60 protein-coding genes and 1 tRNA gene (1 of these 61 only partly in view) are annotated in these 55,722 nt (G+C 65.5%); 34 read left to right on the top strand and 27 right to left on the bottom strand.

Going from position 1 to position 55,722, the window contains the following annotated elements; all coding sequences use genetic code 11:
- On the top strand, positions 1-936 hold the 3' portion of the coding sequence (locus tag DPV74_RS18145) for a prolyl oligopeptidase family protein (protein ID WP_119337708.1). 1,173 nt of this gene lie to the left of the window's left edge; the window shows 936 of its 2,109 coding nt (coding positions 1,174-2,109); the start codon falls outside the window, past its left edge; its stop codon occupies positions 934-936.
- A gap of 19 nt (positions 937-955) precedes the next feature.
- Here the strand turns inward: DPV74_RS18145 and xth are convergent, their stop codons facing one another.
- The 20 genes from xth to DPV74_RS18045 form a co-directional block, all read right to left on the bottom strand.
- On the bottom strand, positions 956-1,732 hold the full coding sequence (gene xth, locus DPV74_RS18140; RefSeq protein WP_048024087.1) for an exodeoxyribonuclease III: 777 nt from the start codon (positions 1,730-1,732) through the stop codon (positions 956-958).
- A gap of 85 nt (positions 1,733-1,817) precedes the next feature.
- Positions 1,818-2,033, bottom strand: coding sequence for an AlpA family transcriptional regulator (locus DPV74_RS18135; RefSeq protein ID WP_080324235.1), 216 nt, complete (start codon positions 2,031-2,033; stop codon positions 1,818-1,820).
- 23 nt (positions 2,034-2,056) lie between these two features.
- Entirely contained in the window at positions 2,057-3,517 is a 1,461-nt protein-coding gene (locus DPV74_RS18130) for a DEAD/DEAH box helicase (RefSeq protein ID WP_119337707.1), read from the bottom strand.
- Complete coding sequence (locus DPV74_RS18125; RefSeq protein ID WP_162923073.1) at positions 3,514-3,672, bottom strand: hypothetical protein; 159 nt, start codon at positions 3,670-3,672, stop codon at positions 3,514-3,516. Before DPV74_RS18125 ends, DPV74_RS18130 begins: the two co-directional genes overlap by 4 nt.
- Positions 3,669-3,812 (bottom strand): hypothetical protein, encoded by a 144-nt coding sequence (locus tag DPV74_RS18120; protein ID WP_162923072.1) that lies wholly within the window; start codon positions 3,810-3,812, stop codon positions 3,669-3,671. Before DPV74_RS18120 ends, DPV74_RS18125 begins: the two co-directional genes overlap by 4 nt.
- The gene (locus tag DPV74_RS18115; RefSeq protein ID WP_205571924.1) at positions 3,809-4,558 is read right to left on the bottom strand and encodes a VRR-NUC domain-containing protein; all 750 of its coding nucleotides are present in this window, start codon (positions 4,556-4,558) and stop codon (positions 3,809-3,811) included. Before DPV74_RS18115 ends, DPV74_RS18120 begins: the two co-directional genes overlap by 4 nt.
- 64 nt (positions 4,559-4,622) lie before the next feature.
- Positions 4,623-4,901: a hypothetical protein gene (locus DPV74_RS18110; protein ID WP_119337706.1), complete on the bottom strand. Its 279-nt coding sequence runs from the start codon at positions 4,899-4,901 to the stop codon at positions 4,623-4,625.
- A 2-nt stretch (positions 4,902-4,903) separates the two neighbouring features.
- A complete protein-coding gene (locus DPV74_RS18105; RefSeq protein WP_162923078.1) occupies positions 4,904-7,033 on the bottom strand; it encodes a DNA polymerase I in 2,130 nt (709 codons plus the stop codon).
- 255 nt (positions 7,034-7,288) lie between these two features.
- Complete coding sequence (locus DPV74_RS18100; RefSeq protein WP_205571923.1) at positions 7,289-7,666, bottom strand: hypothetical protein; 378 nt, start codon at positions 7,664-7,666, stop codon at positions 7,289-7,291.
- Between the two features lie 5 nt (positions 7,667-7,671).
- Positions 7,672-7,929, bottom strand: a complete 258-nt coding sequence (locus DPV74_RS18095) for a hypothetical protein (RefSeq protein ID WP_119337703.1) — start codon at positions 7,927-7,929, stop codon at positions 7,672-7,674.
- Complete coding sequence (locus DPV74_RS18090; RefSeq protein ID WP_162923077.1) at positions 7,919-8,131, bottom strand: hypothetical protein; 213 nt, start codon at positions 8,129-8,131, stop codon at positions 7,919-7,921. Before DPV74_RS18090 ends, DPV74_RS18095 begins: the two co-directional genes overlap by 11 nt.
- A gap of 137 nt (positions 8,132-8,268) precedes the next feature.
- Positions 8,269-8,874, bottom strand: coding sequence for a DUF6378 domain-containing protein (locus tag DPV74_RS18085; protein WP_205571922.1), 606 nt, complete (start codon positions 8,872-8,874; stop codon positions 8,269-8,271).
- A gap of 60 nt (positions 8,875-8,934) precedes the next feature.
- Positions 8,935-9,525 carry an ssDNA-binding protein gene (locus DPV74_RS18080; protein ID WP_119337701.1) on the bottom strand — a complete coding sequence of 197 codons (591 nt, stop codon included), beginning with the start codon at positions 9,523-9,525 and terminating at the stop codon, positions 8,935-8,937.
- Between the two features lie 28 nt (positions 9,526-9,553).
- Positions 9,554-9,760 carry a hypothetical protein gene (locus DPV74_RS18075; RefSeq protein ID WP_119337700.1) on the bottom strand — a complete coding sequence of 69 codons (207 nt, stop codon included), beginning with the start codon at positions 9,758-9,760 and terminating at the stop codon, positions 9,554-9,556.
- Positions 9,757-11,148 (bottom strand): DUF2800 domain-containing protein, encoded by a 1,392-nt coding sequence (locus DPV74_RS18070; RefSeq protein ID WP_119337699.1) that lies wholly within the window; start codon positions 11,146-11,148, stop codon positions 9,757-9,759. The genes DPV74_RS18075 and DPV74_RS18070 overlap by 4 nt, the downstream gene beginning before the upstream one ends.
- Positions 11,145-11,828 (bottom strand): hypothetical protein, encoded by a 684-nt coding sequence (locus DPV74_RS18065; protein WP_119337698.1) that lies wholly within the window; start codon positions 11,826-11,828, stop codon positions 11,145-11,147. The genes DPV74_RS18070 and DPV74_RS18065 overlap by 4 nt, the downstream gene beginning before the upstream one ends.
- 95 nt (positions 11,829-11,923) lie before the next feature.
- Complete coding sequence (locus tag DPV74_RS18060; protein WP_119337697.1) at positions 11,924-12,151, bottom strand: hypothetical protein; 228 nt, start codon at positions 12,149-12,151, stop codon at positions 11,924-11,926.
- Positions 12,152-12,179: 28 nt separating this feature from the next.
- Positions 12,180-12,401, bottom strand: coding sequence for a hypothetical protein (locus tag DPV74_RS18055; RefSeq protein WP_119337696.1), 222 nt, complete (start codon positions 12,399-12,401; stop codon positions 12,180-12,182).
- Between the two features lie 129 nt (positions 12,402-12,530).
- Entirely contained in the window at positions 12,531-12,722 is a 192-nt protein-coding gene (locus DPV74_RS18050; protein WP_119337695.1) for a hypothetical protein, read from the bottom strand.
- 151 nt (positions 12,723-12,873) lie between these two features.
- A complete protein-coding gene (locus tag DPV74_RS18045) occupies positions 12,874-13,719 on the bottom strand; it encodes an XRE family transcriptional regulator (RefSeq protein WP_205571921.1) in 846 nt (281 codons plus the stop codon).
- A gap of 82 nt (positions 13,720-13,801) precedes the next feature.
- On the opposite strand from DPV74_RS18045, the gene DPV74_RS18040 reads away from it, so the two are divergent.
- The 22 genes from DPV74_RS18040 to DPV74_RS17935 all read left to right on the top strand — a co-directional run bounded on the left by DPV74_RS18040 (position 13,802) and on the right by DPV74_RS17935 (position 36,542).
- Positions 13,802-14,020, top strand: a complete 219-nt coding sequence (locus DPV74_RS18040) for a Cro/CI family transcriptional regulator (protein WP_119337711.1) — start codon at positions 13,802-13,804, stop codon at positions 14,018-14,020.
- Complete coding sequence (locus DPV74_RS18035) at positions 13,974-16,733, top strand: phage/plasmid primase, P4 family (RefSeq protein ID WP_240439995.1); 2,760 nt, start codon at positions 13,974-13,976, stop codon at positions 16,731-16,733. The genes DPV74_RS18040 and DPV74_RS18035 overlap by 47 nt, the downstream gene beginning before the upstream one ends.
- 259 nt (positions 16,734-16,992) lie before the next feature.
- Positions 16,993-17,262, top strand: a complete 270-nt coding sequence (locus tag DPV74_RS18030) for a hypothetical protein (protein ID WP_107313991.1) — start codon at positions 16,993-16,995, stop codon at positions 17,260-17,262.
- Positions 17,259-17,972, top strand: a complete 714-nt coding sequence (locus DPV74_RS18025; RefSeq protein WP_119337693.1) for a terminase small subunit — start codon at positions 17,259-17,261, stop codon at positions 17,970-17,972. Before DPV74_RS18030 ends, DPV74_RS18025 begins: the two co-directional genes overlap by 4 nt.
- Positions 17,973-18,103: 131 nt before the next feature.
- The gene (locus DPV74_RS18020; protein ID WP_119337692.1) at positions 18,104-19,525 is read left to right on the top strand and encodes a TerL; all 1,422 of its coding nucleotides are present in this window, start codon (positions 18,104-18,106) and stop codon (positions 19,523-19,525) included.
- An 89-nt stretch (positions 19,526-19,614) separates the two neighbouring features.
- The gene (locus DPV74_RS18015; protein ID WP_119337691.1) at positions 19,615-19,842 is read left to right on the top strand and encodes a hypothetical protein; all 228 of its coding nucleotides are present in this window, start codon (positions 19,615-19,617) and stop codon (positions 19,840-19,842) included.
- 1 nt (position 19,843) lies between these two features.
- Positions 19,844-20,329, top strand: coding sequence for an HNH endonuclease (locus DPV74_RS18010; RefSeq protein ID WP_119337690.1), 486 nt, complete (start codon positions 19,844-19,846; stop codon positions 20,327-20,329).
- Entirely contained in the window at positions 20,326-21,975 is a 1,650-nt protein-coding gene (locus tag DPV74_RS18005) for a portal protein (protein WP_119337689.1), read from the top strand. The genes DPV74_RS18010 and DPV74_RS18005 overlap by 4 nt, the downstream gene beginning before the upstream one ends.
- Complete coding sequence (locus DPV74_RS18000; protein WP_119337688.1) at positions 21,975-22,271, top strand: hypothetical protein; 297 nt, start codon at positions 21,975-21,977, stop codon at positions 22,269-22,271. The genes DPV74_RS18005 and DPV74_RS18000 overlap by 1 nt, the downstream gene beginning before the upstream one ends.
- Complete coding sequence (gene gp10, locus DPV74_RS17995) at positions 22,268-22,609, top strand: capsid staple protein (RefSeq protein ID WP_119337687.1); 342 nt, start codon at positions 22,268-22,270, stop codon at positions 22,607-22,609. Before DPV74_RS18000 ends, gp10 begins: the two co-directional genes overlap by 4 nt.
- 12 nt (positions 22,610-22,621) lie before the next feature.
- Complete coding sequence (locus DPV74_RS17990; protein ID WP_119337686.1) at positions 22,622-22,996, top strand: Gp49 family protein; 375 nt, start codon at positions 22,622-22,624, stop codon at positions 22,994-22,996.
- Between the two features lie 39 nt (positions 22,997-23,035).
- A complete protein-coding gene (locus tag DPV74_RS17985; protein WP_162923076.1) occupies positions 23,036-23,833 on the top strand; it encodes a hypothetical protein in 798 nt (265 codons plus the stop codon).
- Between the two features lie 9 nt (positions 23,834-23,842).
- Positions 23,843-24,835 (top strand): major capsid protein, encoded by a 993-nt coding sequence (locus DPV74_RS17980; RefSeq protein WP_119337685.1) that lies wholly within the window; start codon positions 23,843-23,845, stop codon positions 24,833-24,835.
- Positions 24,836-24,894: 59 nt separating this feature from the next.
- A complete protein-coding gene (locus DPV74_RS17975; protein ID WP_119337684.1) occupies positions 24,895-25,305 on the top strand; it encodes a Bbp16 family capsid cement protein in 411 nt (136 codons plus the stop codon).
- A 66-nt stretch (positions 25,306-25,371) separates the two neighbouring features.
- A complete protein-coding gene (locus DPV74_RS17970) occupies positions 25,372-25,596 on the top strand; it encodes a hypothetical protein (RefSeq protein ID WP_119337683.1) in 225 nt (74 codons plus the stop codon).
- Positions 25,597-25,607: 11 nt separating this feature from the next.
- Positions 25,608-26,231 (top strand): hypothetical protein, encoded by a 624-nt coding sequence (locus DPV74_RS17965; protein WP_119337682.1) that lies wholly within the window; start codon positions 25,608-25,610, stop codon positions 26,229-26,231.
- An 8-nt stretch (positions 26,232-26,239) separates the two neighbouring features.
- A complete protein-coding gene (locus tag DPV74_RS17960; protein ID WP_119337681.1) occupies positions 26,240-28,543 on the top strand; it encodes a hypothetical protein in 2,304 nt (767 codons plus the stop codon).
- Positions 28,533-28,958 carry a GNAT family N-acetyltransferase gene (locus tag DPV74_RS17955; RefSeq protein ID WP_119337680.1) on the top strand — a complete coding sequence of 142 codons (426 nt, stop codon included), beginning with the start codon at positions 28,533-28,535 and terminating at the stop codon, positions 28,956-28,958. Before DPV74_RS17960 ends, DPV74_RS17955 begins: the two co-directional genes overlap by 11 nt.
- Positions 28,958-29,578 carry a hypothetical protein gene (locus DPV74_RS17950; RefSeq protein WP_205571920.1) on the top strand — a complete coding sequence of 207 codons (621 nt, stop codon included), beginning with the start codon at positions 28,958-28,960 and terminating at the stop codon, positions 29,576-29,578. Before DPV74_RS17955 ends, DPV74_RS17950 begins: the two co-directional genes overlap by 1 nt.
- Positions 29,578-31,689, top strand: coding sequence for a hypothetical protein (locus DPV74_RS17945; RefSeq protein ID WP_119337679.1), 2,112 nt, complete (start codon positions 29,578-29,580; stop codon positions 31,687-31,689). The genes DPV74_RS17950 and DPV74_RS17945 overlap by 1 nt, the downstream gene beginning before the upstream one ends.
- Entirely contained in the window at positions 31,689-33,953 is a 2,265-nt protein-coding gene (locus DPV74_RS17940; RefSeq protein WP_119337678.1) for a lytic transglycosylase domain-containing protein, read from the top strand. The genes DPV74_RS17945 and DPV74_RS17940 overlap by 1 nt, the downstream gene beginning before the upstream one ends.
- Positions 33,954-36,542 (top strand): hypothetical protein, encoded by a 2,589-nt coding sequence (locus DPV74_RS17935; RefSeq protein ID WP_119337677.1) that lies wholly within the window; start codon positions 33,954-33,956, stop codon positions 36,540-36,542.
- Here the strand turns inward: DPV74_RS17935 and DPV74_RS17930 are convergent.
- Positions 36,539-36,955, bottom strand: a complete 417-nt coding sequence (locus DPV74_RS17930; protein WP_119337676.1) for a surface-adhesin E family protein — start codon at positions 36,953-36,955, stop codon at positions 36,539-36,541. The genes DPV74_RS17935 and DPV74_RS17930 overlap by 4 nt on opposite strands.
- 106 nt (positions 36,956-37,061) lie before the next feature.
- Here DPV74_RS17930 and DPV74_RS17925 point away from each other — a divergent pair, with 106 nt between their 5' ends.
- The 6 genes from DPV74_RS17925 to DPV74_RS17900 all read left to right on the top strand — a co-directional run bounded on the left by DPV74_RS17925 (position 37,062) and on the right by DPV74_RS17900 (position 41,831).
- Positions 37,062-39,251, top strand: a complete 2,190-nt coding sequence (locus DPV74_RS17925) for a hypothetical protein (RefSeq protein WP_162923075.1) — start codon at positions 37,062-37,064, stop codon at positions 39,249-39,251.
- 7 nt (positions 39,252-39,258) lie between these two features.
- Positions 39,259-39,594 carry a holin gene (locus tag DPV74_RS17920; protein ID WP_119337674.1) on the top strand — a complete coding sequence of 112 codons (336 nt, stop codon included), beginning with the start codon at positions 39,259-39,261 and terminating at the stop codon, positions 39,592-39,594.
- On the top strand, positions 39,594-39,869 hold the full coding sequence (locus DPV74_RS17915) for a holin (protein WP_240439994.1): 276 nt from the start codon (positions 39,594-39,596) through the stop codon (positions 39,867-39,869). The genes DPV74_RS17920 and DPV74_RS17915 overlap by 1 nt, the downstream gene beginning before the upstream one ends.
- A complete protein-coding gene (locus tag DPV74_RS17910) occupies positions 39,856-40,350 on the top strand; it encodes a glycoside hydrolase family protein (protein WP_119337672.1) in 495 nt (164 codons plus the stop codon). Before DPV74_RS17915 ends, DPV74_RS17910 begins: the two co-directional genes overlap by 14 nt.
- The gene (locus DPV74_RS17905; RefSeq protein WP_119337671.1) at positions 40,347-40,826 is read left to right on the top strand and encodes a DUF2514 family protein; all 480 of its coding nucleotides are present in this window, start codon (positions 40,347-40,349) and stop codon (positions 40,824-40,826) included. Before DPV74_RS17910 ends, DPV74_RS17905 begins: the two co-directional genes overlap by 4 nt.
- Before the next feature lie 105 nt (positions 40,827-40,931).
- On the top strand, positions 40,932-41,831 hold the full coding sequence (locus tag DPV74_RS17900; RefSeq protein WP_162923074.1) for a phytanoyl-CoA dioxygenase family protein: 900 nt from the start codon (positions 40,932-40,934) through the stop codon (positions 41,829-41,831).
- Between the two features lie 6 nt (positions 41,832-41,837).
- Here DPV74_RS17900 and DPV74_RS17895 read toward each other — a convergent pair whose 3' ends face one another.
- The gene (locus DPV74_RS17895) at positions 41,838-43,121 is read right to left on the bottom strand and encodes a site-specific integrase (RefSeq protein ID WP_119337669.1); all 1,284 of its coding nucleotides are present in this window, start codon (positions 43,119-43,121) and stop codon (positions 41,838-41,840) included.
- 382 nt (positions 43,122-43,503) lie between these two features.
- On the opposite strand from DPV74_RS17895, the gene DPV74_RS17890 reads away from it, so the two are divergent.
- A tRNA-Met gene (locus tag DPV74_RS17890) sits at positions 43,504-43,580 on the top strand.
- A gap of 98 nt (positions 43,581-43,678) precedes the next feature.
- Here the strand turns inward: DPV74_RS17890 and DPV74_RS17885 are convergent.
- Complete coding sequence (locus tag DPV74_RS17885) at positions 43,679-44,371, bottom strand: aspartate/glutamate racemase family protein (protein ID WP_119337668.1); 693 nt, start codon at positions 44,369-44,371, stop codon at positions 43,679-43,681.
- Positions 44,372-44,507: 136 nt separating this feature from the next.
- On the opposite strand from DPV74_RS17885, the gene dinB reads away from it, so the two are divergent.
- Complete coding sequence (gene dinB / locus DPV74_RS17880; protein WP_060311937.1) at positions 44,508-45,701, top strand: DNA polymerase IV; 1,194 nt, start codon at positions 44,508-44,510, stop codon at positions 45,699-45,701.
- Positions 45,702-45,761: 60 nt separating this feature from the next.
- Here dinB and DPV74_RS17875 read toward each other — a convergent pair whose 3' ends face one another.
- Both DPV74_RS17875 and folD read right to left on the bottom strand, forming a co-directional pair.
- Positions 45,762-47,849 (bottom strand): M3 family metallopeptidase, encoded by a 2,088-nt coding sequence (locus DPV74_RS17875; RefSeq protein WP_027786957.1) that lies wholly within the window; start codon positions 47,847-47,849, stop codon positions 45,762-45,764.
- Between the two features lie 251 nt (positions 47,850-48,100).
- Positions 48,101-48,961, bottom strand: coding sequence for a bifunctional methylenetetrahydrofolate dehydrogenase/methenyltetrahydrofolate cyclohydrolase FolD (folD, locus tag DPV74_RS17870; RefSeq protein ID WP_048024084.1), 861 nt, complete (start codon positions 48,959-48,961; stop codon positions 48,101-48,103).
- Between folD and DPV74_RS17865 the strand changes: the two genes are divergently transcribed.
- Complete coding sequence (locus DPV74_RS17865; RefSeq protein WP_119337667.1) at positions 48,960-49,154, top strand: hypothetical protein; 195 nt, start codon at positions 48,960-48,962, stop codon at positions 49,152-49,154. The genes folD and DPV74_RS17865 overlap by 2 nt on opposite strands.
- A gap of 50 nt (positions 49,155-49,204) precedes the next feature.
- Here the strand turns inward: DPV74_RS17865 and fixJ are convergent, their stop codons facing one another.
- On the bottom strand, positions 49,205-49,843 hold the full coding sequence (gene fixJ, locus DPV74_RS17860; protein WP_006493245.1) for an oxygen response regulator transcription factor FixJ: 639 nt from the start codon (positions 49,841-49,843) through the stop codon (positions 49,205-49,207).
- Positions 49,840-52,356 (bottom strand): oxygen sensor histidine kinase FixL, encoded by a 2,517-nt coding sequence (gene fixL / locus DPV74_RS17855; protein WP_027786960.1) that lies wholly within the window; start codon positions 52,354-52,356, stop codon positions 49,840-49,842. The genes fixJ and fixL overlap by 4 nt, the downstream gene beginning before the upstream one ends.
- Positions 52,357-52,629: 273 nt before the next feature.
- Here fixL and aceE point away from each other — a divergent pair, with 273 nt between their 5' ends.
- Positions 52,630-55,326: a pyruvate dehydrogenase (acetyl-transferring), homodimeric type gene (gene aceE, locus DPV74_RS17850; protein WP_027786961.1), complete on the top strand. Its 2,697-nt coding sequence runs from the start codon at positions 52,630-52,632 to the stop codon at positions 55,324-55,326.
- 68 nt (positions 55,327-55,394) lie between these two features.
- Positions 55,395-55,722 (top strand): biotin/lipoyl-containing protein (locus tag DPV74_RS17845; RefSeq protein ID WP_308355549.1); only part of this gene is annotated, 328 nt, incomplete at its 3' end.

Genomic DNA, 55,722 nt, shown 5'->3' with positions numbered 1-55,722 from the left:
GACACCTATCTCGATCCGCCCGAATGCTGGCTGGCGGATCTGGCCGACCGCGCGGACGATGCGTCGTCGCGCCGCGTGCTGCTCGACCGGCCGCCGGTGCAGTTCGACGCGACGGGGCTCGTCGTGCGCCGCGCGAGCGCGCGCTCGCAAGACGGCACGATGGTGCCGTACACGCTGATCGGGCCGCGCGATGCACTCGATCCGGGCGAAGGCGCCACGCGCGTCGCGCGGCCGTGTTTGCTGTCGGGCTACGGCGGTTTTGCGATCCCGAACCTGCCGGGCTACAGCGACGCGTTCGGCATCGGGTGGCTCGAGCGCGGCGGCGTGATGGCGTTCGCGCACATCCGCGGCGGTGGCGAGTTCGGGCCGCGCTGGCACGTCGACGCGCAGCGCGAACACCGCCAGCGCTCGTTCGACGATTTCATCGCGGTGGCCGAGGACCTGGCCGCGACCGGCGTGACGAGCGCCGCGCAGCTCGGCATCGAGGGCGGCAGCAACGGCGGGCTGCTGGTTGCCGCGTGCATGGTGCAGCGGCCGGAGCTGTTCGGCGCGGTGCTCTGCCGCGTGCCGCTGCTCGACATGCGGCGCTATCCGAAGCTGCACGCGGGCGCCGCGTGGCTCGACGAATACGGCGACCCGGACGATCCGCACGAAGGTGCGGCGCTGGCCGCGTATTCGCCGTATCACCGCGTGCGCGAGGGCGTCGCGTATCCGCCGTTACTGCTGACGACGTCGACGCGCGACGACCGCGTGCATCCCGCGCATGCGCGCAAGATGGCCGCGCGCATGCGTGCGCTCGGTCATGAACGGGTGTGGTATTGGGAGAACACCGACGGCGGCCACGGCAGTGCCGACGATCTGGAACGCGCGGAAGCCGACGCGGCGGAATTCGGGTTCCTGTGGGCCCATCTCGGGCCGGCGCCCGCGCGGCGCTGAACGCGCGCGGGCTGCCCGGTCAGCCGACGACCGCGACCACGGGCGTGTGGTCGGACGGCTGTTCCCACGTGCGCGGCGTGCGATCGACCTCGCACGACGTGCAGGTTTGCGCGAGCGCCGGCGACAGCAGCACGTGGTCGATGCGCAGCCCCGCGTTGCGGCGGAACGCCATCATCCGGTAGTCCCACCACGTGAAGGTCTTCTCCGGCTGTTCGAAGCGGCGGAACGCATCGACGAAGCCGAGTTCGATCAGTTGCGCGAAGTGGGCGCGCTCCTGCGGCGACACGAGGTTCTGGCCTTCCCATTTCGCGGGGTCGTGCACGTCGCGGTCTTCCGGCGCGATGTTGTAGTCGCCGAGCAGCGCGAGCTTCGGGTAGCGCTGCAGCTCGGTGCGCAGCCACGCCTGCAGCGCGTCGAGCCATTGCATCTTGTAGACGAACTTGTCCGAGTCGGGCGCCTGGCCGTTCGGGAAATACGCGGACACGATGCGCACGCCGTCGACCGTCGCGGCGATCACGCGCTGCTGGGGATCGTCGAAGCCCGGAATGTTGCGCACGACGTCCGATTCGTCGACGGACAGCGTGTCGCGCGCGAGGATCGCGACGCCGTTGTAGGTCTTCTGGCCCGTGAACCAGCTGCGGTAGCCGGCGGCTTCAAGATCGGCGCGCGGGAATTTCTCGTCCGGCAGCTTCAGTTCCTGCAGGCACAGCACGTCGGTGCCGCTTTGCGCGAGCCAGTCGAGTACATGCTGCTTGCGGACGTTGAGCGAGTTGACGTTCCAGGTGGCAATCTTCATTAAATCCTCTTCGCCTTATCTGGCGCGGGTTTGCGGGCGATGGGTAGCTGAAATTCGGTTTTGACTACCCATCTAGCTACCCGATTCAATTTGTGTTGTTCGGGCGCGACACAAGCGCGTCCAAACTGGTCGACGTGATGCCGCTCGAACGCTTGCCTATCTTCACGAGCGTGAGCTTGCCGTCGCGCACCAGATTGTAGACGGTGGCCCGGCAGACGCCGAGCATCTTCGACACCTCGGCGACGCGGTAAAGCTTCACGGGCGGCGTCGGTGCCGGCGGGGATTGGAGGGGCGTGTGCATGGTGGTTGCTCCTGGTCTGCGCGTCAGCGGCCCGCGCGGCGTTTCATGGCGTCGAGCAGGATGTCCTGCACGGCGCGCTTCGTTTCGCGGCGCTCGACGACGTCCTGGTCGATCGTGTCGCGCGCGATGATCGGGTAGATGAAAACGGGGCGGCGGTGCCCAGCCTGCAACTGGCGCACGGGGCCGATCCGCTCGACGATCTGCATGTATTCCTCGAGGTTCCACCAGTGGCCGAAGACCGCGAGGATGTTGCCGCCGTCCTGCAGGTTCAGGCCGTGACCGGCGCTGGCCGGATGGGCGAACATCACGGGGATCTTGCCGGCGTTCCAGTCGCGGATCGTCTGCGGGTTATGGTCGAGCTGCCGCCCGCGCGGGAACGTGCGCTGCAGCCGCGCGAGATCCGACTTGAAGTGGTAGGCGACGAGCACTGGCATGCCGGCCGCTTCCTCGACGATTTCCTCGAGCGCCTGCAGCTTCAGGTCGTGCACCTCGTGCCACGGCGCGGTATCGCGGCCGTCGTCTTCCTGCTTGTAGACGGCGCCGTTCGCGAGCTGCAGGCACTTCATCGTCTTGCTCGCCGCGTTCATGGCCTCGATCGGGCTGTCGTCGATCTCCATGAACATCTGGCGTTCCATGTCGCGATACAGCCGACGCGCGGCCGCCGGCAGCTCGACGTAGACCGGTCGCACGATCGGCTCGTCGAGGTCGAACCAGTCGGCCGGGTCGAGCGAGATCGTGCAATCCGCGAGCGCTTCCTGAATCTGCGGCTGCGCGTGCGGCAACGGGCGCGTCTGGTGGTAGCCGTTGCCGTTTGGCACCGACTGGAACCAACGTTCCTCGAACGCCGAGTAGCTGCGCCCGAGCCGCTGGCCGCCGTCGACGAACCACTGCTGCCCCCATAGATCTTGCAGCCCGTTCGGCGAGGGTGTGCCGGTCAGGTTGACCCACCGCCGCACCTTCGTGTGCGCGACTTCGGCGAGCGCGCGGCCGCGCACGCTGCCGCCAGACTTCTTCACGAACTCCTTGTCCTTTTTGCTTTTCTGGTTCGACGCGCGCGTCGACTTCAGTTTCGTCGACTCGTCGGCCACGACCGTGCCGAACGGCCACGGGCGCGGGTTGTGCTTGAACCAGTCGATCAGCCAGGGGATGTTTTCGTAGTTGATCGAGAACACGGGCGCGTCGCGGCGCAGCTGCATCGCGCGGCGCGCCGGATCGCCAAGGATCGGCACCACTTCCATGCCGGACAGGTGCTCCCACTTCTCGCACTCGTCCGGCCACGTCGACTGCGCAACACGCAGCGGCGCGCACACGAGAGTCGGCATCGTCTCGATGCCGAAATGGTAGAGCGATTCGAGCGCCGTGAGCGTGCTGCCGGTTTTGCCGAGGCCCATGCCGGCCCACACGTTCGAGCGCTCGATCTCTTGCTCGTGCTCGATGATGAGGCCCTGGTACTTCCAAGGCGTGAATACGCGGCGGGCAGTCATCGGCGCGGCTCCGTCGCAACGTGCAGCACGCAGCGGAAGTACAGCGCGAGCGCGGCGTCGAGCGTCGTGTCGAATGCGGTGATACCGCGACGGTCGGTCACGTACCAGTTGAACGGGCTGAGCTGCCGCGCCCGCGGCTTGATCGTCTGCATCACGTGCCGTACCCCGCTGCGCAGAACTCGACTGCGGTCAGGCCGTAGTAGAGGCGGAAGTGGCCGACACCGAGCGCGCCGGCGAGGCAGAGCGTCATGACGAACGCGCCGATGCAGGCGAGGGCGTAGATCGTGGCCTTCACGCTGCGTCTCCCATCTCGTTGGCTGATGCGGCGCGGGCTTGCCACATGCGCCAAGCGAATTCGTGCGTGGGGTGTTCGTATTCGCCGGGGCGGACTTCATCATCCGCGTCCCGCAATTGAAGCTGCGCATTCGGCACACGCTTCACCAGCTCGCGCTCGAACGCCGCCCGCTCGTCCGCCGGCGAGGGTGCGGGTTCGCCAGCCCAAACCGGGAACGTGCCAGCCTTGAGGCGATAGACGCCCTTGAAAACCGGGCGCATGCGTTCCGCAGGGCCGAGGTCGCACCAGTGCGTGCCGCCTTCGTAGCGATACTCGATCGGCGCTGCTGCGGGCTGCGAGGCAGGGGTTGCCGCAAGAATCGCGCTCAGCTTGTTTCGCAATGCCGCGCGCTGCCAGTCGGGCGAAACATCGTGGCGGATGCAGTCCATCGCCGCAGCGATGATTTGCTCCACCATCACATCGGCGCGGTGCGCGCTGGCCTCGCGCACGAACGCGTCGACGGCTTCGCGGCTGTCGATCACGCGCACGTCGCAGCCGAGCGCGCGCAGGCGCTCGTGCTCGCGCAGCTGGCCTTTCGTCACAACGCCGCCGGGCCGCTTCAGCTCGACGAAGTAGATGCGCGCCGGCGGGAACACGACGATGCGGTCGGGCACGCTCACGCGCGCCGGGCTGCTGAATTTGTAGGCGTCGCCGCCCGCTACGCGGACACGGTCGACGAGGTAGGTTTCGACGGTCTTCTCGAGCACTGCCGTTCTCCGTTCGTGTTAGGTACGGCTGTACAATACACCTAACACAAACGTACAGCAATGCCTAACAGCGAGAATTTTCGGCGGGGTCGATGACGTCGAAATCGTCTTCGGACGGCGGGTTGCATTCGTGCCGCAGGAGCTGATTGTGATCACCACGTACGCGCTCGTACAGGCGCCAGCCGGTACCGTCCTCGCGCCACTTCAAACCGGCCTTGCCGCAGCGCTCGCAAGTGCGGTCGAAACTACGCCGGTAGGGCGCGCGTCGCGCGAAAAAGCTGTCTTCGTCCTCGAACATCCGATCGAACATGCGGTCGAGGTGATCGTCTGCAATTTCGCCCATGATCAGTCCTTCTTGTAGCGGTACGCCGAGAAGCCGGCGGCCGCAAGCGGAATATCCGGCGCGAACGCCGGCGGGGTAGCAATCATGCGCGCGAGCTCGTCGGCGTTGAACTCGTCGCTGTCAGGCGTTTCTGTAACCGGCTCGTCGTGGATCTTCAGCACCGGGTCGTAGCCGGCGGCTTCGACGGCCGGCATGTTGTAGAACAGCACGTCGCGCGCGAATGCCTGGCACAGGTTCTCGAAGATCTTCCCGCCGTACGTCTTCGTGCGCTGCCACTTCCGGGTGTACTGGTTCACACCCATGTAGCTGATCTCGCCATCGTCGCTTACGCGCGGCGCGAGGTAGCAGAGCTGACGCTTACTCGGCAGCTGCACGCGGAGCCACTCGCCATCGCGCCGCAGGATCACGCGCCGCGCGTGCACGGTCTTGCCCGGCGAACCGATCGCGAGCACCGCCGCGTCGCGCAGCTCACCCCAATAGCTCGAGATCTGCGGGTGCGCGGCGCGCCACGCGCGCTTCAGGATGTCGCAGGCGATGAATACGTCTTGCGGCAGGCCGAGCGTGCGGCGCTTCTTCACGGCCCAATCCCACATGCCGCGCGCGCCGCGCACGACTTCAGGGTCGACGGTGTCGAGCGCCGCGAAAACGGCATTGCGGATGTCGTCGAGATTCATCTTGTACGTCATCGTGAACGTGACGAACGCGCCGACACCCCCCTCGTACCCGAGCGCGAGCTCCTGCACCTTGCCGAGCTGGCGGCGTTCTTTCGTCACCTCGGCGATGTCGACGCCGAACGAGCGCGCGTAGGCGAGCTTGTACAGGTCGGGCCCGGTGCCGGCGTCGAAGTCGCGGAATGCCTGGAGCTTCCATTTCTCACCGGCCAGCCACGCGGCGGCACGCCCTTCGATGTTCGACAGGTCAGCGACGACAAGCTTGCGGCCGGGCGGGGCGATGATCGTGCCGCGCACGACATTCGCTGTCAGGCCGATGACGTTCTCGAACACGAGATCGGCGCATCCGGTTTTCAGCGCCTCGATGCCGAGCGCGGTGTAACGATCAGCGTCGCCGTCCGAGAACTTCGTGACGCCGAGCTCGCGCGCCATCAGACCGACGTCAGGGCGAGGCATGTTGCCGGGCTGGTACAGGCGGTGCGCGTCGCGACCCGTGCGCGCAGCGCCGCAGAACTGCGTCAGCCCGCGCAGGCGGCCATCGGCCGACACGCCGCGCAGCAACGTCTTGTACTTCGACGAGCTTGTCATCGTCGCCTCGAGCCGGATCGCCAGCAGCTCGCGCAGCGGGTCGGGCAGATCCGGGTCGTTGATGCGGCGCTCGAGCGTCGACTTTTTCATGTCGGGCAGGTCGACGCCATACTCGGCGAGCAGGTGCGCCAGCAGCTTGTCGCGTTGCGTGGCCTTCGCGACTTCGCCGTCGGTCAGTTCGACCGTGCGCGCGGCGAGATCCTTCTGCGCGCGGTCGATCGCGCGCACCGCGGCCTCGGCCAGCTCGACATCCATCTGCATGCCACGCATGTTGATGCGCTGATCCTGGTGCCAGAGAGCGAGCTCGGTCGCGTTGTTCGGGTAGTTCCAGCGCGGCATCGCCTTGTGGACGGCGCGCATGGCGGTGATGTCATTGCCGGCGTAGGCGAGGAACTTCGCCCACTGCTCGGGGTGCGTCTCGCGCGTCGCGCGACGCAGTTCGCTGAACGCGGGCCGGGGCTTGCAGAACAACTGGATCAGCTGCGCGCCTTCCTTGTCCTTCGCCTGGTCGACGGGCACGTTGAAGATCTCGCAGAGCATCGCGAGCGAGCCGGGCAGGCCGTGCGCGTACGCCTGCACCATTGTGTCGCGCCACTTCTCCTCGGGCATGCGCGCGAAGATCTCGGGTTGGGCATGCGACAGCACGACGCGGTCGAACATGCCGCCGTTCTGCCACCAGTATTCGTCGGCCTCGTCGATCGCCATGTCGAGCTCGGCCGGCATCGGCGCGCCGGTGGTCACGTCCCACGTGCCGACCGGGCCGTCGTCGATGGCCCACGTCCAGATCATTATCTCGACCTGTTCGGCGTAGCGGTGCGTGCCGTGTTTCAGTGGGGTAGGACTGAAAGTTTCGGTATCAAGCCAGAGTCGCATATATCGTTCCTGTCATTCACTTAGATCGCGGCGCGCGGCCGGTTCGGATCTCTTTCCGCGCTGGCTAACACCGCGCCGTAGGTTCGTGCATCAGCAGCGCCCTGCAGTGCGCTCGATATGCCAGCCCGCTACGGGCTTATCGGCTGCGGCCAACGCGGCCGCCTCTCCCGCTCGCGATGCGGACTCCGGAATTGACCGCCGGCATAAGGTGCAGAGTCGAAAGATTGCTGCCGACGGCCACGCGCACGCCGCGATCTAAACGAACATTTCAATCTGCTCGAACGGCATATCCGGCCACGTGTGCCAGGCTTTCACTGCGTTCTCGCGCCAGTGTGTGACGCGCATGTTCCAAGGCACATGCAGGCCGCACACCAGCTTTCCGTCGAGCGGCACGATGTGATCGACGACGTGCAGCACGCCCGTGTCGCGCGTCAGCGTCTCGGCCCGCCCGTAGAGGATCGCGATCATTGTTCGCTGTACCGGCGACAACCACGGCGGGGTAGCGCGACGCTCACGTGCGCGCCGGCGCTTGCCGGCCATCAGGCCGGACGTGATCAGCGGTGCACGGCGCTTCACGGGCACGAACAGCGGGCCGACGTGATGGCCGCCGCGCAGGTCGAGGGAGCGCTGCACGTCCATCATTCGCAGTCCCGCATGCGACCGTCGCTGTCGCGATAGAAGAACATGCCCGCGCGGCAGCAGTTGCTGACCCACACCCGCACGGCTTCAACCTTCAGCGTGCCGCGCGCATCATCGATTTCGTAGGAACGGGCCGCCCACATGCGGCGCGCAGTTGTCGTACCGCAGCCATCGGCGCAGCACAATTCCTCGCCGGCCTCTGCGATCGGTTCCTTCGTCGCGCCGTCGATCGATCCAGTATCAATTTCAAGCAGCATCGGTCACCTCGTCGGGTTGGTAGTTCGGATCCAGGTAGTCGGCGTCGCCCGGCTTACGTTCCTCGCCATTGCGCCGGTAGAAGCAGCCGACCGTGCCGCGCCGGTGCTTCGTGCATTCGTAGCGACCGGTCGAGCCTGTCCAGATGAACGCGCCGCACTGGCACTCGGTCGCGCAGGCTTCTTTCGCGCGGTTCTTGATCACGCGAAACCGCGTCCCGCCGCAACCGGCGCACTTCCATCCGCGCACATACTCGTCGGGGTGCTTCGGCAACGTGAAGCGCCGTTTGCACTTCTCCCGACTGCAGCGGATGTGCACGCGCCGGCGCGGCAGAACGAGGCTCATACCGTGGAGGCGGCGACGATCGTACCGGCGATGATGGCGCGCACGATCACGTCGTTGGTCGGCTCGGACGGATACGCACGTCTGAACGTTTCGCGCACGGCATGCTCGACTGCCTGTTTGCGCCGGAACTCGCGGCATTCCGCCGGTTCGTCCGGAACGGCGTGCAGCGGCGTCGGCGTGTAGATCCCACGGCCGAGCAGCCGATCCTCAACGAGCTTCGCGTAGCCGATGATGTCGTGCCAGTTGTCGACGTAGTCGGGATCGCCGTTGAGCATCCGCGCGATCTTGTCGGCGATCACCGTGAGCGCCTGCTTCTGGTCGTCGGCGAGCTTCGACCAGCCGCCGGACGTGCGCATGGCGTTCTGCAGTTCCTGCGCGATCTGCGCGTGCTCGGCGAACACACCGTAACGTGCGCCGCGCTCCGCGAGGGTTTCCGTAATATCGGGCATTGCAATCTCCTGATAAGTAGTCCGAATGTCCGGCGTCCCGATCTTTCCGCTGTCTGATTTCAGCGCTCGCGGTTTGCGCATGCCGTCGCCGTGCGGCTGACTGCGGGCGGCGACGAGTAGCGAGAAAGGGTTTTGTGCCGTGGCGCCGGCCACGGCTGGAGACGAGCGCCCCGCGTATCAGAGGGCGCCCGGGCGCGAGGCCCGGGGCTGCAATTAGCCGAGTTCGTCCTCGGTGTCCGCCGGCGCGGCGGCCTCGAACTCGTCGGCGTCTACCGGCGTGCCCGCGCTGAATGCGTCACCGTTCTTCACGAACTGCACACCGCGCAACGTTGAACGCAAACCCTTGCCGTGCTTGTTGTCCTGCGGCCACAATTCGACCGTGGCATCCACGTAGCAACCGGCATACGGCTTGCCATCCTGCTCGGTGAGCGGCGTCGTGTCCGCGTCGAGAACGAGGGGGCGGCCCTTTTCCTGCGGGCGCGATGCAGACAGGACAAAGTTGCCTTCGTAGCCGTCGTAGCTCTTGATATTGCCGTCGTACCAACAGCATTGTTGCGGGTTACCCTTGATCGAGTTGACGATCGCGGTGGCCTTGTTCTTCCACTTTTCGACGGTTACGTCTTCGATCGCCTTCGCCATCGTGGTTTGTTTCCACGAGCCGTCGTTTTGCTTGAGATAGACCGGTGCATCTTCGTCCATCAAGAACGCAGCACGAAAGGCGAAAGGGCCCTGTCCGTTGACCTGCGTGGGGGTGAACAGGTCAGGGAATGCGAGACGAGCGTTTTTGAGTTTGACAATTGCCATGGTGGTGCTCCTTCGGTGGAGTAGGGGTTCAGGTACGGCGGTTGTTTTCGCGTGCGATAGCGGCGTCGACGCGGTTCCGGAGACGTTCGAACTCGGCTTTCTGGTCTTCCAGATCGTCGAGCTCGGTGGCGTACTCGTTCACGTCCGGGCACGATCCGATCTGGCTTTGAATGTCCGAGATCGCACCATCGATCGCGTCGCGAACGAGCTGCAGGTTTTTGCCGGTGAAGTTCATGCGAGGTCGCTCCCGTCGTCGGCCGTCACGACTTCGAAGTCGTCCTCGGGCGGTTGGATTTCGAGGGCGGGGCGCGGATCGGAGTCCGGTGCGACCGACGGACGGCCGTCGCGCTGTACGATCAGGGCCTCGACCTTTTTCCAGCGGCGGGGCGATTCCTTCGACAGCAGCTTGTCGGCCTGCGTGGGGCTGATGAGCTTGAAGTTGTACATCTGGTCTTGCTTCAGGCGCATCGACTTCAGCAGCGCTTCAGCGGCTTCCGGCTCGTTCCACTGGCGCGCGCCGCGGCGGCCGGCGACGAGCTTCACGCCCGGCACCGTGCGGGCCTGCAGCAGCTCGTGCTCGATGCGGCCGCGCACGGCTTTCTGCCACGAGTCGATCAGATCGAGCGATTCGTAGATGACGCCGAGGCGTTCGTTGTCGAGCATTTCGACGCCCGTCAGATAGCCGTCGTTGCCGGGTTGTGCCGCAACGTTCGCGAGCGTTTCGAAATCGGCGCCGATCGTCTGCTCGACGTGCGCGGCGAGCGCAGGACACACGGCCTTGGCCTTGCAGAACTTGCACTGCTTTTCGCCCGGGTTGAAGTCGCTCGGGCTGAGCGGTGCGAGCTCGACACTGTCGACGTACAGCAGCGCCCGCTCGGCGGCCGGCTTCGCGGTTTCGGAGATCCAGGCGTGCAGGTCGGCCGGCGTCGTGGCCCACTCACTCGGCTTCTCGTTCACGCGCGGCTGATGAATCACGATGTTGATGCGGTCGAAGTCGTAGAACGCGCTGTGTTCCTCGTGCGCCGCGTCGGCGTAGATCATGGCCTGATAGTTGCGCTCGGCCTGCACCGCGACGCCGCGCCCGTACTTCAGGTCGCGCACTTCGATCTCGGCGCGGCCGTCCGGCCACACAGCGATGATCACGCAGTCGCTCGTGCCCTTCGCGCCGGGCTCGCCGGTGATGTGCTCGATCGACAGCCGTTGCTCGACGAGCAGCGTTACCTCGGCGCCAGCAAGCTCGAGCGCCTCGACGCGCTCGCGCACGCCGTCGACGTACAGCTGCACGTAGGCGGCCATTTCCTCGTCGACTTCGAACGTGCGGCGCGGCTCGGTGATCGTCTCGCCGGACTGCTCGTCGCGACCGATCACGACCGTGCCGACGGGGATCACCGTGCCGATATACGCTGCAGCTTCCGTGCCGCCAACGAAGTTCTCGCCGGTGAGGCACCACTTCCCGAGCTCGTGCGCGGCGGTGCCTTCGTCGGCGTATTCGCTCGACTCGTCCGGCTGGCCGATCTGCGCGGCCGTCGACGCGCCGCATTCGATCCAGGTATAGGCCGACGAGGGGGACAGGAGCGCGTGCTCCTGATCCTCGACGACGGCCGCGATGGCGGTCTGGTTCATGCTGCCGCCTGTTCCGAATCGCGCGGGTCGAGCTCGCCGGCGAGCACGCGCAGGCCGTACGCGAGCACGTCGGCGTACTGGTCTTCGCTCAGCCCCTTCTTGCCGGGCTTCTCGCTGACGGCGTTCGCACCGAAGCGGGCGAGCACGGCCTCGGCGATCGCGCGGCCGTCGCCCGGGATCTTCGAATTGATGCCGGTGACGATCAGGCGCTTGACGTTCTCGAGCGTCGGCTCGGCGTCCTTCAGCTCGGCGTAGATCTCAGCCGTGTGCGTGGCCCACGGCTTGAGCTCGTCGCTCTGCTGCGCGGCGCTGGATTTCTCGGGAGTCTGTGCAGACGTCGCGCCAGACGGCTTCGATTCGGTCGTCGCAGCAGCGCCGGCACTGGCAGCGCTCGCCGCAGCTTCCTGCTTTTTTGCGGCCGCCAATGCCGAGGCGGTGCGCGACTGTTCCTGCGATGCCGCACGGGCTGCGTCTGCCGACGCGTGCTGCCCGCCGGGCGGGTTCGCGTTGCGGTTGGCTTCGTCGGCTGCCTTCTGCGCAGCAACCACGGCCTGCACGCCGGGCGCCGAATGGAGCGCGGCGCTTGCCTGCGCGGTTTGCAGGGCCCCGGCAGCGAGCAGGGCGGCGGTGAGTTCCTTGATCGCCGCGGTGTTTTCGGCGATGGCCTGTTCGAGAGACATGTAAAGCACTCCTTAACGGTTGTGCGGCTCGCGGAGCCGCGGCGGGTGATGCAAATTCGGTGTGGTGTGATTGCCCGCAGGGTGGGCGCGGGTGGTCAGGGCTCGATGCGCGCTATTTCTTCGAGGCTCAGACTGAGCAGTTCGAGTGCGCGGCCTTGCGAAATGCCCTCATCGCGCATCGCGCCGATCATCTGCGCGTCGCTGCCGCAGTCGCGATCCTTGCCGAGCAGCACGCCCGGCATCAGGCCGGTTTCCTCCATCAGGGTTCCGGCGATGCGCAGCAGCGTGCCGAGTTCTTCGAAGGTGGGTTTTGCGATGAGCATGTCTTTCTCCTGTAGCGGGAGGGGTTGGTCAGCGAACGAGCGTCAGGCGACCGTCGACGGTATCGAAACGTTTCCAGCACGGCATTTCGGCGTTGCGATGCGCGCGGACGAAGTTCGCGGCTTGTTCCGGGCTCATGCGCGCCACGGTGTAGCCGTTCTGGCCGAACGGTTCGAGGCGATACGGCAGATCGATGTAATCGCCGCTCGCCGTCAGGCGCTTGAACTCTTCGATGTGTTGGGCTGCGTTCATCGTCGTTCCCCTTCGTGTTGCGTTGGTCAGTGCCGGTGGTGCTCGTCGTTGCCGATCTGGCGGATGCCGTCGAGCAGCAGGACGATTGCCGCTACGGCGACCGCGAGGCCGCACCAGATGATTTCCATTTCAGTAGCCGAGCCAGTCGCGCGCAGCCTGGCGGTTCGCCGGGATCGTCGAGCGCTCGATCGACACGGTGTTGTCGGCAGCGACGACTTCGCACGCCACGGTCAGCGTGCCGTCGCCGTTGTCGATCACGCGCTCAGGCAGGTGATGGGTTTCGACCCAGCGGATCAGATCCGCCGTGGACTCGTCGCACATTGCAATCTCCGGTTCGGTAAATGCGTTGCGTTAGGCAACGCTGTACACGAATCGTAGGCGACGCTGTACTTGAGTGTCAAGTGACGCTGTACATAAAGTGCGAAAAAATACCCGCACGCGGCGGGTATCGGTTTGGCGGGTAGGGCGCGCGTTACACGAGCGGGCGCCACTGGCCGGTGACGACGCCGATGATCTCGGTCGTCTTGTCGAGCGGAATGTAGCGCGTCGGCCAGTTCGGGTTTAGCGCGTGCAGCATCGGGCCTTCGCTTTCGTCGAGCAGCAGCTGCTTGAACGTCGCTTTCTCGCGATCGCGCCGCGCGATAACCAGGCTTCGATGGCGGGCATCGAACTCAGGATTCACGCTGATGAAATCGCCATCACGAAACGACAAATCGCCGGCTGGGTTGAACATGCTGTCGCCCACGACGCGCAGCACGAAGCCGTGCCGCCCGCTCGGGAACGGGCATGCGATCCAGTCCTCGGCGTCCCCCGGTTGAAAGTTATCCACTATCTCGCTCCAGTCTCCGGCTTGCACCCACGAAATGAGGGGCAGCTTTCCGACTGGCCATTCTGTAATGTTGCTTTCGGAAATGTCAACAATCTTTGATTGTTGTTTCGTCTTATTAAATACTCGTCCGGCGAGAGCGCCAACGGCAGCGCCAACCGCTGTGCCGAGCGGGGCGCTGAGTGCGCCACCTACGATGGCGGGGCCGCCTGCCATAACTTCGCCGCCGCGCAGACGGGCGCGCGTCGCCGCAGAATGCGCGAACGTCGCCCCTTCATTCATGTTGCCGTTCAACAGGTATTCGACTGTTGTATCGAGGACTTCAGCCAGCCTCACAAGCTTTTCCGAATCCGGCTTGGACCGGCCGTTTTCCCATTCGGAGACGGAGCCGCGCGAGATCCCAAACACGTCTGCAAGCTGCTGCCCCGTCATGAACTTCGCGTTGCGCAGGTCACGGATGCGGGTACCGATGTGTTCGATCTTGGTCGTCACGGCAATCTCCAATCTTTCGGTTGACTGTACAGCGGCACATAACTAACATGTACAGCAATACCTGACATTGAACGGGGGCAACGTGTCACTCATCAAGGACGCAGTAACCGAGGCCGGCGGCGCAACCGCGGTTGCGGCCGCGTTCGGCATCTCGCGAATCTCCATCTACGAGTGGATCGACAAGGGCCGCGTGCCCGAGCCGCGCGTCCTGCGCCTGGCCGAGCTGACGAACTGGAAGATCACGCCGCACCAGATTGCGCCGGCGCTGTACCCCAATCCGCGCGACGGGCTGCCCGTCTAAGTGTCAGGTAAGACCTAACACGGGCCGAACATTAACCGATAAATCAGGCACATACGGGAATACCCGTACTGCCTGTGTGGGTATTCGTCCATGCAAAACGCATCCGAATCTGCAAATTGGGTCGGCATCGCGAGCACCCGCCGACACCCCATCTTCGCGCGGTTCTGCGCAAATTCATATGAACAATGAGACTCTGGTCGCGGCGCTCGCGCCGATCGTTTCGCGCGTCGTCACTTCGCACTGCTGGATAAAGCGCGACGGGCCGCCATCGCACATTCGCCGGCCGCTCACGCCTGACAAACTCGCGCATCACGTGAACGGCGGCCCGGCCTACGGCGCCGCGCAGATCGCGCCAGGTGAGTCGACGACGCGCGTCGCGTGTCTGGATCTGGATTCGCACAAGGGTGAGACGTCGTGGTACGACATGCAGGCTGCGGCGCTGCGCGTGATGGCGCGGCTCGAGGCGTGCGGGCAGCGGCCGATCCCGTTCCGTTCGTCTGGCGGGGCGGGGCTGCACATCTACCTGTTGTGGGACGAGCCGCAGGACGCGTACAGCGTGCGGTGCCTACTGCGCGACGCGCTCGCCGCGTGCGAGCTGCGCGACGGTACGAAGGGCGTGGCCGCCGGCCAGGTCGAGGTGTTCCCGAAACAGAACAGCGTGCCGAGCGACGGCTTCGGCAACATGTTCGTGCTGCCGCTGGCCGGCAAGTCGGTGCCGCTCGACTCATTCGAGCTGGACGACATGCCGAAGGAATACGCGGCCGAAATGGACTGGCCGGCGAGCGCGCCCGTGCCGCACGTTGCGCGCGAGGAAATTGTGATGCCCGGCGCGGTCGACGTGCCTGTCGAGCTCGAAACGCTGAAGTCGGCGCTCGACATGATCCCGAACGCGGGTGATGACGAGCTCGACTACGAGGAATGGCGCAACGTCGTGTTCGCGATCCACCACGCAGCGCGCGGCAGCGACGATGGCCTGGCGCTCGCGCACGAGTTCTCGGCTCGGTCGAGCAAGTACGAGCCGCGATTCCTCGACGAGCGGGTGTGGCCGCACATCGGCAAGACCGGCGTCGACGAACGCGCGCCGATCACGGGCCGCACGGTGCTACACCTGGCACGCGCGCACGGCTGGCAAGAGCCGATCGAAGACGACTTCGAAGTCGCCGCCCGCGTCGAGGCGGTCGCCGTCGGCACGCCGCGCGCTGCCGAGCCGGCGGTCGAGGCCCGCGCACCGCAAGCGCCGGTGTCGACCAGTACAGACGATCAGCCGCCGCGCACCGCGAAAAAGAAGGGCGCCGACGAGCCGCCGAAGGGCTACCGTGCGCGCACGGAGTTCGGCAACGCCGAGCGCATGCTCGATCGCTTCGGTGCAGGCCTGATGTACGTACCCGAGCTCGAAGCCTGGTTCATCTGGACGGGCGTCTACTGGCGCCGCGCCGTGCAGGTCGAGCTCGAGAACATGGCGAAGGAAACGATTCGCGCGCTGCCGGACGAGGCCGAGGAACTGCAGACGGCCGAGGAACGCATCGAGTTCTTCAAGTTCTGCGCGATCTGCCAGAAAGCCGCGATGGTGTCGAACATGATCCGGCTGGCCGCGTCCGATCCGCGCGTCGTCGTGTCCGTCACCGAGCTCGATCGGCATACGCACCTGCTCGGCGTCGCGAACGGGGCCGTCGACCTGCGCACGGGCGCGCTGCTGGCGCCGGACAAGGAACACCGGATCACGGTCGTGACGCCGGTCGAATACGATCCGCGCGCCGCCGGGCCGCTATTCGAGCAGACCGTGCGCGACGTGTTCTTCGACGCCGCCGAGCAGGTCGAGTTCTTCCAGCGCCTGGTGGGTTACGCGCTGCTCGGCGCGCCGCGCGAGGATCTGCTCGTGATCCCGCACGGCGTCGGCTCGAACGGCAAGTCGACGGTGCTCGGCAAGATCCGCGACGCGCTCGGCGCACACGCGAAGTCGGCCAGCGCTGAGACGTTCCTGTCGGCCAGCGGCGGGCAGGGCGCGGCGGCCGGTGCGGCGCGCGAGGATCTGTTGCGCCTGCGAGGCGCGCGCTTCGTCTACGTCGGCGAGCCGGACGAGGGCAGCGAGTTGCGCGAGGGGCTGATCAAGGCGATGACGGGCGGCGACCCGATCCCAGCGCGCGGCCTCTGGTCGAAAACGACGATCGAGGTCGTGCCGACGTGGGTCGCGTTTATGCCGACCAACCACAAGCCGATCGTGAAGGGCGACGACCATGCGATCTGGCGGCGGCTGATGCTCGTGCCGTTCGAGCGGAATTTCGACAAGGACGCGACCATCAAGAAAGACCCGTCGCGCGCCGAGCGCTTGGCGGCAGAGCTGCCCGGCGTGCTCGCATGGTGCGTGCGTGGCGCGCTCGCCTATCAACAGCACGGCCTGCAGCCGACGTCGAGCGTTGCTGCTGCGCGCGATGCGTACAAGGCTGACATGGATCTGCTCGCAGACTGGATCGACGAACGCTGCCACGTGGGCCGCGACGCCGCGTCGACGACCGAGGACTTGTGGCGATCCTGGCGCTCGTTCGCCGAGCAGCGGGGCGAACTGCGATTTATTGCAACTTCGCGCGCATTGGGGCGTCGCCTTGCTGCACGCGGTTTTTCGCAGATTAAGAACGTGCTCGGGATTCGCGGGCGCGGATACGCAGGAATTTGCGTGAATGATGAGATTGATTTCGAAGGTAGTGACCTTGCGTGAGTGAACACGCAAGTTTTTGCGTGTTCAGTCGGGGCAGTCGCGGAAAGTTGGGTCGTTTGGGTCGTTATTTACCCCATTTTCTCCATCTTTTTCTCGCTATATAGAGATAAAAAAGATAGGGAAAAACGGCTGAATAATGACCCAAACGACCCAAACCGGAACGCGCTGAAAATTACTTGTTAAGTTGTACTTATTTACGAGTTTGACTTTACCGAAGCGATGAACAATGCTCCGGTCAACGATGAAGGAAGGGCAAACCATGACGCAAAGCGGAATTGATTGGCGCGAGGTGCTATTCGACCTGCGGCGCCTCGACCTGATGCCGAAAGACGTGGCGCGCGAACTGCGTGGCGTGATCAGCGAGGCCGCCGTGCGCGCGTACACCGAGGAAGTGCGCGAGCCGTCGCACGTGCGCGGGGAGCTGATCCTCGATCTCTGGTGCGAGAAGACGGGCAAGCGTCGCGAGGATGCGCCGCGCCGGCCGCTGTTGCTGCGCTCGAACCCTCTGGCGCGGGTGGTGCGCGCATGAGCAAGCTGACCGCAAAGCAGCAGCTGTTCGTCGACGAGTACCTAGTCGACCTGAACGCGTCGGCGGCCGCGCGGCGCGCCGGATACAGCGAGAAGACTGCGCGTGCGATCGGTATCGAGAACCTGCAGAAACCAGCCATCCGGGCCGCGGTCGATGCGGCAATGAAAAAGCGCAGCGAGCGCACGCGCATGACCGCCGACGAGGTGCTGAAACTGGCCGAGTCGATGCTGCTCGCCGACGTGAACCAGCTGATCTCGTACCAGCATCGGTGCTGCCGCCATTGCTGGGGCATCGGGCACGCGTACCAGTGGAAGAACGAGCGCGAACTCGCGCTGGCGATCAACAGCCACGCACGCGCGATCGCGGCCGCGAAGAAAGCCAAGGTACCGCCGGACGCGTGGCCCGCGCCGCCGGACGAGTCAGGCGGCCTCGGCTTCGATCCGCGTCGCGATCCGCATGCCGGCTGCCCTGAGTGCTTCGGCGAAGGCGTGCAGCACGAGGTGATCGCGGACACGCGCAAGCTGCCGCCCGCCGTGCGCGCGCTGTACACCGGCTTGAAGCGGACAAAGGAAGGCTTCGAGATCAAGACGCAGTCGAAGGACCGCGTGCTCGAACTGATGTTCCGGCATCACGGTCTGCTGAACGACAAGCTCGAACTGACGAAGCCGCGTGTGCGCGTGAAGGATCTGACGGGCCGAAAGAAGAATTGAAATACTCACCGGCGATCTAAACCGAACCCGGATCGCCTTATCTGGCGGGCGCTGCGCGCCGCGCGGCATGCGAAAACGGCGCGCAGCTACCCACGTAGCTACCTTTCTGGCGGGCGCGACGCCCGTTTTCCATGAGCGAAATCGAATTCCACTACAAGCCGCAGGGCGAGACGCTCGAACGCTACATCCTGTCCCGCGCGTCGCGCTCGTTCATCATGGGCCCGCTCGGCAGCGGCAAGACGAACGCGAGCTGCTGGAAGGCGTTCCGGATCATGTGCGAGCAGGAACCGGATGCCGACGGCGTGCGGCGCACGCGCGGCGCGGCCGTGCGGAACACCTATCCCGACCTGCTGTCGACGACTGCGAAGGACTGGCTCGACATGTTCGGCGACCTGGGCCGATGGGTAGGCGGCGGCCTGGAACCGCCGACGCACTACCTGTCGTTCGAGCTCGAGGATGGTACGAGCGTCGAAGCCGAAATGGTCTTCATCGCGCTCGATCGCCCCGAGCACGAGCGCAAGCTGCGCGGCATGCAGCTGACGTTCGCGTGGCTGAACGAGGTGAAGGAGCTTGCGAAGCCGATCCTCGACATGCTAGACCTGCGCGTCGGCCGCTACCCGAAGGACGTGCACCCGACCTGGTACGGCGTGTTTGGCGACACCAACGCGCCGGATTCGGATCACTGGTTCTACGTGCTCGCCGAGGAATCGAAGCCCGAGGGCTACGCGTTCTTCCGGCAGCCGGGCGGCGTCGTGCGCGACGGCGATCGGTGGGTCGTCAACCCGCTCGCCGAGAACATCGACAACCTGCCGCCCGGCTATTACGAGCGCGGCATGCAGGGCAAGAAATTCGACTGGATCAAGGTGAACCTTGGCAACGATTACGGGTTCGTCGTCGACGGGAAGCCGGTGCACCCGGACTACGCGGACTCGCTGCACTGCAAGCCGTTCGAGCTGTCGAAGTCGCTGCCGCTCTGGATCGGCATGGACTTCGGCCTGACGCCGGCCGCAGTGATCGGGCAGCGCAAGCCGATGGGCGGCTGGCGCATCCGATCGGAAGTCGTCGCGACGAGCATGGGCGCGCGCAAGTTCGCGATCGAGCTGAAGCGGCACCTCGCCGAGATCTACCCGGGTTTCGAGGTCGCGGGCATCTACGGCGACCCGGCGGGCGACCAGCGCTCGCAGGCGGACGACGAAGACACTCCGTTCCGGATCCTGCGCGCCGCCGGCTTCGAGGCGCGGCCCGCGCCGACGAACGACACGGCGCTGCGCTACGGCGCGGTTGACGAGGCGCTGACGCGGATCATCGACGGCGAGCCCGGCATCCTCGTGCACCCCGACTGCCGCACGCTGCGCAAGGCGCTGTCTGGCGGCTACTGCTTCCGCCGTATGGCCGTGAGTGGCGAGCGCTACGCGGACAAGGCGGACAAGAACATGTATTCGCACGTGGCCGAGGCGGGGCAATATCTGCTCGTCGGCGCCGGCGAGCACAAGCACTTGGTGCGCGTGAAGCGTACAGCCGGCAAGCGACCGAGCCGAGCGACGACGGACTGAACCGAGTCATATCGAGCCATATCGGACCAACAACGCACGATTCTGCGTGCGTGACCGCCTAGCCTCTTCGGGAATCTCCGGAGAGGCGCATGAAATTCCTCGGGCTCAGCCCTGACATCCCGGCAGCGGCCCCGCTGCCCGACAACACGCAAGCCACGACCGACACGACGGCGGCCGCCGACGACGCTACCGCGAAGCTGCGCAAGCGCCGCGGCACCGCCGCGACGATTCTCGCCGGCGATTCGACGTCGGTCGCATCCTCGTCCGTCAACGCGCCTGCGGCGAGCGCCGCCGGCAAGCAGCTTCTGGGGCAATGACATGGCCGAATTGAAGCTGAAATGCGGTCGTGTAGCGTTGGTCGACGATGCCGATACAGCAGCGGTTAGCGGGTATGCATGGTATGCGGATGCCGCTGGATACGTGCGTTGCTCGATTCCACACCCAGAAAAGCCCGGGCGGCAGACAACGTTGCGGTTGCATCGTCTCGTGCTTGGCATACCCCATGGCGGCCGAGCGGTTGTCGATCACGTGAATGGAAATCCGCTCGACAATCGCCGCGCTAACCTGCGGGCATGCGGCCGTGCAGAGAACGCATGGAATTCTCGGCCCCGGTCGACCAATCGTAGTGGAACCACTGGGGTCTCGTACGACAACAATGCGGGGAAATGGCGCGCGCGCATCGGATTCAGAAACGCACGGCGCAGCCTCGGGTTGTTCGAAACGAAAGCCCTCGCAGTCGAATTTCGCGAACTGGCGGAATCGTTGCTGTACGGTTCGTTCGCTTTCTGCCGGGCTGGCCAATGACGAACGACGACGCGAAGCTGCTGCAGGCGCTCAACGCCGACCACGGCCGCATGAAGGAAAAGCGGCAGTCGTACGAGGCGGTGTGGAACGACGTCATCGACTTCCTGATGCCGCGCCTCGACAAGTTCGGTCAGCTCCCGCGCCCGGACAGCGAGAAGGGCCGCGAGCGCTCGCAGAAGATGTTCGACTCGACCGCGCCGCTGGCGCTGCGCAACTTCGTCGCCGCGATGGATTCCATGATCACGCCGGCCACGCAGGAGTGGCATCGCCTGAAGACGGGCGACGAGGCGCTGAACGAGATCGCGTCCGTGAAGGCGTACCTGCAGGCCGTCGTGCGCATGCTGTTCGCCGTCCGCTACCGCTGGCAGGGCGGCTTTGTCACGCAGATGGGCGCGACGTACCAGAGCATCGGCCTGTTCGGGCCCGGCGCGCTGATGATCGAGCACGACATCGGCAAGGGCATCGTGTATCGCAACGTGCCGATGCAGCGCCTCTGGTTCGCCGAGAACAATGCCGGGCTGATCGACAAGACGCACGTGCAGTGGGAACTGACGCTGCGCCAGGCGGCGCAACGCTTCGGCCGCACGAACCTGTCGCCATCCATGCAGTCGGCGCTCGAGCGCGACCCCGAGAAATCCGCGATCTTCTACCACGCTGTCGAGCCGCGCGCCGACCGCGACCCGCGCAAGCTCGACGGTCGCAACATGCAGTTTGCGTCGTACTGGCTCGACGAGGGGCGCGACCGCATCGTGCAGAACAGCGGCTTTCGCACGTTCCCGTTCGCGATCGGGCGCTTCTACGTCGGCACGGCCGACGTGTACGGCGGCAGTCCCGCGTACGACGCCATGCCGGATATCCGCATGGCGAACGATATGGCGAAGACCAACATCCGCGGCGCGCAGAAGCTCGTCGACCCGCCGCTGCTCGTGAGCGAGGATGGCGTGCTCGAAGGCTTCGACCTGCGTTCCGGCTCCCTGAACTGGGGCGGCCTGGACGACAAGGGCAACGAAATGGTGAAGCCGCTGCTAACGGGCAAGCAGGCGCAGATCGGTATCGAGTTCGCGCAGGACACGCGGCAGACGATCAACCAATGGTTCTACGTGACGCTGTTCCAGATCCTCGTCGACAGCGGCGACATGACCGCGACCGAGGTTTTGCAGCGTGCGCAGGAGAAAGGCGTGCTGCTCGCGCCGACGCTCGGCCGCACGCAGTCGGAACTGCTCGGCCCGATGATCGCGCGCGAGGTCGACATTCTTGCCGAGGCCGGCCAGCTGCCGCCGATGCCGCAGGAACTGATCGATGCCGGCGCGGATGTGGACATCGATTACGACAGCCCGCTCAACAAGGCGATGCGCGCCGGCGCGAGCGCCGCGACGCTGCAGTGGCTGCAGCAGCTCGGCATCGTCTCGCAGTTCGACCCGGCAGCCGCGAAGGTGCCGAACGGTCAGCGTATCGCGCGCCTGCTCGCCGATTCTGGTGGCGTGCCGGTCGAAGCGATGAACACCGACGATGAACTGCAGGCGCAGCAGGTCGCTGAGGCGCAGGCCGCGCAGATGCAGCAGATGCTTGCCGCTGCGCCCGTGGCCGCCGGCGCGATCAAGGATCTCACCGACGCCTCGACGGCGGCGCAGACGGCGAGGGTGTGATGCGCGAACCGATCAGCCGCTTTCTTCGATTTTGGAACCGCCGCGAGCAATACCGGCGGTGTTTCTGCGACGAGCGCGGGAAGTTGACGCCGGCCGGCGAGGCCGTGCTCGCGGATCTCGCGCAGTTCTGTCGCGCCAACCAGTCGACCGTCATCACGTCCCCCGTGCAACGGACGATCGATCCGCTCGCGACGATGATCGCCGAGGGCAGACGCGAGGTGTTCGTGCGCCTGATCCAGACCCTCGGGATGGAAGACGCCGCGCTCAACTCCCTGAAGGACGAGGCCCCCGAATGAATCTCGTATCGATGAAGCTCACGCCCGACGAGGCGAAGGCCGAAGCCAACGAAGGCACGGCAATGGCTGCACCGGAAGACCAGCCTGCATATCCGTGCGGCTTGTCGATCTACCTGGACGACGAAGTGCTCGCCAAGCTCGGCATGACCGCGCTGCCCGACGTCGGCGCGCCGCTGACGCTGATGGCGCGTGTCGAGGTGTGCAGCAAGAGCCAGTACGAGAACCAGAAGGGCACCGACACGAGCCTGTCGCTGCAGATCACCGACATGGCGCTCGCGCCCGAGACGCAATCGCCTGAGCAGCGCGCGGCGAAGTTCTACAGCAACACGACTACCTGACAGGAGCAATCCGTGAACGACAACGAAATCGAGCGGGAAATCATTGCCAAGGGCAAGACCGCGGCCCGCGTAACGCCGGCCGACATCGAGACGACGATCGTCAACGAGTTCTATTTCACAGCCGAAGACGGTGTGGTGGGGGCGCACGCGCGGCCCGGCAGCGCCGTAGTCGTCGCGCATTCGGGCGCGCCGCACGCGCTCGCGCTCCTGACGTTCTGCGTGCTGGTGTTGCGCAACGGCTTCACCGTGACCGGCGAAAGCGCGTGTGCGTCGCCCGAAAACTTTGACGCCGAGATCGGTCGCAAGATCGCGCGCGCGAACGCCGTCGCGAAGATCTGGCCGCTCGAGGGCTATCTGCTGAAGCAACGCCTGCACGAAGCCACGTAATCGCGCGCTCTGCCACAACCAACCGATTTAGGAGGTTCCATGTTTTTCCGCATGTTCCGCAAATTCCGACTGCTCGAAGGCGAAACCACCACGACCGGCGAACCGGCGGGCGGTGCATCCGCAGCAGCAGCAGCAGCAGCAGCAGCAGCAGCAGCAGCAGCCCCTGCAGCGACGGGCGCACCGGCCGGCGAAGGTGGTCAACCTGCAACCGGCGCCGCGCCGGCCGACGGCAACACTGCCGCTGCAGGCACGCACGATTCTGCGCCCACGTGGCTGCAATCTATCGCCGACGCTGACCTGCGCCAGTTCGTCGAGGCCAAGGGCTTCAAGGACGTGGGTGAAGCGGTGAAGGCGATGCGCGAGTTCGAGGCGAAGCATGCGGCGCCGGCAACCGTCGAGGAGTACCAGCTCGGCGATGGCGACTTTGCGAAGACCGCGGCGACGTGGTTTCACGAGGCCGGCATCCCGGCCGAAGCCGCGAAGGCGCTGGCAGCGAAGTGGAACGGATACGTCGGCGAGCAGAACACCGCAGCCGAGGCCGCGCGGCTGGCGAAGGGCGAGGCGGAACTCACGACGCTGAAAGGCGAATGGGGTGCCGACTACGACAAGAACGTCGAGCTCGGACGCCAGGCGATGCGCAAGTTCGGTGTGTCGGCCGAGGTGATCGACAAGCTCGCGGGTGCGACTGGTGACGCGGCGACGATCAAGGTGTTCTCGCAGATCGGCGCGTCGCTCAGCGAAGGAACATTGAATCCGGGTGGCGATGGCGGTGGCAGCGGCGCGGCGCTCACTCAAGAACAACGCGCTGCGAAGTTCTACGCCAACACGAAAACGTAAGGAGCTTTTATGGTCACTCTTGCTACGAACAACCCGACCCTCGCGGACATCGCGAAGGGCCTCGATCCCGACGGCACTGTCGCGCAGACGATCGAGATTCTCGACCAGACGAACGAGATCCTTGCGGACGCAACGTTCGTCGAGGGCAACCTGCCGACGGGCAACCGGACGACGATTCGTTCGGGCCTGCCCGCTCCGACGTGGCGCAAGCTGTACGGCGGCGTTCAGCCGACGAAGGCTACCAAGGTCCAGGTGACGGACAACTGCGGCATGCTCGAAGACTATGCCGAAGTCGACAAGGCCGCCGCCGATCTGAACGACAACGCGATGGCGTTCCGTCTGTCGGAGGATCACGCGCACATCGAGGGCATCAACCAGGAAGCCGCGCAGACGCTGATCTACGGTAATGAAGGCGCCGCGCCGTCCGAGTTCACCGGCCTCGCGCCGCGTTACAACTCGTTGTCCGCGCAGAACGCCGACAACATCGTCGATGCCGGCGGCACGGGCGCCGACAACACGTCGATCTGGCTCGTCGTGTGGGGGCCGAATACGGCGCACATGATCACGCCGAAGGGCTCGAAGACCGGGCTCACCGTGACCGACAAGGGCCAGGTGACGGTCGAGAACGCCGACGGCGCTGGCGGCCGTATGGAAGCGTACCGCACCCACTACAAGTGGGATCTCGGGTTCACGCTGCGTGACTGGCGCTACGTGGCTCGCGTCTGCAACATCGACGTTTCCGACCTCGCGACGTCGGCGAATACGCAGGCGCTGATCCGCTACATGATCATGGCGTCGGAACGTATCCCGCAATTCGGCATGGGCCGCGCTGCGTGGTACGTCAACCGCAACATCCGCGAAAAACTGCGCCTCGGCATCATCGACAAGATCGCAAACAACCTGACGTGGGACACCGTGTCGGGCCAGCGCGTGATGATGTTCGACGGTATCCCGGTGCGCCGTACCGACGCGATCCTCAGCACGGAATCGCGCGTCGTCTAACGCGGCGGGGCGGCACTACGCCGCCCACTTTCACCGAACCCATTCGAAAGGACATCGCAATGTACATCGACTCGCTTCTCGAATTCTCGCGTGCGCAGGCGCTGTCGGCGTCGGGTGCATCGCAGAACATCATCGACCTCGGCAGCGACCGCGACATCGGCCCCGGCCGCCCGCTCTGGATCGTGGTTTCCGTCGCGGTTGCCGCAGTCGGCACGGGCACGTACCAGATCGATCTGGAAACCGACGATAACGCCGGCTTCTCGTCGCCGACGAAGATCGCATCGGTCACGCCGGCCGCGGCAGCGCTCACCGCCGGCCAGCGCCTGGTGATCGGCATGCCGTTTGCCAACGAACGTTACCTGCGCCTGAACTACACCCTCGGCGGCACGACGCCGGGCGTCACGCTGAACGCGTTCCTGACCGATCAGGATCCGACCGCGTGGCAGGCGTACCCGGACGGCATCGCGTAATCGACGCCGACTGATCGATGGGCGGCGCTTGCCGCCCATTCAACGCACAACACAACGAGGTAAGACATGCCGAAGGTCAAGGCGATTCAAACGGGTTTCTACCGTGGTGCGCGCAAGCGTGTGGGCGAAGTGTTCGACGTCGAGAAGGGCGAAAAGGCGAAGTGGTTCGTTCCGACCGACGAGGCCAGCACGGGCCCAAAAGCCCGTGGTCGCAGCGACAGCACGTCGAATACGGATCCGACGACTGGTTCCGGCTCGTCCGGCGGGCAGGACGCCGACGATCTGCAGTAACGGACTGACGAATGGCGTCGCAGGTAGGCATCGCGAATCGCGCGCTGACCAAGCTCGGGTCGGCGCGTATCACTTCGCTCGACGAGGACTCGAAGGCGGCCGCGACGCTGAATTCGATGTACGACGACGTGCTCGACGCGTGTCTGCGTGAGCACGTCTGGTCGTTCGCGAAGACGCGCGCGCAGCTCGCCGCGCTCGCCGACGCGCCATTGTTCGGTTTCGGCTACCAGTACCGGCTGCCGGCCGACTTCGTTCGCCTGATCCAGATCGGGCAGTTCCTGATCTATCCGAAGACCGACACGCGCGGGCTGTTCAGTATCGAGTCGGGAAACATCCTGACCGACCTGCAAGCGCCGCTCGCGATCCGTTACATCAAGCGTGTCACCGACCCGAACGCGATGGATCCGTTGTTCCGCGAGACGTTCGCATGCCGCCTAGCGGCCGAGTCGTGTGAAAGCCTGACGCAGAGCGCGACGAAACGACAGGCCGCGTGGGCCGAGCACGATCGCGCGATCGCGCAGGCCGTGCGCGTGAACGCTATCGAGCGCCCGTCGCAGCCGATCGGCGACGACACGTGGCTCGAATCGCGCAACGGTATCCCGTTCCCCGGCGAGACACCGATCATCCGCCAGTAGGAGGGCGCATGCCGAAGGCAGCACCGCAGCAGGTATCGTTCGACGCCGGCGAGCTTTCGCCGCTGCTCGGCGCGCGCGTGGACCTGGCGAAGTACCCGAACGGGTGCAAGGTGATGGAGAACTTCATCGCTACGGTGCAAGGACCGGCCATCCGACGCGGCGGCAAGCGCTTCGTCGCACCGATCAAGGATTCGACCAAGCAGGCGTGGCTGCTGCCGTTCATCGTGTCGGACGGCATCGCCTACATGATCGAGTTCGGCGATCACTACCTACGCTTTTTCGTGAACCGCGGCCAGCTCGTCAGTGGCGGTACGCCCGTCGAGATCGCCACACCGTACGCGCTCGCTGACTTGACGACCGAGGACGGCACGTTTGCTATCCGCGTCGCGCAAAGCGCCGACACGATGTACCTGTTCCACGGCGCGTATCCGACGCAGAAACTGCTGCGCACCGGCGCGACGACGTTCTCGCTGCAGGCTGTCACGTTCGTCGGTGGCCCGTTCGCGACGGTGAACATTGACAACGGCGTGACGGTGCAGGCAAGTGGGCAGACGGGCGGTGTTACGCTGACCGCGAGTTCGGGCATCTTTCGCGCGTCCGACGTCGGCACGCTGTTCTATCTCGAGCAGGTCGACAACTCGTACGTAAAGCCATGGGTCGTGCACCAGAAGATCGCCGTTGGTGACCTGCGTCGCGTCGACAACCGTGTCTATAAATGCACGCAGATCGGCACGCAGACACCGCAAGTCACCGGCGCGGAAACGCCGACGCATACGATCGGCCGCCGGTGGGATGGCACCGGGCAGGACGAGTCGTCAACAGATGAGTGGGGTTCGATCGGCGCGGAATGGGAGTACCAGCACTCGGGCTACGGCACAGTGTTGATCACGGGATTCAGCGACGCGCAGCACGCGTCGGGCACCGTCACAACGAACGACCCTGCCGACCCGTGCATGCTGCCGAATACGGTCGTCACGTCGGGCACGTACAAATGGGCCCGGTCGTTGTTCAATTCGACCGATGGATTCCCGCAGATGGGAACGTTTTGGAGCGAACGCCTGTGCATGATGCGCGATCGCTGGCTCGCACTGTCGGTGTCGGCTGACTTCGAGGTGTTCAAGACGAAGGACGCCGACCAGGCAACCGACGACTCAGCAATCGTGCAACAGCTCAACGCGCGCCGGCTGAACAAGCTGGCGTGGATGGTCGAGTCCGACAGCCTGCTCGTCGGCATGACCGGCGACGAGTGGGTGATCGGGAAGTCGAACGGCTCGCTCGCGTTGAGCGCGACGAACATGAACGCGCGCCGGCGCACCTCGTACGGCTCGAAGCGCCTGCAACCGGTCGAGGTCGGCGGCACGATCCTCTTCGTGCAGAAGTCGGGCCGCAAGCTGCGCGACTTCAAATACGACTTTTCGTCCGACAACTACGTGTCGACCGATGTCACGAAGATCGCCGATCACGTCACGCGCGGCCGCGCCGGTTCGAACAACGGGATCATGTCGCTCTGCTATCAGCAGGAGCCGCACTCTGTCGTGTGGGCCGCGCGCGCCGACGGCCAGTTGATCGGCTGCACGTACGACGAGGAAGCCGGCCGCAGTGACGTCTACGGCTGGCACCGACACCCGGACGCGAATGGGTTCGTCGAGTGCGTCGCGTCAATGCCCGCACCGGATGGTGCGTCCGATGACCTGTGGGTAGTTGTGCGCCGCCAGATCAACGGGCAGACGGTGCGCTATGTCGAATACTTGAACCCCTCGCTGCAGGACGACGACGCACAGTCGTCGGCGTTCTACGTCGATGCAGGGATCACGTACAGCGGCGCGCCGACGACTACAGTCACCGGACTGGCTCACCTCGAAGGGCAGACAGTCGCAGTGCTGACCGACGGAGCAGTGCATCCGTCCCGCACGATAGTAACGGGATCGATCGCGCTCGAATGGCCGGCTTCAGTCGTGCACATCGGAGTTCCGACGAAATGCCGTATCCAAACCATGCAGCTGAACGCCGGCGCCGCAAACGGGACAGCGCAAGGAAAGACAAAGCGCGTGTCGAACGTCGTGACGCGCTTCTCGCGGAGCCAGGGCGGCGCCGTCGGCCCGTCGTTCGCCGACAGCGATCTCGAACCGCTGAATTTCCGTAGGCCGTCGAACGCGATGGACAACGCCGTGCCGCTGTTCGACGGCGACATGGAATCGAACTGGCGCGGCGACTACGAGGGGCAATCGTGGGTCTGCTACCAAAACGATCAGCCCTTGCCCGTGACGCTGCTCGGCTTCTTCACGATTGTGGATACGCAAGATGATCGCTGAGCAACTGACGCCCGCGCACATTCTCGCCGTCAAGCTGCAGCCGGCACAGGCCGGCGTCGCTGGCGCGCTGACGCGCGAGTACGCCGAAAAGCTGTGCACGCTGACGCGTGTCGGGTGGGCGATCGTCGACGGCGACGAAGTGCTCGGGTGCGGCGGCATCGTCGAGATATGGGAGAACCGTGCGCAGGCGTGGACGCTGATCTCATCGGCGCTACTGCGCCGATTCCGGCCGGCGCACCGTATGGTGTGCGCCGTGCTCGACGACGCACCGTGGCGGCGGATCGAAATGGACGTCGACGCGTCGCACGCAGCCGGCATCGCCTGGGCCGAACGCCTCGGCTTCGTGAACGAGGGCGTGCGCAGGAAATACACCGTCGACGGGCGGGACGTGATTCTTTTTGCGAGGGTGAAATAGTGGATCCGGTATCCGCACTGACCATTGGCAGCGCCGCGATCTCGACGGTTGGCGCGATTTCGGGCGGCATGGCGAAGTCAGCGCAGGCGAACCAGCAAGCCGCCGCGCTCGACCGCAATGCCGCGCTTTCCGACCAGCAAGCCACGCAGGTCTACGCGCAGAACGTGAACCGCGAAACGGCGCAGCGCGCGCAGGCCGGGCAACAACTCGGCGAGCAGCGCGCGGCCGTGGCCGAATCGGGCTTCAACCCGAACGTCGGTTCGGCGCTTGACACGCAGGTGCAGAGCACGCGAAACGCTGAGCTCGACGCGCTGCAGACGCGGTATCAAGGCATTCTGCAGGGCCAGTCGCTCGAAGACCAGGCGCAGCAGGATCGGTACGCGGCGCGCACCGCGCGGGCCAGCGCGCGCAACAGTCTCGTCGCGAGCGGTATTTCGGCGGCGGCGTCGCTGCTCGGCGGCGTCGCGTCGTACGCGAAAACGGGAAGCAGCCTGTTCTCGAGCAGCACCGGCGGTTCGTTCTCACCGCTTGGCGGGCTGTCGTCGTTCGGCCGCATCGGCAACATGACGGCCGGCCTGACGTCGGGCGTGAATAAGTACGGCTTCTCGGGAGGTCTGTAATGGCTGGAATCCGGATCCCGGTCTATAACTCGCAGGTCACGCCCGCGCTGCAGACGTCTGGCGCCCGCACGCCGCTGACCGTCGTCGACGACAGCACGGGCGCGGCGCTGCAGCAGGCAGGTGCAGCCGTCGGTCAGGTGGCCGGCGTGCTCGAAACGCAGAAGCGGCAGGATGAACAGGCGGCCGTGGCGCGTCAGATCGGTGACGATCGCGTGACCTGGCTGCAAAACATGCAGACCGCGAAGGACAACGCCGCACCGGGCGCACCGGATTTCACGCCGAACCTGATCCGAGGCTTCGACGACTACGCGCAGCAGCAACTGCAGCAGATGCCGGACGGCGTCGCGAAACGCTTTTACACGATGCAGCTCGGCGACCTGCGCACGTCGCTGGCCGGGCAGGCCGTCACGTGGCAGGCCGAGCAGCACCGCGCGTACAACGTGAGCCAGTACCAGCAGGGCAACGACACCGCGGCCCGCGCGATCGCGATGGATCCGAACCTGTACGGGTCGACGCGGGCCTCGCAGCTCGCGCTGATCGACACCGCGCAGCTTGACCCGCAGACGAAGGCGAAGCTAACCGAGAACTTCAAGGACGTGGCGTCGACGGCCGCCGGCATGCGCATGGTGTCCGAAGACCCTGCCGCCGCGCTCGGCGTGCTGACGCAGAAGCCCGACCAACCGCTGCCCGCCGGTTACGAGTGGGTCGGCGACTTGCCGCCGCATAAGCTGGTCGCCCTGCAGGGGCATGCGCGCACGCTCGTCGCGCAGCAGCAGAACGCGGCCGACCGCGAGGCGTTGCAGCGCGAGAACGACGCAGCGACAGCGCACAATCAGGCGCTCGACCTGGTGAACGCCGGCAAGCAGCTCAGCCCGGAATACACAACGCAACTGCTGACGGCCACGGCCGGCACGGCGGTTGCAGAGCAGACGCGCCAGCTGATCAACGTCGCGAGCCAGCGCGCGGGGTTCGCGAGCGCGTCGCTGCCTCAGCAGGCCGCGACGTTGCAACGCTACCAGACCGAAGCGTCGACGCGCGGCACTGACCCCGATACGGCTGCGGCGGTGAAGCAGCTTGAGCAAATCCACACGGCGAGCGTCGCCGCGTACAAGGCTGACCCGTGGAACGCGGCGCTCGACCGCGGTGTGCTGCAGGGCGTGCCGCAGGTCGACACGTCGAGCGTGCCGGGCCTCGTCGCGTCGCTCGCCGGGCGCGCGCAGGCCGCAGGCGCAGTCGAGCAGGCCGCTGGCCGCCGTGTGTCGCTGATGACGCCCGACGAGGCGCAGACCGTGCTGACCGCCGTCGATGCGCTGCCGATCGACACGAAGGCGCAGGCGCTGAACCAGATCGGGCAGGCATACGGCAACGCTGGCCGGATCGCGGATCTCGCTGCGCAGTGGAAGGAAAAGAGCCCGGCGATGGCGCTCGCGTTGAAGGCCGGTGCGGCGGACACTGGCGGCAAGCCATTGCTCACGACGAGCGGCGCGCCGCTCAGCACGTTCATCCTGACGGGCGCGCAGGCGCTGAAGGACAAGACCGTGAAGCTCGACGAGGTCGCGGGAACGGGCATGCGCGCCACGATCGCGAACGCGATCGGCGACTCGCTGCCGCCCGAGCAAGCCGACGACGCGAAAGAAGCCGCGTACTTCATCGCGGCGGGCAGCGCGGCGCGCGGCGGTCGCACGCAGCCGAGCAGCACCGACGTGCAGAACGCAATCAGCGGCGCGACGGGCGGGATCTCGACGACGGGCGGCCAGCAGATCAACGGCAAGCCGAACATCGTCGCGATGCCGTACGGCTGGCGCGAGGAAGATTTCCAAACCGCAGTAAAGCAGGTCACGGCGGCGAACATCGAAAACCCGGGCGTCGACACCGTCATCGCGAACGGGCACGAGATTCCGGTCGCGGACTTCATGAAGCAGTTCGCGAGCTACCGCCTCGTTCGCGTCGGTGTGCGCGGCACGTACGCGGTGTCGACCGGGTCGAAGTTCGTCACCGACAAAACCGGCGCGCCGGTGACCGTGCACCTGACATTCCCGACGAAGAACGCACAGACCGGCGCGGCGCCGGTCGGACAATCTCCGACCATGCCGTTCCCGGGAGGTATGTAATGCCGGTCGATTCGCTGTACGCCGACCAGACCGCGAGCTTTCTGCGCGGGCAGAACCAGATCGATGTGCCTGAGCCGCGCTCGTACCCGTCGACGTCGATTACGTCGATCGCGCGCGCGGTGGGGCGTGGTGTCGCGCAGGGCGGTACTGCGTTGTTCGGCGCCGCGTCTGACCTAGCCGCCGGCCTAAGCCAAACCTACGTTGATCCCGATACGCTGACGCTGAACCCGCAGGCGCAAGCCGACGCTGACAAGCAGATCAACGCGGCGATCGTGAAGCAGCGCGCCGGGCACCTGTTCGAGTCGCCGCTCGGCACGCGCGCTTACGACCTGTCGGATACGTTCAAGCCTGACCCGACACGCACGACAGCGATCGATCAGACCGTGCAGGGTGTGATGTCGGGCCTGACGCAGATCGTACCGGCTGCCGTGCTCGGTGGCCCGCTGGCCGGCGCGGCCGTCGGCGGCACGTCGATCGGCATGTCGCGCGCGGAAGACTTGAAGCGACAAGGCGTCGACGTCGGCACGCGGACGGCGGTCGGCGCGGTCGAAGGCACGATCACGGCTGCAGGTGCCGTGCTTCCGGTGGCCGGCACGACCCTCGCGCGCACGGCGGGGCTCGTCGCGGCAGGCGGCCCGGGCGCCGCGATCGCGCAGGCGACGATCGAGAAAGCGATTCTGCGCAATGCGGATTACGATCACCTCGCCGATCAGATCGACCCGCTCGACCCGGTCAACATCGCAGCGTCGACGCTGATGGCTGGCGCATTCGCGGGCGCGCACACCGCCGCGACGACGCGTACCGCGCGGCAGACGGCCGCCGCGGCGGCATTGCCGCTGCAGTCACTCGCGATCGACGCTCGCCGCGCGCTGCCGTACAACTCGCCGCAGCTCGACGCGTACGCCGTGCAGGCTGCGCAGAATGCCGGGGTGCCGCCCGAGCTGATGCTCGCGCTGAAGAACGCCGGCGAGAAGTCGAATTCAGGACAGGTATCGCCGAAGGGTGCGGCCGGCGTGTCACAGATGATGCCCGAGAACCTGCGTAAGTACGGGGTGACCGATCCGACGGATCCCGTGCAGGCTCTCGACGGCATGGCGAAGTACCTGGCCGACACGCAGAAGCAGTACGGCGGCAACCTGCAGGCGATGATCGCCGATTACGACGGGGGCCCGAAGCAAGCCGCCGCGGTACTGCGCGGTGAGCGCCCGCCGGCGAGCGAGACGGCTGCGTACCTCGATCGCGTGAACGACTACCTCGCAACGCGCGGTATCGATTCGGCAACGTTCCACGTGACGCCCGACCAGGTAGACGCGGCACTGCTCGCGCGCGGACAGCGGATCGTCGACGACGCGTACGTGTTCGGCACGCCGGGCGACATCGCAGCGATGACCGCGCATCAGGACGCGTTCGAGCTGGCCGCACGCCAGATGGACGCCGGCCAGTTCCCGGACGTTGCGCGGTTTGTGACAGGCGACGATTCGGCGCGCGCGACCGCGCTCGACTCGCTGATTGCCGACACTGAAGCGCAGCGCACCGACGTCGCGCAGCAGGCCGCCGGCCTCGCCGATCAGGGCGCCGTATCGCAGATGCGCGCCGAGCTCGACCAGCTCACGGCTACGCGTCCGGATGATTCCGCGGCCGGCGTGAAGGAACTCACGCGTCAGCTGCAGGATCAGGGCATGAAGTACAAGGCGGCGGCCGCAAAAGCGCAGAAGCAGATCGACGCCGCGATAGCCGACCACGAGGCGCAGGTGCAGCGTTTGCGCGGCGCGATCGAGGAAAACGCCCGCGCACAGCAGGCGCACCAGCAACTCGGCGCGCTCGACGCGCAGCTGGCCGACCTGCGCACGGCGCGCGCCGGGATCGACGCGCCTGCCACGCGCCGCACGCCGCTGTCGCGTTTTGTCGAAGACGTCGTGCGCGCGCAGACGCGGCGTGAGCCGGTGACGTATCGGCAGTCGCAAGAGCCGGTGCTGCAGGCGGCCGACACGGTTCCCGCCGGCGGTGCGCCGCGCGCAACTACTGCGCCGACCGCTGGCACGCCGACCGCTGGCACGCCGAGCGGTCGCGCCATCGAGGCAAACCTGCGCGACACCGCCGCATTGCGGCCGGACATGCAGGTGACGATCGACACGCCCGCCGGCGAGCGCACGGGCACAGTGGGCGAGCTGCTGCAACAGATCGACGACGAGCACGCCATGAACACGCAGGACGCCGGTCTGTTCGAAGTCGCCGCGAACTGCTTCATCAGCCTGGGGGGCTAAATGCACCAGAAGTGTGTCAACGCGGTCGAGGCGGCCGCCGGCCGGAAGCTCACGCAGGCCGAGATCGACGGGATCGAGAACCGCGTGCGCGCGGGTATGCGCTCGACCGCGCGTCAAGACCCGGCCGCGTGGTCGGCGATGTCGCAGGCCGATCGCGTTGCGGCCGGCGCCGAATGGGCGCGTCAGCAGCTCGTGCATGAGGCTGATCTCGATCGGGCGCGCAAGCAACTGCAGATCGCGAAGCAGATCGAGACGACCGACCGGATTCAGGAAGCGCTGTACGCCGATCCCGAAAACGCTCACCGTAAGCGGGTGCGCGAGGGCATCGTGAAACACGACATCGAGCAGACTTACGTGACCGCCGGTGCGATCAAGTCGGATTACATGCGCCAGACGATGGGCGCGATCGACGCGATGAAAGTGGGGCAGAACTTTCTCGCGCGTGCGTTCGATGTCGATAACCCCGCTATGGAACGCGACATCATCCGCGAGGTGTACCGCGGCGCAGACGGCTCGACGGGCAACGAGGTTGCGAAGGCGGCGGCCGAGCAGATCGGGAAGACGACGAGCGCGATGCGCGAGCGCTTCAACCGCGCCGGCGGTAACGTCGGCGAGCTCGATTATGGCTATGTGCCGATCCGGCACGCGCAAAGCAAGGTGCTCGGCAACGGGTCGGATGCGCAGCGGCACGCCTGGGCGGATGCCGTTATGCCGCTGCTCGACCGTTCGCAGTACCTTGACGATGCCGGGAACCCGCTGAACGACGTCGATCTGCGCAAGGTGCTTGTCGGCGAGGACCGCGAGGCGTGGGAGCGTGCGAACGCAGCCGCGCGCGGCAATATCGCGCCGCGCAAACAAGGCGTGTGGGACACGATCGCGTACGGCGGCGTCAACAAGATCGTGCCGGGAGAGACGGCGGGCAACGCTGCGCGCGCGAACGCCGGTTCGGCGCACCGCGTGCTGCACTTCCGCGACGCCGACGCGCACATGCAGTACAACCGCCAGTTCGGCGAGGGTTCGCTGTTGAATGCGCTGGTCGATCACGTCGGCGGCATGGCGAAGAACATCGCGCTCGTCGAGCGTTACGGCCCGAACCCGACGCGTAACATGAAGACGCAGATGCAGCTGACGGCCGTGCACGACGGCACGGAAATGCGTACGCTGGAAGGCGGTATGACGTCGGTCGGCGCGTACTGGAACTATGTCACCGGCGCGACGAACACGCCCGTGAATCCGGCGCTCGCGCGGAAGATGGAGACGCTGCGCACGACGGTCAGCGCCGTGAAGCTGCAGGGCACGATCCTCGCGGCGCTCGGTGACGTCGGCACGATGTTCGTGACGGCTGGCTACAACAAGGTGCCATTCTTCAAAACGCTCGGCACGGCCGCGCGGCTGATGGCGCCCGGTTCGAAGGACTTCCGTTCGTGGCTGTCGTCACAGGGGCTGATCGCCGAATCGCTTGAGCACGGGCTGAACCGGTGGGGTACGGACAACCTTGCGACGACGTGGGCCCGCAACCTGTCGGCCGCGACGATGAAGTTCGGCGGCGTCACCGGATGGACGGATGCGCTGCGCACAGCGTTTCAGTCGCACATGATGCGCGGACTCGCCGGCATCGGCCGTACCGACTGGAACAGCCTGAGCGAGTGGGACCGCCGCGCACTGACGCGCGCCGGGCTGACCGCCGACGATTGGGCGATCGTGAACCGCGCAACGCCAGGCAAGTACGGCGATGCCGAATACCTGACGCCGGACGCACTGTACGCAACCGGCGATGCGCGAGCGGCCGACGTTGTGCCGAAGCTGCTCGGCATGATCCGCGAGGAAGGCGAGTTCGCCGTGCTGAACCCGGACCTGCGTACGAAGGTGATCGCGTCGGCCACGCCAGGCACCGCAATGGGCGAGCTGAAAAAGACTTTCATGCAGTTCAAGTCGTTTCCGATCGCGATGATCTCGCGGCATTGGGGGCGCATTGGCGACATGCGGCGCTCGGGCGACTTCCGCGTCGACGGTGCACCGGCGCTCGCGAACCCGATGGCTTACGCCGCGGCGCTCGTCGTCAGCACGACGCTGATCGGCGCGATCTCGACGCAGGCAAAGAACCTGCTCGCCGGCAAGGATCCGGAACCGATGTTCGACGACGTGAAGCACGCGGGCGGCTTCTGGACGCGGGCGTTCTCGGTTGGCGGCGGCGCCGGCTTCGCGGGCGACATGCTGACCGCTTCGTTCGAAAGTACCGATTACGGCTCACTGCTCGGGAGCGTGGTCGGCGGGCCGCTGCCGTCGACGATCTACCAGGTGGTCAGGGCGTTTTCCAGCAACGCGCAAGACGCCGCGCAAGGGAAGGATACGCACGTCGGCGCCGACTTGCTGAAGGTTGCACAGTCGAACACGCCGCTCATCAACCTGTGGTTTTGGAAGACGGTGTGGAACCGCCTGATCTGGGACAACCTCGCCGAGAACCTGTCGCCAGGCGTCACGCAGCGGAACATGAACCGGTCACGCACGCAATACCACAACGACTATTACTGGTCGCCCGGCACGGGCGAGCCGCAGCGGGCGCCGAATCTCGCGGCCGCGCTCGGTTAAGCGGGGCGGCAGACGACCTGTAGAAGCCCGGCGCCGATGGAGCCGGGCACGACTTCCGACATGTTCGCGGTGGGGTTCGGGTACTTTGTCGAGTCGACGGGCGTTCCGTCACCGTCGGCTTTGTCGTACGTCACGGACTGAACGATCGCGGCTTGTCGAGTCCGGCAGTCGAAAATGTACTGCGAGATTGCGGACTGGTAGACATGCGACTCGTTGTTGGAGCGGTAGCGTTGCGGGGTGTCGAACGACGCCTTAACCCACACCTTCGTCAGCTTGCCTGCGTGGGCGATCGTGGACTGATCGATCGCGAAGCTAGCACCCTTCGCCCATACCCCATCAATGGGCCGCCAGTCTGCGGCAAGTGCCGCATTTGCAACGAACAGTACCGCCAAGGTGCAGGCGATGTTCTTCATTATGGCCCCCGTTTTGTGTTCTCGTTGATCCTAGCATAGACCGAAAAACGCACGATTCTGCGGGGATCGGGCGGCAGCATGGCGCAGTCTCTATAAGGGCCGTGCCATGACCGTCGCATCTGACGTCCAAGACGTTACCCACGCAACTGACGGATCGACTGTCAGTTTCACGATCCCGTTCTACTTTCTGAACAACGCGCACATTACGACCGATCGTATCGCAGCGGATGGGACACTCGTGCCCTTGATTTATGGGAGTGATTACACGTTGACCGGCGCGGGAAATCCGGCCGGCGGTCTGCTCACGACTACCTCGATTATCGCAGCGGGATACAAGCTGCACATTTACCGCAGCGTACCGGTCACGCAGGAAACGCAGTATCAGCAGAATGACGCCTTCCCTGCGAAGACGACGGAGAAAGCGCTCGACAAGCTGACCATGATCGCGCAGCAGCACGCGGCGGGGATCGGTCGCGCGCTTCAGGTTCCGGTAGCGGACATCAATCCGACGACGATGTTGCCAAAGGCGAACGATCGGGCAAACCGCGTACTTGGATTCGACAACAAAGGCGACGTGCGGGCGATCAATATGACGATCGGCTCGGTCACTTCGCCGGTCGTCGACAACTACGCAATGCTGCGTCTGATTGAGAAAGCGTCAGCACAAGATGCGTTCGTGCTCGGCGCGAACACCGCCGGCGACGGACGGGGCGGTGGTAAGTATCGGCAGGACGAAACCGATACGACAAGCGACGAAAGCCTGCCGTACATCGTCGTCGCCGCCGACGGGGCCCGCTGGAAATTGACCGGTGCGATCGCAACGGGCATGAACATCTCGGCGCAGCAATTGCTGTCGAGCGAACCGTTCGGTAGCCCGCTGCCGACCGATGCCAGCTTCATCTGCGCGGGCGCGACACAATCCGAGAACCAACAGTTCATGGCGCAGTTCGAGTTCGTGAGCAACAAAGGCACGAACCCGCTCGGCGGCAATGTGACGCTTTACACCGCGATCCGCGGCTACGCGAACAGTGGTGGCATCTGGGCATTTAACAACGTCGCGATTGCCGAGGCAGGATTCCCGTATCAAAGCTCGAATATCTTCGGCCAGGAATTGAACATCAACAACTGGGCTGGAGACTACAACGAGATGGGGGCGGCAAACTCGATTGGCCTGATGATGAACGGCCTCGGGTACCGAAACACGTGCGCGATGCTGATCAGCACCGCGACCGGCGCACCACTGTGGTACTACGGCCTTCGATTCCAGCCGAACACCGTCCAGCAGTCGACCATTCAGGATCTGAGTAGCTCCGTCGTGAGTCTCGATATTCGAGGCACGCATCGGTATGGTGTGGATCTCGGTAATGCGCCGCCCTTTACCGGCGGTGGTATCCGCATCGGTTACGACCAGACTCGCGGGCAGGTGGTGAAGGGCATCGTATCCGGGCAAGGTGACTTTGCGCCGCAGCCCGTGATCGGTTGCGATGCCGACGGACACGTGACGCTTGGCGGCACGGCTGTTGGCAGCCACTTCGTTGCTGGACACCTTCAGCCGATCGTCGACAACACGTATTTCTGCGGTTCGGCGAGCTATCGATGGGCATCGCTCTGGTCAGCGAACGGCACGATCCAAACATCCGATCCAAGTCTCAAGACGGATATCGACGCGCTGCCGATCACACTGCCGCTGGTTCTCAATCTGAAGCCTTCGACGTGGAAATGGATTGATGGGGGGGTGCTCCCCGAGGTTGTCGACTACGACGAAGAATACCAGGTCACTGAAACCGTCACCGCTGACGAGCTCGTCATCGAAATGCGTGACGGGGTGCCGACGCAGGTAACGCGGCAGACGACGCGCGAAGTACCGGTTTTCGACTACGTGCAAGTTGTCGACGAGAACGGCGAACCCGTGTTCCAGACAATTCCCGCGGCGAACGAAGTGCGAGATCCGCGATCCGGCGCGGTGCTCGCGCCGGCACAGGAGGCGAAGACGATTCCGCTGACGCACCCGGTGCCGCGCATGGCGACCCGCAAGGCAAAACGAACCGAGTTTGTTTCGCACGCAGGAAAGCGAACGCATTGGGGCTTCCTCGCGCCGGATGTGAAAGCCGCTTTTGAAGCCCTCGGCATCGACTTCGCAGGCTACGTTCTCGACTCGGAAGGTGTGCAGCACTTGCGACCGGATCAGTTGATCCCTGTTCTCTGGAAAGCGTTTCAGGAAGCGTATGCCGACATCGACGCGCGCCTGAAGAAACTCGAAGACGGTGCGGGGTCGCTCACCCCGTCGGCCGCATGAGGTGACCATGGCAGAACCGACAACCAGCCTTGCCGCCGCTGCCGGCGCGCTGCTCATCAAGATTGTGCCGGGCGCCGTCGGCTCGCTGATCGCGTTGCGCTTCATCGGCGACGGGCTGACGGGGCGGCAGAAAGCGGTGTCGTTTCTGTCCGGCGCCGCGATCGCTTATTACGGCGGGCCGGCCGCTGTGTCGTGGTTCGCGATTACCGACAGCGGAGCGCAGCAGGCAATCGGGTTTCTGGTCGGCCTGTTCGGCCTGGCCGTCACGAAAGAGCTGTTCAAAGAAATCAACAACGCAGACTTCATCGGGGCTTTGAAACGACGCATTTTCGGAGGTCCGTGATGGTCACGATTTTCGTTTTCGCAAACCTCGTTGTCCTCGCCTTTTGCATCTGGATTGCCGTCACCGACGCGATCACCACGGGCTGGTGGGGCACGGTCGGCTTCTCGATCATCGGCATCGCGGCAGCCGTCAACGTGTTGAAACCGATCCGCATGCTATCCGTGATCGACCTGCCCGAGACACTGATGATGGTCGGCATGGCGATCGTGTGCCTGTGGGTGATGGGGCGCAAGGCTTACTGGTGGACGAAGGAGCATAAGCATGGCGCGCATTGACGTAGCAACGGCGGGCGGGAAAAACCGCGTCGCCTTCCTCGATATGATCGCTGCGAGCGAGATCACGCCCGCGCTGCTCGCGAAGTCGGACGACGGATATAACGTGCTGGTCGGCGCGACGCCGGCGCGGCCGCTGTTGTTCTCGAGCTATGCAGTGCACCCGAATGTACTGAACCGACAGATCCCCGTTCCGTCGACGGCCGCCGGCCGCTACCAGATCCTCTATCGCTGGTGGCGCATCTACCAGGCGCAGATGAAGCTGCCCGACTTCGGGCCTGTGTCGCAGGATCGCTACGCGCTGCAGCAACTGCGTGAGCATGGCGCGCTGCCGCTGATCGATGCCGGGCGCTTCCGCGAGGCTGTCGCGAAGGTGTCGAGCGTCTGGGCCAGCCTGCCGGGCGCCGGCTACGGGCAGCACGAGAACGACATCGAGCGGTTGCTCGCCGCGTACCAATCGGCCGGCGGGGAGGTCGCAGCATGACGATCCTCGACCCGCGCTTCTGGCTGGCTTTCATCATCTCGCTCGCGATCACTGCCGGCGGCTGCTACTTCAAAGGGCATGCCGACGGCGTGCGCACGACGACGCTCGCCGCGCAGAAGGCACAGATCGCCGCCGTCGCTGCGGCGCGCGCCGAAGAACAACGCCGCACCGCGGCACAATCGGAGATCGCAAACGATGCGAACCAACAACGCACAGCCGCGCTCGCGGATGCTTTTGCTGCTCGTGCTGCCGCTGGCAGCCTGCAGCAGCGCGTCGACCAGCTTGTCGCGGCCGCCCGCCATCCCGCCGCTACCCCCGGAAGCCCGGCAGCCGGCGACGCCCTCGATCTGCTTGCCGACGTGCTCGGCCGCGCTGACCAGCGCGCGGGCGAACTGGCAGAGTACGCTGATCGGGCCCGCATCGCCGGCCAGCAATGCGAGCGCGACTACGACGCCTTGACGTCGTCAGCTAAATGAACTGAATTCGGGTTTGTACCAAAACGGTTTGCAAGGGGGTGCCTTACATTTTTAAGAAATGATTGGTAGGATCGCAAGGTCATTATTATCAAAATGAAAAGAACCATGCTGACCAAACTTGCGAAGAGCGTAACGGGGGTGTTTGCGAATCTTCTCGGCGAGACGCCAAGTGCGAGCCGTATTGAAGCGCTCAAGCGGCAGTACGACGCGGAAGGCTTTTTGATTCTGAAAGACTTCTTTAAGCCGAAGGTCGTCGAGCAGATCCGTGAACAGGCGGTGTCGTTGTGGGACGTCCCGCGCAATGAAAAGCTGATCGTCGATTTCGGTGACGGGGACTTGGCGGGGCGCCGGATGCGGCTCGCTGACGCACCCGATCACGGCAAGTCGTTGAACCACAAGATCAATGACTTCTATCTCGAAAGCGACGAATTTCGTTCGATTGTGCTTGACCCGAAGCTGGCTAATTTGCTGTCAGCGTTGCTTGAGGGGAAGCCGTCGATTATAAATTCGCTGCACTTCACGGTCGGTAGTTCGCAACGCCCGCACGTCGATACCTGGTACATGCCGCCGGGTGTCGAGGACCGCATGGCCGTGATCGCTGTTCCGCTCGAACAGTACACGGAAGAAAACGGGCCGCTGTTCTTTTACCCGAAATCGCACCTGATTCCGAAGTACCGATTTTCGACCGGGCACCTTCGCGCTGTGCCGGATGAGCAGCATCTTTGCGATGAGTACCTGTTCGGCGAGGTAGAAAAGCGTGGGCTGAAGCGCGAGATTTTCTACGGTGGCCCGGGCGATCTCTTTATCTGGCACTCGCAGTTGCTGCACGGCGGCATGCCGATCACGAACCCGTCGAAAACCCGGCGTTCGGTCGTTGTCCACTATTGGCGGCAGGGAGACATCGACGTCGCGCCGGAATATCACTGGCTGCGCGGCACCGAGCGAGCGGCGTACGGTGGGGCGTATATCGCTCGCGAACACCAGAAGGTCGGTACGGTCGGCTGACGCCCATCATGCAGCCGCGATCAGCGGCTGCCGGATCGGGATGATGTCAGCCTCGCGGCCGTCTGCGCACGCGCCGACAAACTCAGCCCACTTCTCGAGTGCGGCGCGCCGCTCGGGGATTTCCTGCCGCACATCGTAGATCCCCTCCATCCCTTTGAGCTTGTGGTTCAGCGCGATCTCGGTGATCTCTTTCGGGATGCCCATGTTCATCATGTGGCCCTTGGCCGTGCTGCGCGTGTCGTGCGGCGTGAAGCGGCGCGCTTCGAGGCCGCCGCGCTGGAAGGCGCGATCAATCGCTGCCCAAAGCGTCGTGTTGCCGACGTGCGTGTCGCCGAGCCGGTTGATGCGGCGCTGGCCGCGTGCCGGCAGCAGCCACGGCGAATCGCCGGACAGCGCGATCAGTTCCGCGAACCACGACGCGACGAGCGGCACGAGCGGCACGAGGAAACCGTTGCGCGTCTTGACGGTGTCGTCTGCCACGAACCATGTGCCGCGCTGCAGGTCGACGAACTCCTTGCGCGCCTTGACGAGCTCGTTCGTGCGCACACACGTCGCGAGCAGGATACGCAGCATCAGCCCGTTCTCGCGGCCGATCGTCTCGTCGATGCCGGGCAGGATCTTCGCCAGCTCGTCGACGCCGAGCATCACGCGCGGCTTGACCTTCGGGCGGGCGCCCATGATCGCCGTCAGCTTCACACCGGCGCACGGGTTAGCGGCAATGATCTTGCGGCCGCACGCGTGGTCGAACACCTGCGTCATGGTGGTGAGGATCCGCTTCGACATCGTCCAGCCGCGGCCGGCGTCCTCGATCGCCTGCACGACGTCGGCCGGTGTCACGCGGCGCACTTCCAAGGAACCGAGCTTCGGGCCGACGACGTTGTCGAGATCCCACGTGCGGTAGTAGATCGTGCTGGCCGACAGCGGTTTCTCGATGTCCTGCGCGAATCGCTTCGCGCGGAAGTCGGCAACCAGGTCGTTGACGGTCCAAGCGGCGGCCGACGCCGCGCGCTCGGTCTTCTTCGCTGCAGCCGGGTCGGCGCCGTTGTCGATCGCGACGCGGTGCGCGCGGGCAGCCTTGCGCGCGGCCGCGAGCGACAGGTCGGGGTAGTTGCCGAGCGTCAGCTCGCGGCGACGACCGCCGGCGAGCCGGTAACGCAGAATCCACGCGGCCGTGCCGCCGGCGGAAAGCGTGAAGGTCAGCCCGTCGCCGTCTGACTTTGCGACCGGTTTCCCGGCCGCGATCCAGCGCCGCAGCTGCAGATCGTCGAGCACATTCGTTTGCCTAGCCATAGCGTTCCTCGTGGGTAGTCAGGCGATAGTGCCAGCGAATTAGCTACCCGCCTAGCTACCCGAATTTGCTTAACCACTCTTAGACATTCTTGTATGTGGTTAGGCGGAAACCCTTGATGGGCTTGGGGTTTCGGGCGATACGGTAGCCGTTTCTGGTCACCCTTGGACGTTAATAAAGATCGCAGGTGGCGATTTTCATGAACGGGAGTGTGCGTGCGGGGTAAATGCGAAGGCCGCCATCTTACCGCGAGCACGCGGTGCGAACGCGCCCGTCGTGCGGGGCGGGGGTGGTGCCTCGCACCGCCGTCTCGGGGAATCGGGAAGAAATTGTGACAAAAGTATTGACGTGAGTACTCCCTCACCCTATAATTTATTTCTCTGACGCGGGGTGGAGCAGTCTGGCAGCTCGTCGGGCTCATAACCCGAAGGTCGTAGGTTCAAATCCTACCCCCGCAACCAAGCACACCAGACGATGTGCAGCGCATATGACCGATGCGCGCTTCGTCGACAAGAACCCGGCTCCATGCCGGGTTTTTTGTTTTCTGCGCGCGGCGCCGCTATTGCGCCGCCCACTCGACCGCCGCCTTCGCATGCAGCGCGGTCGTATCGAACACCGGCAGCGGCGAGTCGTCCGCGCCGATCAGCAGCGTGATTTCCGTGCAACCGAGGATCACCGCCTGGGCGCCGCGCGTCGCCAGTTCCTCGATGATCGTCCCGTACGTCGCGCGCGATTCCGGCGCGATGACGCCGTGGCACAGCTCGTCGTAGATGATCCGGTGCACGTCGTCGCGCCCGCGTTCGTCCGGCACGAGCACCTCCATGCCGAACCTGTCGCGCAACCGCTCCGCGTAGAACGGCAACTCCATCGTGTAGCGCGTGCCCAGCAGCGCGACGCGCTCGATGCCCGCATCGCGCAGCGCGGCGCCGGTCGGATCGGCGATGTGCAGGAACGGCAGCGTCACCGCGGCTTCGATCGCGGCGTGGACGCGATGCATCGTATTGGTCGTCAACACGACAAGATCGGCGCCGGCCGCTTCGAGCTGCCGCGCGGCACTCGCCATCCGCTCGCCGAGCGCGGCCCAGTCGTGCGTGCGCTGCAGCGCTTCGATCTCCGCGAAATCGACCGTGACCAGCACGCTTTTCGCGTTGTGATGTCCGCCGTGCAGCGCCTTCGAATGGCGATTGATCATCCGGTAGTACTCTGCCGACGATTCCCAGCTCATCCCGCCGATCAGTCCGATCGTCTTCATCCGTCACCTTTGCGTTTCGTGTATTGCGGCAGACGAGTATAGGCGCCGCTGCCCGCGCCGGCCGGTACGATCCGTGCAAAGCGGGCCGGTACGGCACAGCCGGGCGCGACCGCACGCGACAGTTGAAACCGGCACTGTGTTTTTGTACAGTATCGGCACCGTGAACCCGACCATCATTCCGCCTGCCGATCCGCACGCGCCGCCGCCGGGCGACGTGCTGCCGCGCATGCGCAAGATCATTCATTGCGATTGCGACTGCTTCTACGCGTCGGTCGAGATGCGCGACGACCCGTCGCTGCGCAACCGGCCGCTCGCGGTCGGCGGCCGGCCCGACCAGCGCGGCGTGATCGCGACCTGCAACTACGAGGCGCGGCGCTACGGCGTGCATTCGGCGATGTCGTCGGCGCTGGCGATGCGCAAGTGTCCGGACCTGCTGATCCTGCCGTCCGCGATGGACAAGTACCGCGCGGCATCGCGGCAGATCATGGCGATCTATCGCGACTACACGCCCGACGTCGAGCCGTTGTCGCTCGACGAGGCGTACCTCGACGTCAGCGGGTCGGAGCGGTGCCAGGGGAGTGCGACGCTGATTGCGCGGGAGATCCGTCAGCGCGTGCACGATACGGTCGGCGTGACCGTGTCGGCCGGCGTCGCGCCGAACAAGTTCATCGCGAAGATCGCGTCCGACTGGAACAAGCCCGACGGGCTGTTCGTCGTGCGGCCGCACGAGATCGACGCGTTCGTCGCGGCGCTGCCGGTGCGCAAGCTGCACGGCGTCGGCAAGGTGACGGCCTCGCGGCTCGACCGGCTCGGCATCCAGACCTGCGCGCAATTGCGCGACTGGCCGCTGATCGACCTGCACCGCGAATTCGGCGCGTTCGGGCGGCGGCTGTACGAATTGTCGCGCGGGATCGACGAGCGGCCGGTGCAGGCCGACCAGGAGCGCAAGTCGGTCAGCGTCGAGACGACCTACGTTACCGATCTGACGACGCTCGAGCAGTGCGCGGAAGAAATCCGCCGCCTCGTCGTGCAGCTCGACGCGCGTATCGCGCGGGCGGGCGCCGCGCGGTCGATCCGCAAACTGTACGTGAAGATCCGCTTCGCCGATTTCCAGCGGACGACGGTCGAGTGCGTGGCCGACGCGACGCATGCGGATACGGCCGTCACGCTGCTCGCGAAGGGGCTGCAACGGCGTGCGCAGGCGGTGCGGCTGCTCGGCGTCGGCGTGCGCATCGACGAGGATACCGCCGAGCGCCACGGGCAGTTCTCGCTGTTCGACGACGAAGCCGGTAACGCCGACGACGCAGCCGGCGAACCCCCGGCGCCATGAAAAAAGGCACCGCCGCGGCGGTGCCTTTCGATGCAGCCGGACGAGCCGGGCAGCGGGCGCTCAGTGCGCGGGTGCGGCCATCCCGTTGTGGCGCAGCAGCGCATCGATCTGCGGCTCGCGGCCGCGGAACGCCTTGAACGAATCCATCGCCGGGCGGCTGCCGCCGACCTCGAGGATTTCGCGGCGATAGCGCGTGCCGGTCGCCGCGTCGAGCACGCTGCCGCTCGCGGCGGCCGCTTCCTCGAACGCCGCGTACGCATCGGCCGACAGCACCTCGGCCCACTTGTAGCTGTAGTAGCCGGCCGCGTAGCCGCCCGCGAAGATGTGGCTGAACGTGTTCGGCCAGCGCGAGAACGCGGCTTGCGGGATCACGTGATAGCGTTCGTTGATCTCGCGCGCGAATGCGGTCACGCCGGTGGCGCCGGCCGGGTCGAAGTCGACGTGCAGCAGCATGTCGAACATCGAGAACACGATCTGGCGCAGCGTGCCGAGCCCGCTCTGGAAGTTCTTCGCGGCGATCATCTTGTCGAACAGCTCGCGCGGCAGCGCGGCGCCCGTATCGACGTGCGACGACATCGACGACAGCACGTCCCATTCCCAGCAGAAGTTTTCCATGAACTGCGACGGCAGCTCGACGGCATCCCATTCGACGCCGTTGATGCCCGACACGCCGAGCTCGTCGACGCGCGTGAGCATGTGGTGCAGTCCGTGGCCGAATTCATGGAACAGCGTGATGACTTCGTCGTGCGTGAAGCATGCGGGCTTGCCGCCGACCGGTGCCGAGAAGTTGCAGGTCAGGTACGCGACCGGCGTCTGCACGGTGCTGCCGCGCTTCGCGCGCGAACGCGCGTCGTCCATCCATGCACCGCCGCGCTTGCCTTCGCGCGCGTACAGGTCGAGATAGAACTGCGCGACGAGCGAGCCGTCGCGGTTTTCGACGCGGAAGAAGCGCACGTCCTTGTGCCACACCGGCGCATCGTCCGGCTTGATCTGGACGCCGAACAGCGTCTCGGTGACGGTGAACAGGCCCTTCAGCGCGGCCGGCTCCGGGAAGTACTGCTTGACCTCGTTTTCCGAGAACGCGTAGCGCTGCTGGCGCAGCTTCTCGGCCGCGTATGCGACGTCCCACGGCGCGAGTTCGGCGAGGCCGAGTTCCTTCGCGGCGAACGTGCGCAGCTCGTCCCAGTCCTTGTCCGCGTGCGGGCGTGCGCGCGTCGCGAGATCCTCGAGGAACGCGATCACCTGCTGCGGCGATTCGGCCATCTTCGGCGCGAGCGACACTTCGGCGAAGTTGCGGTAGCCGAGCATCTGCGCCTCTTCGCGGCGCAGCTTCAGCGCATCGGCGACGATCGCCGTGTTGTCCCATTCGGCCTTGCCGTCGCCGTACTGCGGCCCGAGTTCCGACGCGCGCGTCGCATAGGCGCGGTAGAGCGTCTCGCGCAGTGCGCGGTTGTCGGCGTATTGCAGCACCGGGAAGTACGACGGGAAGTGCAGCGTGAATTTCCAGCCTTCCTTGCCGTCCTTCTGCGCGGCTTCGCGGGCGGCCTCGATCGCGTCGCCGGGCAGGCCGGCCAGTTCGGCGTCGTCCTGCACGATGTACGCGTACGCGTTGGTCGCGTCGAGCACGTGATCGGAGAAGGCCTTCGACAGCGCGGCCTGCTGTTCCTGCAGTTCCGCGAAGCGCGGCTTCTGGTCCTCGGGCAGCTCGGCGCCCGACAGGCGGAAATCGCGCAGCGCGTTGTCGAGAATCTTTTTGCGTTCGGTGGACAGCGTTGCGTATTCGGCACTCGCGGCGATCGCCTTGTACTTCTCGTACAGCGCGAGGTTCTGGCCGACGCTCGACCAGAATTCGGTCACGCGCGGCAGGTTTTCGCCGTAGGCGGCCCGCAGTTCGGGGGTATCGGCGACCGCGTTCAGGTGGCCGACGATGCCCCACGCGCGACCGAGCGGCTCCGTCGCATGCTCGACCGTTTCGACGACATCCGCCCAGGTTGCCGGCGTCGCGGCGGCGCTTGCCGTCTCGACCGCGCGGTTGGCGGCATCGAGCAGCGTGTCGAGCGCGGGCGTCACGTGTTCCGGGCGGATCTCGCCGAAGCGGGGCAGGCCCGAGAAGTCGAGAAGCGGGTTGGTGTTGGCGCTGGCGGACATAAGACTCCCTGTCTGTTGCCGGATGAACCGGAGTGAAAAGGGTAAGGCGCGCACGGCAGCGCGGCGCCCGATATCGACATTATTGGGGCGCATCGCGCGCTTTCCAATCGTTAGTTTCTAACGACGCGATTGGCGCGGGGTCGAATGCGGGACGGGGCGGCCGGCAAGGTGCGGCCGGCAAGGTGCGGCCGGCCAGGTGCGGCCGGCGAGGCGCCGGCGCGCGGAACCGCACGCCGGCTGAACGGGCAGGGTCAGGCGGCTGCGTCGGCCGCGCGCTCGGCGGCTTCGATCGTGTTGATCAGCAGCATCGTGATGGTCATCGGGCCGACGCCGCCCGGCACCGGCGTGATGTGGCCGGCCACTTCCTTCACGCCCGCGAAGTCGACGTCGCCGCACAGCTTGCCCGCATCGTCGCGGTTCATGCCGACGTCGATCACCGTCGCGCCGGGCTTCACCATGTCGGCGGTCAGGATGTTGCGCTTGCCGACCGCGGCGACCACGACATCGGCCTGCCGCGTATGCGCGGCGAGGTCACGCGTCTTGCTGTGGCAGATCGTCACGGTCGCGCCGGCGTCGAGCAGCATCATCGCCATCGGCTTGCCGACGATGTTCGAGCGGCCGATCACGACCGCGTTCGCACCCTGCAGCGGGATGCCGTGCGCCTCGAACATCTTCATCACGCCGTACGGCGTGCACGGCCGGAACAGCGGCTTGCCGGTCATCAGCGCGCCGGCGTTCGCGATGTGGAAGCCGTCGACGTCCTTCTCCGGCGCGATCGCCTCGATCACCTTGTGGCTGTCGATGTGCGCGGGCAGCGGCAGCTGGACGAGAATGCCGTGGATCTTCGGGTCGCGGTTCAGCTCGTCGATGCGCGCGAGCAGGTCGGCTTCCGACAGCGTGGCCGGGTACGCATCCTTCAGCGAGAAGAAGCCGTTGTCCTCGCATGCCTTGATCTTGTTGCGCACGTAGACTTCGCTCGCCGGGTTGGCGCCGACGAGGATCACCGCGAGACCGGGCTGGTGGCCGCGTGCGGTCAGGGCGGCGGCGCGTTCGGCGGCCTGCGCGCGCAAGGTCTTCGAGAGGGCGTTGCCGTCGATGAGGAGGGCTGTCATGGTGGTGGTCCTGCCGGGAAGTTGGAATGCGGGCGTGCGGCACGCGAAGCGCCGCAGCAAAGCACGCAATTATACCGGTCGCCTGCTGTCGTCCGACAGTGAATACAAGGAAAGCGTCATGGCGTCGGTGCCGGCGCTCCGGGAGGAAGCGCCGGGATGCCGCGCGAGTGGGCCGCATCGCGCGGCGCGGTAGTCCGATGGTGCGGCCGGCCGGGCAGGGCTGCCCGGAGCCGCGTGCGACGCTCAGGCCTGCTTCTTCGACAGCGCGAGGCGCAGCAGGTCGGCCACCGTATTGACGTTGAGCTTTTCCATGATGTTCGCGCGGTGCGCTTCGACCGTCTTGATGCTGATGCCGAGATCGTCGGCGATCTGCTTGTTCAGGCGGCCCGCGATGATCCGTTCGAGCACCTGCTGCTCACGCGCGGTCAGCTTCGACAGGCGTTCGCTCGCGGCACGCTGCTCCTGGACGCTCTTGCTTTCGCTTCGGGCTTTGTCGAGCATCCGCTCGACGAGCTTGCGCAGCTCGGCTTCGTCGAACGGTTTCTCGATAAAGTCCATCGCACCCTTTTTCATCGTCGACACGGCCATCGGCACGTCGCCGTGACCCGTGACGAAGATGATCGGCAGCGCGGCATTGTCGGCGATCAGGCGCTCCTGCAGCTCGAGACCGCTCATGCCCGACATCCGCACGTCGAGGATCAGGCACGCGATCTGGCCGGCCTGCTGCGCCGGCTGGTACGCATCGAGGAACTGCTCGGCGCTCGAGAAGCATTGCACGCGATAGCCGTTCGCCTCCAGCAGCCAGCGCAGCGAGTCCCGTACGGCCTCGTCGTCGTCGACGACGAAGACGGTTTCCTGAGTGGTGGTGACAGGGCTATTCATAGTTCTCCCGTAACGGTATGTGATGCCGATGCCTCGCGCCCCCCTTGGCCGAGATCAGCGGGTTCCCCAATGGGCAGGCTGCAGTGGAACGTCGCGCCGGAAATGCGGCCATCCGGCTCGACGTTGTTGACCACCCACAGACGCCCCCGATGCGATTCGATGATCGAACGGCAGATGTTCAGCCCCATGCCCATGCCATCGGACTTGGTGCTGTAAAACGGTTCGAACAGGCGCTCGGCGGTCGCTTCGTCGACGCCCGGGCCCTGGTCGATCACGCGGATGTCGACGAATCCCGCCTCGATGTCGGCGATGACGCGGATCACGCCGTCCGCCGACGCCGGCTTCACGTCGGCCATCGCCTCGGCCGCGTTCTTCATCAGGTTCACGAGCACCTGCTCGATCAGCACGGGGTCGACATAAATAATAGGCATTCTTGCGAGGATTTCCGTGACGATCCGGATCCTGCGCTTCCTGGCCTCGATTTCAGCGAGCCCGACCGCGTCGGCGACGATGTCCGCGACCCGGGCCGGCTGGCGCTTCGGTTCGCTGCGCTTCACGAATTCGCGGATCCGCTTGACGATCATCCCGGCGCGCAGCGCCTGCTGCGCGGTCTTTTCCAGCGCGGGCTGCAGCGTCTCGGGCGTGCCGCGGCCGCTCTTGACGAGCGCGAGCGTGCCCGAGCAGTAGTTGTTGATCGCGGCGAGCGGCTGATTCAATTCGTGAGCAATCGACGACGCCATTTCACCCATCGTCATCAATCGGCTCGTGAACTGCAGCTTCTCTTCCTGCTGGTGCGCGAGCTCCTGCGCCTTCTTGCGGGTCGTGATGTCGGTCGCGATCTGCATCTGCGCGAGGTGGCCGTCCACCCACTGGATGTACTGGCGGCGCACCTCGAACCACTTCTGGATGCTCTCGACGTACACCTCCTGCGCATCGGCGGTGCTGCTCGTCAGCGCGGCGGCCGGCAAGCCCGCGAACGCGTCGACCATGTCGATCGAGTCGGACGATGCCTGCGCGCGGTCGAAGCCGCCGCCCGACAGCTCGAGATGGCCGTCCGGGCGAATGCCGAACAGGTGGCGGTAGTAGCGGTTCGCGAACAGCAGCTCGGCTTCGTCGGCGGCCAGCACCGACACCGCGGCGTCGAGGCTTTCGAGCACCGTCGTGAAGCGCTCGTGCGCGGCCGCGAGTTCCTCGCGCGCGCGCTTCGGCTCGGTGATGTCGGTCATCGACGACATCCAGCCGGTCTGGCGGCCCGAACTGTCGATCAGCGGCGACACGTACAGGCGCGCATGGAACAGCGTGCCGTTCTTGCGCCGCACGCGCAGCTCGAAGCCCGAGCTCGGCGCCTTGCCGCGCAGCGTCATGTCGAGCTGGCGCTGCATTTCCGGGTAAGCGTCGCGCGGCCAGTACGGGAACGGCGCGACCTTGCCGACGAGGTCGGTTTCGTCCCAGCCCGTCATCCGGCAGAACGCGGGGTTCACGTGCGTGATGCGGCCGTGCATGTCGAGCACGCGCATGCCGATCAGCACCGAATTCTCCATCGCGCGGCGGAAGAACGCTTCCGCGTACAGCGCCTGCTGCGCCTCGAAGCGCTGGCGCGTGTGCTTCCACAGGCTCCAGAGGCTCCACAGCACGAAGCACGACAGGCCCGCCACGAGCCACACGAGCGTGTTGTTGGTGAGGTTCGTGAGCTGCGGGAATGCGTACACGCGCACGGTCAGCCCCTGGCCGGGCGGATCGAGCGGCAGGTCGTAGTGCGAGTCGCGCGGCAGGCGCGGGCGCGTCGACGTGGACGACAGCTCGCGGTTGTTCGCGTCGGTGATCGAGATCTTGTACTTCGACGACAGTTCCTGCGGGATGTCGTGCTTCAGGATGCCTTCGACCGAGAACACCGCGGCGATCGAGCCGAGGTACTCGCGGTCGCCGCGCATGACGGGCGTCTGCAGCGTGATGAAGCCGTTGCCGAAGTCGTCGTAGATCAGCGGCGAATAGGCCTGGCGGCGCGTGCTGCGCGCCTCGTCGTATGCGCCGCGCACGGCGTCCTGCATCTGCGCTTCGCCGGGCTTCGCGAGCCGCTGGCCGAGCAGCGGCGGATGCACGGTCGGCCAGCGCTGTACGCCGGGCGACGTGTACCAGTTCAGGTAGAGGATTTCCGGGTGCGTCTGCATCACGTCCGCGACGGCCATCTGGAACGCGTTCTGGTCGAGACGGCCGGACGCGAGGTCGCGCGACAGTGCCTGGAGCTGTTCCTGCGCGCCCGTCATCGACAGGCGGATCTGCTGCTGCGCCCACGCGACGTTCCGGAAGAGGGTGTCTTCCTGCTGCTGCTGTTCGCGGCGGTTGAGGCTCCACAGGATGAGGCTCATCACCACCAGGAACACGAGGATCGACAGCAGTGGCGTCAGCAAATAGGAATTGGACCACCACGGTCCGTGGTGCCAACGGGACGGCTGCGACTCCGCCGGCGGGCCCGACGGTCGCGCCGAGCGTGCGAAAAGCCGATCGGTCAACATGGCAGGATTGTAGCGCAGCGCAATACATGGAAAACCTATACCGGATATGTTGAACGGAAACGGATTTGTTTCGCCGGGACGCGCCGGAGAGCCCCGAAATATGGGTGCAGCGCAGCAATATTCCGCATTGCGAGAAAAGATCTCACTATTCGAAAATTTTGTTGCGCAGGCCCGCGCACGCTCATTACAATCCGCTGGAGCTTGCCCGCAGCCGGTCGCGTCGCGTCGTCTGCACGAGAGCGATCCTCACATTCCAGGACCCAGGAGACGAGAATGTCCGCTGTACCGAACGAAGTGATGAAATATGTCGCCGCCGAACGTGACGACGACCCGCAAGAAACCGTCGAGTGGCTAGAGTCGCTCGATGGCGTGATCTCCTCCGTGGGCACCGGCCGCGCGCATTACCTGATCGAAAAGCAGATCGAGTTCGCCCGCATGCACGGCGAACACCTGCCGTTCTCCGCCAATACCCCGTACATCAACACGATCCCGGTCGAAGCCCAGGCGAAGATCCCTGGCGACCAGGACATCGAGCACCGCATCCGTTCGTACACGCGCTGGAACGCGCTGGCGATGGTGCTGCGTGCAGGCAAGGACACGAACGTCGGCGGCCACATCGCGTCGTTCGCGTCGGCCGCGACGCTCTATGACGTCGGCTACAACCATTTCTGGCACGCAGCGTCCGAGCAGCACGGCGGCGATCTCGTGTTCGTGCAGGGCCACTCGTCGCCGGGCGTGTACTCGCGCGCATTCCTGCTCGGCCGCCTGAAGGAAGAGCAGCTCGACAACTTCCGCCAGGAAGTCGACGGCAACGGCATTTCGTCGTACCCGCACCCGTGGCTGATGCCGGACTTCTGGCAGTTCCCGACCGTGTCGATGGGTCTCGGCCCGATCATGGCGATCTACCAGGCACGTTTCATGAAGTACCTGGAAGCGCGCGGCATCGCGAAGACGGAAGGCCGCAAGGTGTGGGCATTCCTCGGCGACGGGGAGACGGACGAGCCGGAATCGCTCGGCGCGATCGGGATGGCGAGCCGCGAAAAGCTCGACAACCTCGTGTTCGTGATCAACTGCAACCTGCAGCGTCTCGACGGCCCGGTGCGCGGCAACGGCAAGATCATCCAGGAACTGGAATCGGAATTCCGCGGTGCCGGCTGGAACGTGATCAAGGTCATCTGGGGCAGCCGCTGGGATGCGCTGTTCGCACGCGACAAGACGGGCGCGCTGATGCGCCGCATGATGGAAGTCGTCGACGGCGAGTACCAGACGTACAAGTCGGAGTCGGGCGCGTTCGTGCGCGAGCACTTCTTCAACACGCCTGAACTGAAGGCGCTCGTCGCCGACTGGTCCGACGACGACATCTGGGCGCTGAACCGCGGCGGCCACGATCCGCACAAGATCTACGCGGCTTTCCACGAAGCCACGAACACGAAGGGTGCGCCGACCGTCATTCTCGCGAAGACCATCAAGGGCTACGGGATGGGCGAATCGGGCCAGGCGATGAACATCACGCACCAGCAGAAGAAGCTGCCGGTCGAGCAACTGAAGAAGTTCCGTGACCAGTTCCGCCTGCCGATCACCGACGAGCAGATCGCCGACGTGCCGTACCTGAAGTTCGAGGAAGGCTCGAAGGAACTCGAATACATGCGCAAGCAGCGCATGGATCTCGGCGGCTACCTGCCGCATCGCCGCGAGAAGGCGACGTCGCTGCCGGTGCCGGCGCTCGATGCGTTCGAACCGCTGCTGAAGGGCACGGGCGAGGGCCGCGAGATCTCGACGACGATGGCGTTCGTGCGGATCCTGAACATCCTGCTGAAGGACAAGGCGCTCGGCAAGCGCGTCGTGCCGATCGTCCCGGACGAATCGCGTACGTTCGGCATGGAAGGCCTGTTCCGCCAGATCGGTATCTGGAACCAGCAGGGCCAGAAGTACGTGCCGGAAGATTCCGACCAGCTGATGTTCTACAAGGAATCGGAGACCGGCCAGATCCTGCAGGAAGGCATCAACGAAGCGGGCGGCATGTGCGACTGGATCGCGGCGGCGACGTCGTATTCGACGCACGGCGAGATCATGGTGCCGTTCTACATCTTCTACTCGATGTTCGGCTTCCAGCGGATCGGCGACCTGGCATGGGCCGCGGGCGACATGCGTTCGCGCGGCTTCCTGCTCGGCGGTACCGCGGGCCGCACGACGCTGAACGGCGAAGGCCTGCAGCACGAAGACGGCCACTCGCTGCTGTGGGCGGCATCGGTGCCGAACTGCGTGAGCTACGACCCGACCTTCGGCTACGAACTCGCGGTGATCGTTCAGGACGGCCTGCGCCGCATGGTGCAGGACCAGGAGGACGTGTACTACTACATCACGGTGATGAACGAGAACTACGAGCACCCGGCAATTCCGCAGGGCGAGCACGTGGCGGCCGACATCATCAAGGGCATGTACTCGTTCAAGAAGGCTGATGCCGACAAGAAGGCGCCGCGCGTTCAACTGCTCGGCGCGGGCACGATCTTCAACGAAGTGATCGCTGCCGCCGACCTGCTGAAGAACGACTGGGGCGTCGCCGCCGACCTGTGGAGCGTGCCGAGCTTCACCGAGCTGGCGCGTGAAGGCCACCAGGTCGAGCGCTGGAACCTGCTCCATCCGACCGAGGAGCGTCGCCTGTCGCACGTGCAGAAGTGCCTGAAGGACACGCAGGGCCCGGTCATCGCGTCGACCGACTACGTCCGCGCGCTGGTCGACCAGATCCGCGGCCAGATCGATCGCCGCTTCGTCGTGCTGGGCACCGACGGTTTCGGCCGCTCGGATACCCGCGAGAAGCTGCGTCACTTCTTCGAAGTCGACCGTCACTGGGTCACCGTCGCCGCGCTCAACGCGCTGGCCGACGAGGGCACGATCGAGCGCAAGGTGGTCGCGGACGCGATCGCCAAGTACAACCTCGATCCGTCGAAGCCCAACCCGATGACCGTTTAACGCACACGCCGTGTGATGCCGCGCGCCGCTTCCGCGAGAAGCGCGCGCGGCCATGGAGACAGAAACAGATGAGTCAAGCGATCGAAGTGAAGGTGCCGGATATCGGCGATTACAAGGACGTGCCGGTGATCGAGATCGGCGTGAAGGTCGGCGACACGGTCGAGCCGGAGCAGTCGCTCGTCACGCTCGAGTCGGACAAGGCGACGATGGACGTGCCGAGCCCGGTAGGCGGCGTCGTGAAGGAAATCAAGGTCAAGGTGGGCGATTCGGTGTCGGAAGGCACGCTGATCGTGCTGCTCGAAGCCGCAGGTGCAGCGGCTGCCGCACCGCAGGCGAGCGCACCGGCGCCCGCCGCTGCAGCGCCGGCGGCACCCGCACCGGCACCCGCGAAGGCCG

Source organism: Burkholderia sp. HAN2018, from assembly GCF_024704855.1.
GTDB lineage: Bacteria > Pseudomonadota > Gammaproteobacteria > Burkholderiales > Burkholderiaceae > Burkholderia > Burkholderia cepacia.
This window is presented reverse-complemented; position numbering and strand designations above follow the sequence as displayed.

What these genes read in the sequence shown, in the direction of transcription:
- DPV74_RS18060 (WP_119337697.1), bottom strand. Translation starts at nt 12,151, where the DNA reads ATGCTCATCGCAAAACCCACCTTCGAAGAACTCGGCACGCTGCTGCGC.
- DPV74_RS18010 (WP_119337690.1), top strand. Translation starts at nt 19,844, where the DNA reads ATGGCCGAATTGAAGCTGAAATGCGGTCGTGTAGCGTTGGTCGACGAT.
- DPV74_RS17975 (WP_119337684.1), top strand. Translation starts at nt 24,895, where the DNA reads ATGTACATCGACTCGCTTCTCGAATTCTCGCGTGCGCAGGCGCTGTCG.
- DPV74_RS18110 (WP_119337706.1), bottom strand. Translation starts at nt 4,901, where the DNA reads ATGGGCGAAATTGCAGACGATCACCTCGACCGCATGTTCGATCGGATG.
- DPV74_RS17925 (WP_162923075.1), top strand. Translation starts at nt 37,062, where the DNA reads ATGACCGTCGCATCTGACGTCCAAGACGTTACCCACGCAACTGACGGA.
- DPV74_RS17895 (WP_119337669.1), bottom strand. Translation starts at nt 43,121, where the DNA reads ATGGCTAGGCAAACGAATGTGCTCGACGATCTGCAGCTGCGGCGCTGG.
- DPV74_RS17865 (WP_119337667.1), top strand. Translation starts at nt 48,960, where the DNA reads ATGGTGGTGGTCCTGCCGGGAAGTTGGAATGCGGGCGTGCGGCACGCG.
- DPV74_RS17945 (WP_119337679.1), top strand. Translation starts at nt 29,578, where the DNA reads ATGGCTGGAATCCGGATCCCGGTCTATAACTCGCAGGTCACGCCCGCG.
- DPV74_RS17900 (WP_162923074.1), top strand. Translation starts at nt 40,932, where the DNA reads ATGCTGACCAAACTTGCGAAGAGCGTAACGGGGGTGTTTGCGAATCTT.
- DPV74_RS18005 (WP_119337689.1), top strand. Translation starts at nt 20,326, where the DNA reads ATGACGAACGACGACGCGAAGCTGCTGCAGGCGCTCAACGCCGACCAC.
- aceE (WP_027786961.1), top strand. Translation starts at nt 52,630, where the DNA reads ATGTCCGCTGTACCGAACGAAGTGATGAAATATGTCGCCGCCGAACGT.
- gp10 (WP_119337687.1), top strand. Translation starts at nt 22,268, where the DNA reads ATGAATCTCGTATCGATGAAGCTCACGCCCGACGAGGCGAAGGCCGAA.
- DPV74_RS17885 (WP_119337668.1), bottom strand. Translation starts at nt 44,371, where the DNA reads ATGAAGACGATCGGACTGATCGGCGGGATGAGCTGGGAATCGTCGGCA.
- fixJ (WP_006493245.1), bottom strand. Translation starts at nt 49,843, where the DNA reads ATGAATAGCCCTGTCACCACCACTCAGGAAACCGTCTTCGTCGTCGAC.
- DPV74_RS17915 (WP_240439994.1), top strand. Translation starts at nt 39,594, where the DNA reads ATGGTCACGATTTTCGTTTTCGCAAACCTCGTTGTCCTCGCCTTTTGC.
- DPV74_RS17960 (WP_119337681.1), top strand. Translation starts at nt 26,240, where the DNA reads ATGCCGAAGGCAGCACCGCAGCAGGTATCGTTCGACGCCGGCGAGCTT.
- DPV74_RS18130 (WP_119337707.1), bottom strand. Translation starts at nt 3,517, where the DNA reads ATGACTGCCCGCCGCGTATTCACGCCTTGGAAGTACCAGGGCCTCATC.
- DPV74_RS17980 (WP_119337685.1), top strand. Translation starts at nt 23,843, where the DNA reads ATGGTCACTCTTGCTACGAACAACCCGACCCTCGCGGACATCGCGAAG.
- DPV74_RS18055 (WP_119337696.1), bottom strand. Translation starts at nt 12,401, where the DNA reads ATGAACGCAGCCCAACACATCGAAGAGTTCAAGCGCCTGACGGCGAGC.
- DPV74_RS17985 (WP_162923076.1), top strand. Translation starts at nt 23,036, where the DNA reads ATGTTTTTCCGCATGTTCCGCAAATTCCGACTGCTCGAAGGCGAAACC.
- DPV74_RS17970 (WP_119337683.1), top strand. Translation starts at nt 25,372, where the DNA reads ATGCCGAAGGTCAAGGCGATTCAAACGGGTTTCTACCGTGGTGCGCGC.
- fixL (WP_027786960.1), bottom strand. Translation starts at nt 52,356, where the DNA reads ATGTTGACCGATCGGCTTTTCGCACGCTCGGCGCGACCGTCGGGCCCG.
- DPV74_RS18025 (WP_119337693.1), top strand. Translation starts at nt 17,259, where the DNA reads ATGAGCAAGCTGACCGCAAAGCAGCAGCTGTTCGTCGACGAGTACCTA.
- DPV74_RS18065 (WP_119337698.1), bottom strand. Translation starts at nt 11,828, where the DNA reads ATGTCTCTCGAACAGGCCATCGCCGAAAACACCGCGGCGATCAAGGAA.
- DPV74_RS17920 (WP_119337674.1), top strand. Translation starts at nt 39,259, where the DNA reads ATGGCAGAACCGACAACCAGCCTTGCCGCCGCTGCCGGCGCGCTGCTC.
- DPV74_RS17930 (WP_119337676.1), bottom strand. Translation starts at nt 36,955, where the DNA reads ATGAAGAACATCGCCTGCACCTTGGCGGTACTGTTCGTTGCAAATGCG.
- DPV74_RS17910 (WP_119337672.1), top strand. Translation starts at nt 39,856, where the DNA reads ATGGCGCGCATTGACGTAGCAACGGCGGGCGGGAAAAACCGCGTCGCC.
- DPV74_RS18020 (WP_119337692.1), top strand. Translation starts at nt 18,104, where the DNA reads ATGAGCGAAATCGAATTCCACTACAAGCCGCAGGGCGAGACGCTCGAA.
- DPV74_RS18000 (WP_119337688.1), top strand. Translation starts at nt 21,975, where the DNA reads ATGCGCGAACCGATCAGCCGCTTTCTTCGATTTTGGAACCGCCGCGAG.
- folD (WP_048024084.1), bottom strand. Translation starts at nt 48,961, where the DNA reads ATGACAGCCCTCCTCATCGACGGCAACGCCCTCTCGAAGACCTTGCGC.
- DPV74_RS18030 (WP_107313991.1), top strand. Translation starts at nt 16,993, where the DNA reads ATGACGCAAAGCGGAATTGATTGGCGCGAGGTGCTATTCGACCTGCGG.
- xth (WP_048024087.1), bottom strand. Translation starts at nt 1,732, where the DNA reads ATGAAGATTGCCACCTGGAACGTCAACTCGCTCAACGTCCGCAAGCAG.
- DPV74_RS17875 (WP_027786957.1), bottom strand. Translation starts at nt 47,849, where the DNA reads ATGTCCGCCAGCGCCAACACCAACCCGCTTCTCGACTTCTCGGGCCTG.
- DPV74_RS18050 (WP_119337695.1), bottom strand. Translation starts at nt 12,722, where the DNA reads ATGTGCGACGAGTCCACGGCGGATCTGATCCGCTGGGTCGAAACCCAT.
- DPV74_RS18070 (WP_119337699.1), bottom strand. Translation starts at nt 11,148, where the DNA reads ATGAACCAGACCGCCATCGCGGCCGTCGTCGAGGATCAGGAGCACGCG.
- DPV74_RS17935 (WP_119337677.1), top strand. Translation starts at nt 33,954, where the DNA reads ATGCACCAGAAGTGTGTCAACGCGGTCGAGGCGGCCGCCGGCCGGAAG.
- DPV74_RS18105 (WP_162923078.1), bottom strand. Translation starts at nt 7,033, where the DNA reads ATGCGACTCTGGCTTGATACCGAAACTTTCAGTCCTACCCCACTGAAA.
- DPV74_RS17965 (WP_119337682.1), top strand. Translation starts at nt 25,608, where the DNA reads ATGGCGTCGCAGGTAGGCATCGCGAATCGCGCGCTGACCAAGCTCGGG.
- DPV74_RS18135 (WP_080324235.1), bottom strand. Translation starts at nt 2,033, where the DNA reads ATGCACACGCCCCTCCAATCCCCGCCGGCACCGACGCCGCCCGTGAAG.
- DPV74_RS17905 (WP_119337671.1), top strand. Translation starts at nt 40,347, where the DNA reads ATGACGATCCTCGACCCGCGCTTCTGGCTGGCTTTCATCATCTCGCTC.
- DPV74_RS18015 (WP_119337691.1), top strand. Translation starts at nt 19,615, where the DNA reads ATGAAATTCCTCGGGCTCAGCCCTGACATCCCGGCAGCGGCCCCGCTG.
- DPV74_RS17940 (WP_119337678.1), top strand. Translation starts at nt 31,689, where the DNA reads ATGCCGGTCGATTCGCTGTACGCCGACCAGACCGCGAGCTTTCTGCGC.
- DPV74_RS17955 (WP_119337680.1), top strand. Translation starts at nt 28,533, where the DNA reads ATGATCGCTGAGCAACTGACGCCCGCGCACATTCTCGCCGTCAAGCTG.
- DPV74_RS18075 (WP_119337700.1), bottom strand. Translation starts at nt 9,760, where the DNA reads ATGAACTTCACCGGCAAAAACCTGCAGCTCGTTCGCGACGCGATCGAT.
- DPV74_RS18095 (WP_119337703.1), bottom strand. Translation starts at nt 7,929, where the DNA reads ATGCTGCTTGAAATTGATACTGGATCGATCGACGGCGCGACGAAGGAA.
- DPV74_RS18080 (WP_119337701.1), bottom strand. Translation starts at nt 9,525, where the DNA reads ATGGCAATTGTCAAACTCAAAAACGCTCGTCTCGCATTCCCTGACCTG.